The following is a 57,671-nucleotide window of genomic DNA, read 5'->3' as shown; positions in this document are numbered from 1 at the left end:
GTGATTTTATGTTCTAATTGATATGCCAACCATACATAAGCAGCCAAACTAAATACTTTTAAAACTGAGAATAAAATCAGTGCACGCACACGTGAAAAATACTGCAAATAAACACTGGCTAAAGCCGCACCGCATAATGCTGCAACTGCACCCAACATGGTGATATAGACACCAATTTGTGTATAAGACAACCCCAAATCCACCATCAATGGTTTGGTAATTGGACCAGATAAACCATCCGCGATTTTGATCGTACACAAAACTATTAACCAATACAGCATCACTTTACTGTGTAAAAAATACTGTAAATACGTTTGGATCTGTTGAATGAAATGGGTTTTGAAATCAGTTTGATCTACGCGCTTAGATTGCTCTATATGTAAATGATGTTTCGGCTCTTGGTAAAATACAGCAGGAATAATATTTAAAAATACGATTGCAGCTAAAACTAAAAATGTCGTTTGCCATGTCAAACTGTCCAATGCCCACAAAATCGCTCCGCCACCAACAATAAAGCCCAAACGAGAACCGACCACTTGGAACATATTACCCCAATGTTGTTGTGCCCCTTTGAGAATATTCACCGCCAAAGCATCAGTGGCAATATCTTGCGTTGCACCAATCCCATTCATCAACAATAAAGCAATAAAAAACCCCAATAAATACAAGGGGTGATTTAAAGCTTGAATGGGCAAAAAAGATAAAATAATTAAAATAGCAACGGTAAGTAACTGACAAGGCATAATCCAACTACGATAATGCCCAAAAGTAGATGAACCATAACGATCAACCCAAGGTGCCCATAAAACTTTGATTGCCCATGGTGCCATCAGTAAACCAAAACCACCAATATGTGTCAGTGACACTCCTTGCGCTCGTAAAATCACAGGCAAAGCATGTGTCATAAACCCCACAGGCAAACCCTGCGCCCAATATAGAGAAAAAAGTAAGATATACAAATGAGGGGCTTTAAGCATGTGATGATTAACCTTTCAACAAAATGTTGATGCTTCTAACGCTTAATTTTGATGAATTATTACAATTCCGCAATGTACTCTTTATCTTAGGAGCTGCATATTTATAAATAGTTTTAGCTTTATGAAAAAACAATGACAATAAATTTCCCAAAATTACCTGATCAAGTTCCACATCGAGGAACAGAAAAAAGCCGCCAATTTTTTAAAAAGTTATATCTCGCACAAGGCTGGCGTTTTGAAGGCGAATTTCCCAACATCCCTAAAGCTGTTGCGATTGTTTCACCCCATACCTCTAATTTTGATGGATTGTATGCATTTTTAGCAATGCTTGGCATTGGCTTAAAAGTCACGATTTTTGGCAAAGACAGCTTATTTAAACCGCCTTTTGACAAGCTTTTTAAATGGATTGGGGTTATTCCTGTACAGCGTGATTCACCACATGGCTTAACCCACCAAATTGTCCATGTGATTCAATCAACTGATAAAATTTGGATTGCCATTGCTCCCGAAGGTACACGCAACCAAGCTGAAAAAATTAAAAGCGGTTTTTATCACATTGCAGTTGGTGCAAATATTCCGATTGTCATGTTTGCTTTTGATTATGACCATAAAGTCATTCGTTGCTTAGGTATATTTCATCCAACTGGCGATTATGATGCCGATTTAGCTCAAATTTTCAATCATTATGAAGGAAATTTCTCACCTAAAAATCCTACACGATTGGCTAAACCGTTACAAAAACTGTTTAAAAAGCGCTAGAAAATCATGCCACAATCTGTTGTGATGTTGCGCATATTTTGCTTGATTTATGAATAGAGCACTCCCATGCAGATAAAAAATTTTGGACTCATCAGCTTACTTGGTTTGGCATTGGTTGGTTGTGATAAAACCGCCAAAACACCACCAACAACTACAGCGATTAAAGCACGTGAACCTGTGATTGCTCTTGCCTTAGGCGGTGGCGGTGCCAAAGGTTTTGCTCATATTGGTGTCATTAAAGTACTTGAATCACATGGTATTAAACCAAAGATCGTGACAGGAACCAGCGCAGGTAGTTTTGTTGGTAGTATTTATGCCAGTGGTAAAACACCTTATCAAATGCAGCAAATTGCCTTGCAACTCAAAGAATCAGATCTACGTGATTTAACCCTAAATCGTCAAGGCATTGTTTTGGGTGAAAAACTACAAAACTATGTGAATGCTCATGTGGCAAATAAACCGATTGAAAAATTTCCAATTCGTTTTGCAGCAGTGGCAACACGTTTAGACAATGGCAAAAAAGCGGAATTCATCAAAGGTAATGTAGGACAGGCTGTTCGTGCTTCATGCAGTATTCCCAATGTCTTTGTACCAACTACAATTGGTAATACCAAATACGTTGATGGTGGTTTAGTCAGTCCAATTCCCGTGCAAACAGCGAAAAATATGGGTGCTGATATTGTAATTGCTGTCGATATTTCGGCACGTCCATCAGGTAGCCAACCCATGAATATGTGGGGTTTACTTGATCAGACCATTAATATTATGGGTCAACAAAGTATTAATTCTGAACTTTCTCAAGCCAATATCGTGATTCAACCTAAAGTTGGTAATTTGGGCACATTAGACTTAAAAGCAAGTAATCAAGCGATTTTAGAAGGTGAAAAAGCAGCACAACTGAAAATTACTGCGATTCAAGCAGCAATTAACAACTTTAAAAAATCCCCTGCTGCACTACAACCTGCACCTAAAGCAAGAATCTAACTCAAAAAATAATGACCAACTTAAGCCTCGATAAGTTGGTCATTTTTTAATATTCATTCTCACTTCAATCTGTTACATTGAAGAAGATGATTCGTCATCTACCTTTATGATCATGATTAGAGTAGACGCATGAATTTTATAATAGAACCTTGGCATTGGTTAGTTTTAGGTATTCTTTTAATACTTTCGGAACTGATTTTGCCTGCTTTTGCTGCACTGTGGTTTGGTATTGCAGCCATTTTCGTTGCCATTCTCTTTTGGCTTTTTCCAAGTATGTCTTTGACGACTCAAATTATTTTTTGGATCATCTTATCAATCGCCTGCACCGTTTTTTGGTTTAAATTTATCAAACCTTTATCTACAGATAAAACCAAAGCAGGTTTAGCCCGTGAGTCCACGATCGGACAAACAGGTATGGTTATTCAAACTGGTCTAGCACATGACCAAGTCAAAGTCCGTTTTCCGATGCCTATTTTAGGTGCAGATGAATGGAATTGTCGAACACTTGCCCCTATTTCGGTAGGTGATCGTGTGCGTGTCATTGATATTTTAGGAAATGATTTGGTCATTCAACCACATCAAAATCCCCCATCCCCATTATGATTTTTACAAAGAGGAATTAGAAATGTCAGTTGGATCAATTATTGCGCTCGCAATCTTAGCTTTTGTCGGAATTACTATATTTAAAGGCATTCGTATTGTTCCTCAAGGTTATAAATGGATCGTACAACGTTTAGGAAAATATGACAGTACCTTGAGTCCTGGTTTAAATTTTATTATTCCTTATGTGGATGAAGTTGCATATAAAATCACCACCAAAGATATTGTTTTAGATATTCCGTCCCAAGAAGTAATCACCCGTGATAATGCTGTATTGCTTATGAATGCAGTTGCTTATATCAACATTACCACACCAGAAAAAGCGGTGTATGGTATTGAAAATTATACATGGGCGATTCAAAACCTCGTGCAAACCTCACTACGTTCAATTGTAGGTGAAATGGACTTGGATGATGCTTTGTCTTCACGTGATCATATTAAAGCTAAACTCAAAGCTGCAATTTCTGATGATATTTCAGATTGGGGAATTACCTTAAAAACTGTTGAAATTCAAGACATTCAACCATCTCCTACGATGCAATCAGCGATGGAAGCCCAAGCCGCAGCAGAACGTCAACGCCGTGCAACTGTCACCAAAGCAGATGGTGAAAAACAAGCTGCAATTTTAGAAGCAGATGGACGTTTAGAAGCCTCTCGCCGCGATGCTGAAGCACAAGTTGTCTTGGCTGAAGCATCGCAAAAAGCGATTTCGATGGTCACTTCTGCTGTAGGAGATCAGGAAATTCCTGTAGCATATTTATTAGGTGAACAGTATGTAAAAGCCATGCAAGATATGGCTAAATCGAACAATGCGAAAACCGTCGTATTACCTGCTGATATCTTAAATACTATTCGTGGTGTGATGGGACGAAATAACTAATATTTTTATTTTTCAATAAAATAGACAGTTTTTAGACTGTCTATTTTTTTACGAACAATAATTAATCAGCAAATATTGTGAATTTGTGCTTAAATTTCACGTTATTTTTGAAATAAACCATTTCAGATTGTTGTCTTACATACACTTGGACTGCGTATGAGCTCCCTAAACCCCACCTTAATAACCTTTATGTTCTATATCGTCGCCATGATCGTGATTGGCTTATTGGCATATCGGGCAACCAAAGATTTTTCCGACTATATTTTAGGTGGACGCCGTTTAGGGAGCTTTGTCACCGCATTATCCGCAGGTGCATCTGACATGAGTGGCTGGCTACTCATGGGTCTACCCGGTGCAATTTACTTATTTGGTTTATCTAAAATGTGGATCGCCATTGGTCTAATCATTGGTGCATGGCTGAATTGGCTCTTGGTTGCAGGGCGTTTACGTGTTCATACTGAAGTGCAGAATAATGCCCTCACCCTACCTGATTATTTTTCAAATCGTTTCGATGATCGTAAAAAAGTTCTACGTGTCATTTCGGCAGTGGTGATTTTGATCTTCTTTGCGGTGTATTGCGCATCAGGTATGGTTGCAGGTGCACGTTTGTTTGAAGGCATGTTTGATATGTCCTATAACACAGCATTGTGGATCAGTGCAGTTGCAACGATCAGTTACGTATTTATTGGTGGCTTCTTGGCAGTCAGTTGGACGGATACCATTCAAGCAACTTTGATGATTTTCGCTTTATTATTAACCCCGATTGTCACGATTTTAAGTATTGGTGATCTGTCACAGGTTACGATTGCTTTAGAAGCTGCCCGTCCACATGCTTTAGAGTTATTTACCAATTTAAGCACTGTTGCAGTGATTTCATCACTTGCGTGGGGCTTAGGCTATTTTGGTCAACCGCATATTTTAGTGCGCTTTATGGCGATTGATTCAATCAAATCTATCCCTAATGCCCGCCGTATTGGAATGACATGGATGACTTTATGTCTCGGTGGTGCGGTTGCCGCAGGTTTCTTTGGTATCGCATTTTTCTACATGCATCCTGAACTTGCTGCCAATGTAAGTGCTAATCATGAAATGATTTTTATTGAACTGACCAAAATCTTATTCAATCCATGGGTTGCAGGTATTGTATTGGCTGCAATTTTGGCAGCAGTAATGAGTACTTTAAGTTGTCAATTATTGGTCTGTTCAAGTACCTTGACGGAAGATTTTTATAAAGCATTTATCCGTAAATCCGCTTCACAAAAAGAATTGGTTTGGGTCGGTCGTTTAATGGTATTACTGATTGCCATCTTAGCGATCTTTCTTGCACATGATCCAGACTCAGAAGTACTTGGATTAGTAGCAAATGCATGGGCAGGTTTTGGTGCAGCATTTGGACCATTAATTATTTTCTCATTGTTCTGGAAACGTATGACTTTATCAGGTGCAATCGCAGGTATGGTGGTCGGTGCTGTTGTAGTCATTCTTTGGGTCACTATCCCTGAACTGATTGAAACTCAACTCTATTCTATTATTCCTGGTTTTATTGCATCAGTGATCGCAATTGTTGTGGTCAGCTTATTCAGCAAAAAACCAAATAAAGATGTTGTTCAACGTTTTGAAGAAGCAGATCAACTTTATCACCAGTCAAAATAAAATCAAAATCGCAACAAATATCACGATAATGGGACTAAATCAGTCCCATTATGTATTTTAAGCCATATTCAAAATATCCATCACGTTATACCATAACAAAAATTATTGATAAAAATATGATGATTCAATTCATCTAGGAATAATCTAGGAAAGTACGCCTTGAAAAAATTAAAACGCCTCTACCTTCGTCCTCATGATACACCTTTTATTTGGCTGGCTTCTTTTATCTGTACCGCAGAAAAAGAAAAATGGACAAAAGATGAAATCCGTAACATTGTGCAAACAGCACGTCCTTTAGATCGTGAAAGTGCTTATCAATTTTTAATGCAGTTTATTGAAAATACAAAGTCATAATTTCTCAAAATCTATAAGTAAAAAAATCGCAAGTGAATAACTCAACTTGCGATTTAAAAAATAAAAAAGGATTCTAACTTTTACGTGACAATAAAAACTGTGAAATCTGATTCAATTCCATAGCATTTTCAGCAAAATATTCCAAAGCCTCAAACGCTTGATCATGCAAAGTCTGTGCATACTCTTTTGCTTGCGCTAAACCCATCAAAGCTGGATAAGTTGACTTATCCACTTGTTCGTCTTTACCCGCAGTTTTGCCCAAAGATTCTGTGTCAGAAACGACATCTAAAATATCATCTTGAACTTGAAATGCTAAACCAATCGCTTGACCAAATTGACGTAATTGCGGAATTGCTTGATCAGTACCTTTAAAAATCGTCACAGCCGCCATCATAATAGCAGCTTGAATCAATGCACCTGTTTTATTACGGTGAATATTTTCCAAATGTGTTTGGTCAACGTGTTTACCTTCTGCTTGCAAATCCAAGACCTGACCACAGACCATTTTTGATGTCGCTGTTGCCAAAATTTGCATTTGTTTCAAGATAATTGCATGATCTACTGCTTGAGTCTGATCAAACAAGCGGCTACCCAAAACTTCAAACGCCATTGATTGTAAAATATCACCTGCCAATAATGCCGTATCTTCACCAAAAGCAGCATGACAGGTCGGTTGTCCTCGGCGCAATAAGTCATTATCCATACATGGCAAATCATCATGTGCCAATGAATAACAATGGATCAACTCAATTGCGACAGCTGCACGGCGCACTGCTGCAAAATTTGGATTATTTTCCTGTAATGCAGACGTTGCATAACATAATGCAGGTCGTACACGTTTTCCACCTAACATCACAGCATGATGTACTGCGGATTTTAAAGGTTCAGGAAGAGAAAAAGCCTCTAATGCTGTTTGTAAATCCTGCTGAATACGCTGTTGCGCTTGCTTTAATACATCTGCATTCACATTAGAAATAGCGGTCACTTTTGCCTCGAAATTCAAATGATGAGTCACATTAACTCAATATTTTAAGCCCTACCTATTCTACATTGAAAGCTAGGTACAGGCATCTATTTCAGGCACTATTTCAGAAGAGAAGCAGAAAAATGCGCTATTCTGCTACAAAACATGAATCGAATTTTTACCCAGTAATTTTGCTTGATGCACAGCCAAATCTAACTGTTGTAAAATATCCTGCTGCTGAAATGGCAGAGCCAAATGATAAATTCCTATCGAAGCAGTCAATACCTCATGATCATCTACGATGATCTTTTCATGGGAAATTTTCATTTTCAGACGTTCCGCTAATGTAAATACTGCCCATTGCGTCATTTCTTTGATCACGACTACAAAGCTTGCTGAATTTAAACGGAAAATTCGGCTATGATCAGGATTAAGTTCATCATCCAAAACATTACCAATTTGCATTAAAACTTGGTCGCCTTGTGTATAACTATGAATCTGATTAAATTTCTTAAATTGATCTAAATCTACCTTTAAAAAAGCATAGCTAGATTGTAAATTGTTCACGATTTTTTCTTGAATAAATTGATCAAATGCCATTTTATTCGGTAAGCCTGTAATTTGATCAATAAATAAATGATCATGTAATTTTTGATTATTCAAAATCAGTACTTTCTCACGGCGTTTTAAACGTGTGACATCAGCACAAATTAAAATAACAGCTTGCACCGCATGTTCAGCATCATAAATCGCTTTAAAATAAGATAGATAAAAATGTCCTTGCGAATAAAACTCAAAATCAGCTTGTGCTTCTTCATCTTGAATTTTTTCAATCGCCAATAAAAAATGTGCATGCACGACCGTTGAAAATGTACTTAAAAATTTTCCATTTAAAAATAATGCATCACTTTGAAAAATATCAGCAAAAAGTTGATTAACACCAATTAAACGTGAGTCAGGCTCTAAAATTGCTACGGGCAATGGAAGCTTTGAAATCAATGACACCAAATCTAATTTTTCAACATTTTTAAGACTTTGAATCAAGTCTTCATCTGAAAGCATTTGGTTCAAATGAGATCGTTTATGTTCCATAAATTACCCCGCAAATAGTTATGCATAACCATTTTTTGTTTATTTTCAATATATTAATAAATTTATCATCATATTTTAGTGTGAATTTAAACATCTTTATACGAAAACTGCCGTGTAAATTTGAACACAATGATGAGATTAAAATATATTTGATTTTGAATGCGGCATATTATAATTTTTTAAATTTTAAAAATATATGCAATTTTCAAAAAAAGATTAAAAAATAATCACAATAAATGTATAGACAATGACATAAAAAATCCCCAATCACTGAATCGTCATTAGGGATATCTTCATTTTTAATGCAAAAAATTAAAAACTATCTGCGGGGATGCGCACCCATCCCTCCATCAAAACACGTGCACTTCGACTCATGATGGCTTTTTTCACCACCCATTGCCCATTTTCTTGTAGTGCTTGTGCACCTACACGCAAAGTACCTGAAGGATGTCCAAAACGTACAGCTTCACGCTCACCACCACCTGCAGCTAAATTCACCAAAGTATCAGGAATTGCAGCTGCTGTACCAATTGCAACTGCGGCTGTCCCCATCATCGCATGGTGAAGTTTACCCATCGACAATGCACGAACCAATAAATCTGTATCCGCTTCAGTCACTTGTTTACCACTTGATGCTGCGTATGCTTTTGGTTTTGATACAAATGCAACTTTTGGTGTGTGCTGACGATTTGCCGCTTCACTCACATCTTTAATTAGTCCCATTTTCAATGCACCATAAGCACGAATTTTTTCAAACCGTGCTAATGCAGCTGCATCACCATTAATTGCTTCTTGCAATTCTGTGCCTTGATAACCAATATCTTCCGCATTTAAGAAAATCGTTGGAATTCCTGCATTGATCAAGGTTGCTTGAAATGAACCCACATCTGGCACATCCAAAGTATCAACAACGTTACCTGTAGGGAACATTGCACCACCATCTTCACCATCATCAGCAGGATCTAAAAACTCGATTTGTACTTCCGCAGCTGGAAAAGTGACTCCATCTAACTCAAAGTCACCTGTTTCTTGCACTTGTCCGTTGCTGATAGGTACATGAGCAATAATGGTTTTTTGAATATTGACCTGCCAGATACGTACTGTGCACATCCCATTTTCAGGAATACGCTCAGCACTGACCAAACCATTTGAAATTGCAAATGAACCTACCGCAGCCGTTAAGTTACCGCAGTTACCACTCCAATCCACAAATGCTTTATCAATCGACACTTGTCCAAACAAATAATCAACATCATGTTCAGGTTGAGCACTTTTCGAGAGAATTACTGTTTTACTGGTACTTGATGTTGCACCACCCATACCATCAATTTGCTTAGCATATGGATCAGGACTACCAATAACACGGAGTAACATTTGATCACGTGCCTCACCTGCACTTTGCGCACGTTCAGGCAAATCATCTAATTTAAAGAATACGCCTTTACTAGTACCACCACGCATATAAGTTGCAGGGATTTTGATTTGCGGTGCAAAACTCATTGGTCTTTATTCCTTTGGTTTATCTTTGTTGTTTAAAATAGTGAATCCTAGTTCAATTTTATATTACTCTGTTTTTATAAAAAATCATTGACCACATGACTTTAGTATAAAAAATTATCGTTCCAACACCCAATAAATGCTGTTTATTCAAACAAACCATTTCCACAAATAAAATTTATTAACTTGAAAAGTAAATAAAATATTTAAAAAATAGCATTCTGATTTGCTGAGTCATTGATATAAATCGACCATCTACTAGGCTTAAAGTTACCAATCAATTACAATAATTCTATTCGGATAAATAGAGCTAAAGACATTGAGCAACGAGTCTACACAATTACAGCGTGGACTTAAGAATCGTCATATCCAATTAATAGCCATGGGCGGCGCAATTGGTACAGGATTATTTTTAGGTTCAGCACATGTAATCGAAAAAGCGGGACCCTCCATTATTTTGGGTTATGCCATTGGTGGTTTGATCGTATTTTTAATCATGCGTCAACTTGGAGAAATGATTGTACACGAACCTGTCGCAGGTTCTTTTAGTCATTTTGCCAATAAATATTGGGGTAAATTTCCAGGTTTCCTCACAGGATGGAATTATTGGATTTTGTATATTCTTGTGGCGATGACAGAATTAACTGCCGTTGGGAAATACATTAATTATTGGTGGCCTGAAATTCCAAACTGGGTCTCAGTATTATTTTTCTTTGTTGTGATTACACTCATTAACTTAGGAAATGTGAAATTTTATGGTGAATCCGAATTTTGGTTATCCATCGTAAAAGTCACTGCAATTATTTCCATGATTGTTTTCGGTATCTATTTAGTACTAACCGCTGATGTTTCGTCAGGTATTGCATTTTCAAATCTATGGTCACATGGTGGCTTTTTCCCAAATGGATATGAAGCCTTATTCTATATGTTGGCTTTTCTCATGTTCGGTTTTGGTGGTATTGAATTAGTCGGTATGGCTGCTGCTGAGGCAAAAGATCCCGAAAAAACCATTCCTAAAGCCATTAACCAAGTTGTTCCTCGTATCCTTATTTTTTATGTCGGCTCAATGATTATTCTTTTGTCCTTAGTGCCATGGAATCAATTAAATTTCGGCGGTCTGGATAAAAGCCCATTTGTAATGGTCTTTAGTATGATTGGGATCGCATGGGCGGCTCATCTTGTAAACTTTATTATTCTCACGGCAGCGCTTTCTGTTTATAACAGTGGTATGTATGCAAATAGCCGTATGCTTTATGGTTTAGCAAAACAAGGCAATGCACCTAAAATTTTCACTAAAACCAATAAACATGGTGTACCTATTCCTGCGGTATTACTTTCAGCATTTTTAATTTTAGGTTGTGTACCTCTAAATTATTATCTACCTAAAGATGCTTTAAGTCACCTCATGTATATTGTAGTGGGCGCTCTAGTTTTAAACTGGTTAATGATTACTTTGACACATTTGAAATTTAAGCGTGCAATTCGTTTAACCAATCAAACCAGCAAGTACCCTGCACTTTGGGCACCTTTCAGTAATTTTATTGTGATCATTTTTATCGGTATTGTGCTGTATATTATGTGGGATCAAGGCTTTAAAGAGTCTGTAATCATGATTCCTATTTGGATTACACTCATGCTTGTTCTCTACGATATTTTAAATCCACCTGAGATCAAAACTGAAAATAAATAATCCTCATAAAAGCTATTATTTCGGTAATGGCTTTTTTTATATCATGTCGTAAGAATATTAAGATCTATATTTAAAGCTATAGCAAGTTATATAAGACTAAGAATAACCATGATTTGTAGTTAAGTTATTGTTTTTATTGGTGTTTTATGTAAGTAAGGTTATATAAAAATATGGATTTGGTGCGCTCTGCGGGACTCGAACCCACGTCGGTCGCTTAGGAGGCAACTGCTCTATCCAGTTAAGCTAAGGGCGCACGTCAGGCAATAATTTAATAGAAAATGAGCCAAACATAAAGCATTGAATAGCTAGATGGCTAAGGAGTAAGCGGATTGTTATTATTCGCATGAAAAACCTCTTTAAAATAAACGCACTAAATCAATGAATTTTAAAGAGGTCTCATATTAAACTACATCATTTTAAAATTTATAGCCAATTTTTAAGCCATAAGCGATAGCATTATTATCACTGAAATCAGCAACGTAATCTGTACCTGCATTTTGTGAAGCAACTTGACCTTTAGCATCACCTAACCAAAAGTATTTTACCCCACCTGCGATAAAGTAATTGGGTGCAGGGTTAAATTGTAATCCTAGTCCAACATTCCAATAGCCTTCCGTTGGACCCAATGCAGTTACAGGGTTTCCAGCGCCAGAATCCCAACCTGCAGAAACAGTACCCGACCAATGATCATTTAATTTACGTCCAACGCCAACAGTTGCATTCCATTGATCTTTTGAATATTGCAACAGATTAAAACCGTCAGGGCGATTAATGGTGGGTAATTGCCCTACAGTTTCAGCGACCATACCAAATTTAACAGGACGTAATTCAAAGTCTTTCCAATTCACCCAACGAATATTGGCAAAAGCAACCGTGTCTTTCATCACACCAGATTGTAGGTCAATATTCACTGATTGTGGGGTACTAATTTTTGTATCACCTGAAGCTGTAGCAATTTTTGCTGCTGCTGTTGCAAACTATCACCAAGCAAAGCTAAAGCAGGTAAAGTCGGTAAGCTTTCAACCGTATCAATATCATGGTCAATTTTAGAGCGATAAGTGATTGAAGCTTTAAGGGCTATTTCTGGAATTTGAAATGCTGCACCTACAAGCCAACCTACACCATCCGTTTCTTTAAGGGTGGCATCATAACCATTATAAACACTGGTTGCTTGTCCACGTAAGCTTAAACTTCCCTCAATGGTTTGATAGACACCCCCCGCATAAAAATTGAGGTTTTTATTTGGTTGGAAACCAAAAATCATTGATAAGTTGTGTGAGTCAACTTCAGCTTTGGTACTGCCTTGTCCAACCAAGCCATTTACCCCTGCAATACCTGCATCGACTTGTTTGGCAACAGCTGCATCAATCAAGTCTTTAGTCTTTCCAAGTGGGGTTGCAACATTATTGGTATACATGGCTTGCGCTGTAGCAAGAGGAATGCCTGCTTGTTTGGCAAAGGTCTCAATGCCTAAAGGTGTACTACTGGCAATCTTTGAAGCTCGTAATGCTGTCATTGTCGCTGTAGGTAGGATCGTGGTATTGGCATCTGTTACAAACACATTACTGCCTTTATACTCAACATCTGCACCAAAAGGTTGATCATAGAGTAAGCCAAAGGATAAATGATCTGTAAGTTGCAATTTGATCGCTGCGGATGGGAAGTAATAGTCATTCCCCATATCCTCAATATGGCGTGTTGTTTCACTAGTGCCCGCATCCCGCCCTTCAACGGTTGGATCAAGGATTGAAAGACCTGCTTCAAAATAATTATTGGGTTGTAAAAATGCTGAAATAGACTGTCCAGAACGATCCATTGCAGCGGCAAATACCCCTGTTGTTGGGGTTAAACAGAATATAATGGCTGTATATAATGATTTCATTTTCATTGCTTTCATCCTTGATTTTATTGTTAAAATTTCTTTTGTTTTACTGTGTTTTACGGTACTTAATGATATTTTTGATTCATCACTGTACAGTTTTGAATGTAGCATGTTTAAAAATAAGCACAATATTTATTTGGCGAAAATGACAAATGGTTTTGTCAAAATAGTCAATTCAAAAATAAATGTATTGTTCATTCATAATGGGAACTAAAAAATCTAAATTTTCTACCTAGTGAATTCTTTTAGCTGGATCATCATTCGGCAGTACATTTGAAATGAAATTTAATTCAGCACAAAGTCATCTGCTCAAAGCTTAAGATATCCAATATTTAATATGAGGTAAGTTATAGAAAAATATATTGAAAATAAAAAAGCCCTTGTTTTTCACAAGAGCTTTTCAAATTTGCCAAAAGCGTTCTTATCATAACTTCCACAAAACGACTTTAGCGCTATACAACTATTCAATAATCATCATCACATAATGAATGAATTGATATTAAAAGATTTTCCCAAAATTCAAACCGAAACCAATTTTGGCAAACCCTTCTTTTTCACACCAACCTTTAAAAATAACTGTATCACCGTTTTGCAAAAAACCACGTGTTTCACCATTACCAATATCTACAGGACGGTTCCCTGACTGAGTCAGTTCAATCAAAGCACCTGCTTCGCTATCCGATGGACCAGAAATCGTTCCACTTCCAATTAAATCACCCGCTCTAAAATTACACCCACCAACAGAATGATGTGCAATCATTTGTCCAATTGTCCAATACTGATGTTTAAAACTGGTCCGTGTAATCGGCTTAGCAGACTGACCTGTAGACGCTTGATGTTCACTTTGAATCGAAACCTCCAACTGAATATCATAAGCACCATACTCACGATTATTGTCTGAATCCAAATAATCCAGTGGTTGAGGCTGATCCACATTGCGTGACCACTGACAACGATAAGGCAACAGTGCTTCACTGGTCACAATCCATGGAGAAATGGTTGTAGCAAAATTTTTCGCTAAAAATGGTCCCAATGGTTGCATTTCCCAGCCTTGAATATCTCGTGCTGACCAATCATTGAGTAAACATAAACCAAATACATGTTTGGGTGCATCTGACAGAGCAATCGATTTACCACGCTCATTGCCAAGACCAATAAATGCACCGAGCTCAAGCTCATAATCCAGTTTCTGACAAGCCCCATAAACAGGAGTATTTGAGTCTGCACTTTTTAACTGCCCATATGGTCTAAAGACAGGCTCGCCACTGACAACAATGGAAGAACTGCGCCCATGGTACGCAATTGGCAACCAATAAAAATTGTCACCAACATTAATTCCAAGTTGCTTACTGACATTTACAGCATGAGGTTCTGATGTATAAAAATCTGTATAATCATTAATTTGAGCAGGTACACTATATTCTACTTCACTTTGCGGTACCAAAATTTGACGTATTTTTTCCTCAGCAGAATACCCTTCTTCCAACAAATCAAACACAGTAAATCTTAAAATTCTCCAAGCATCAGGACCCAATGTCATCAAGGCATTTAAGCTTTCATTTGAAGCAGCATCCATGATGAATTGATCTTTTTCAGCCACAATTTTTAATTGATTTAATTCAAATAAATCTAAAATTTGATCACCAATCCCGACACCTATATGTAAAGGTGATTGGCTATTTTTCTGACGAAATACGCAAAATGGTAAATTCTGAATCGGAAAGTCTGAGTCACTTTGGTTTGCTTGAGTTAGCCAACTTTTACGGTTTTTTTCGTGAGTATAATTTAATTCAGTCATTGAGTCTGTCCTAAGCTGTCATGGGCTGCTTGCTTACCCATTGATTTAACTGAAAATGAGTACTTATCATTCAATAAGTTCTCACTCATTACTTTGCTTTAACATTGTTGTGTTGATTTAAGGTTGAGTCATATCACCAGGACCACCATAAGCTGTCCAACCACCGTCCACAGAAACAACGCTACCATGTACATAGCTCGATAAATCAGAGACCAAAAAAGCTGCAACATTTGCAACTTCTTCTGGCGTTGCCAAACGTCCCATTGCAGTACGTGCCTCAAGACGTTCAATATCGACTTTACCTTCTTTTGCCAAACGCTCAATCATGGGGGTATTCACATAACCTGGAGCAATGGCATTGATACGAACACCTAAACGTCCCCATTCACATGCCAAATCCTTAGTGAGCATAATGATGGCAGCTTTTGCAGGGCTATATGCATAACGGAACGGCGTTCCTACCAGCCCATAAGCAGAAGCCAAATGCACAATCGAACCCGATTTTTGCTCGATCATATGTCTGGCAGCAGCCCGTGAAATTGCAAATGAACCACGTAAATGAATGTCTACAACACGTTGCCAATCTGCCATATCCAGATCAAGTGCTTTAGATACTTTATCGCTGATTCCTGCTGCATTAATCACGGCATCGAGCCCACCTGTTGCTGCAATTGTGTCTTGAACCATTTGATTACAATGATCTTCGTTGGCAATATCACCAACGGTATACGCACTTGCGCCTAAAGTTTGGTATGCCGCTTTCGCATTGTCTTCATGAATATCAGAAATCGTAACCTGAGCACCCAGATCAATCAGTAATTTTGCTGTGCTTAGTCCAATTCCACTTGCACCACCTGTCACTAAAATACGTTTGCTATGAATATTTAATAACGTTTTCTCGTTCATTTTAAGTTCCTTTAGAATTGGAAATTTTGCGCTATAGTTACCGAAATAGCCTGCTAAATAACGAGTTCAAATCCGCTATTTAGCTGCTAAATTCAGCGCGACTATTCCATAATTGGCTTACTTAACTCTTCATAGGACTCTTTCATTAACAAGCCACGCTTTTCATCTGACTCATGGTTAATTTCGTATTGACCGAGTTTCACTGAGTTGTCTACCACCAATTTTGCACGTGCATAATGGCGACGCTTGTAGTTTTTAAACGCATCTTCAAGGCTTTGGTCTTTGGCTATCTCTTGACTAAGAATCAAAGCGCCTTCTACAGCAATCCCTGCACCTGTTGCCAAGTGTGGTGTTGTTGCATGAATCGCATCACCGATCAAAACAACACGATTTTTATGCCAATCCTCTTCCAACATGTGATAAGCAAGTGGTCTAAAAATAATGTCTTTTGCAGTGATCGTTCCATCTTTGATCAATTTAACAATGGATGGAATTTGACCACCAAATCCGCTGAGATACTCCGCCAATAATCCTGTTAAACGTTCTTCAGGAATATGTTCTTCTTTCTCAATATGATCATTAAAGAACATATAACATTGTGTTGAGCTAATTGGTGTGAAACCCGTTTTAATTTCATCACCGAAGAAAATTGAACATTGATCAACGAATCTTGGCACAACAACACGCCACACACCTTGATGAGTAAAGGTCGAACCTTTAAATTCTGGATAGAGTAAATTTCTGATATGTGAGCGCACACCATCTGCACCTATCACCATATCGTAGCGCTCTTGACGGCCATCAGATAAAGTCACACTGACATGATCCGCAGACTGCACCATACTTTCTATCGAATTATTTAAAAGAACATTAACTTTATATTCTTTCATTTTATTCGCTAAAATCTCAGCCAGTTTAGTGCGCATAATCCCGATACCACCAGGTAAATTATTTGATGCAATGCCAGCAAAAATTGGAATTGTTCTCAATAATTCACCTTGTGAGGTATATTGATCTACGGAGTTAAAGCAACCACCATATTTTTCCAGCTCTTCTAAAATACCAATCTCTTTAAAGACTCGTAATGTAGGTGCACTTAGGGTAATTCCTGCACCGATTGGTGTTAACGAAGATTTTTCTTCGATCAAATCGACATTTAGATTTTGTCTACCCAATAAAATCGCCGCAGTCATACCCGCAATACCACCACCAACGATGGCAACTTTGTTTATCCCTTTCATATTCATCCCTTTTTCGTTTTTTAAGCTACACGGCAGTTCAACTGTTCAGCCAACCAATCTGCAAGTGTATCCGCAGCGTTATATGGGTTATCTAAAGAACAATGTTCGACACCGCCTTCTCGTGCTGTAAAAATCACCAAATCGCGTTTTGGACTATTCACAAGTTGCTCGTATGTTTCATAGGCATATTTCAAAGGAATTTGTCTATCGTTATCGCCATGCGTTACTAAAAATGGCACTTTGATATTTTGCAATACACCATTTAAATGCATGTTTTCAGCTTTCTTGAAGAAGTCATCTAAATCTGTAGCACCAAATACCCATTCCACATGTTTCCAATAATGCGGAACTGGTCGTTCACCTTCGTTTTTATAACGTGCTTGCTGTACTGCACGCCAATCATGGTTTGCACCCCAAACGGCACCGCAAGTAAAACGTGGTTCGAATGCCACAGCACGTGGTGCGTAATAGCCACCTAAAGACACACCTAATGCACCAATATTATGGGTATCAATTTCAGGTTGCTGATAAAGCCAATCAATGATCGGAGCCGCCCAAATTTCAGTGTTATATACAGCGGTCAAGTTTTGTAAACGTAATGCCTCACCCGTTCCAGGCTGATCAACACAGAGAACAGATACTCCACGTTTACGCAGTTTTTCAGCAACTGGCGTACCATATAAAAGCTCTTTGGTTGAATCCAATCCATTCATCATCACCACGACAGGTGTTTTAGCATTGCCCGTATCAGCCTTCATATAAATTGCACTGATATGACTATCGCCATAAGGGATTTCGACGCGAGTGACATTTTCTTTTTTATATTTGCGAGAAAGTTCATAACATTCTAACGCTTTGGAATAGATAATTTTACGCTCAGGCTCACCATGCTCTTGCATACGTTCTGCGGTAATATAATACAAACCTGCACGATGCAATTTCTCACCCGCTGAAAAACCACGCCCTCGTGATAAATCTTCATTGGCAAGTTCAACCAACTTATCTGCAAACTTTCTCCAAGCTTCCATAAATGCAATTGTATTTACATCTTCACCATTTTTAGATGCATCAAGAATAGGTTTACAAATCTCGTCAATTTCACCGATATTACCACCATAACCCAGTGCGATTAAGGTTGATAAACTCCATACATAATTTGTTGGGAAGTAATGAAACATATAAAACCTCATTATTTATTTAATTTAAATAGCTGTAAAACCAAAAAATTAAAATAAATAAATTATTTTTAGTTTGTGTCTTAGATATAAAAATAATCCATTATATTTTAATATTTTAATCCCTTTGGCTCTAAATCCATTTTAAACCTATAAAATTAAATAAAATAATCCAAGTAATTAATATAAAATTAATCAAACTATTTTATTTGCCAATGGATTAAATCTAGATAGTTGCCAAAAACAATTCAAATTAAACTTATCAATGAGTCACATTTATGAAATCAATACCTCATAAATTTTGTATTTATAAAATCACTTTATTATTTGCCATTCGTTGATAACAAATCTTAATAATATCGATTAAAAACAATAGTTCTTGGTCTTTTTCCTTATATCTATGCCATTGTACTGTTTGTTTAAATTTAGGAAACTCAAAAGGTAATTCAGAAATATTTAAATCGAAGTTTTCAGCATATTGGGTCGCTAAACGACGATGAATTGTAGCGATATAATTAGAATTTGCGACAAAGACAGGAATCATAGAAAAGCTATCACAAGATACCGCAACCTTTCTTTGTATTCCGATATCATTCATCCAGATCGATTCAACAGAACCCTTGGTATACGAGGGCTGCATGATAATATGTGGTGTATTTTCAAAATCTTCCAAACCAATACTTGAGCCAATATTTGAATATTTTTTAGAAGAAATACAGACAAAATCATCTTCAAAAACATGTTCCAAAGGATGTTTTTTTACCGAATAAACTTCAGGAATAATTAATAGATCAACATCCTCATACTCCAGTGCAAATTCTGGTTTAGACGTCTGTGCAATAAAATCAATATGGATGTTGTAGTTATTTTCTCGAATATAATTGATCAATACTGGACAAACCGTAGATAATGTATAGTCTGACACACAAATTTTAAATTTTAATAAATCAGTATGCGGATCAAAAAAGGGTTTTTGAATCACTTTAGAATCAATTGAAAATAAAATTTCCTTTACTGGTTTTACCAAAGTTTTAGCACGTGTAGTAAGGGTCATATTTTTTCCAACAGGAATTAATATTTCATCATCAAAATATTCTCGCAATCTAGATAATGCATTACTGGCTGATGATTGAGTAATAAACATTTTATCAGCAGCCTTACTTACACTTTGTTCTGTTAAAAAATGATTTAAAGCAACCAATAAATTTAAATCCAAATTCTTATAACGCATAATAATCCCTTAATGCATTGATCTCATCAATACATAGTATTGTTAATAATCATTTGTGTAAATAATAAAAAATTAAAATAATCAAAAAAGGGAAAAAGAAGTTTATGGAAAAATACTTATGAATATTATCGGTCCAGATGCACTTGTATTTGCAGTAGCACAATTTAAAGAATCTTGCCAATTTTTAAAAGATTATGGTTTGCAAGAAACGTATTTAAGTGAAACTAAAGCAATCTATTCAGCTTTAGATGGTACAGCGATTGAAGTTCATGATGAAAAAAATTGTGATCTTCCCGCAGCGTTGGCTACAGGAAGTTTTTTAAGACAACAAGTCTATGGCGTTGTCGATCAAGCTGCTTTAGATGAAATTTATCAGAATCTTTCTCAAGACCGTACAGTACAGATCAACAGTGACGGCACCTTGGAAACTGTTGATGAATCAGGCTTTGCACTGAAGTTTCAGATTAGCATTCGTAAAGAATTAAACTTAGCGCCTGAAAAAATCAACTCACCTGGTGCTAAACCCCAAAGAGCTGCGAATGAAACTGCCGTCACAGCACTGACGACACCTTTACCACGTACACTCAGCCATATTGTTCTATTTGTGCCAGACGTTAAAAAAGCAAATGATTTTTATTGTAATCGTCTAGGTTTCCGAGTATCCGACATCCTACAGGATGCTGGCAGTTTTTTACGACCAAAAGTCAATGACGACCACCATACTCTTCTGCTTATTCAAACTCCACCTGAAGCACAAGGCATTGACCATTTTGCATTCCATTTAGCAGGTCCAAATGAACTCATGATCGCAGGTTCTCGATTTACAGAGCTTGGCTATACCACGTATTGGGGCCCTGGACGCCACATTTTTGGTTCAAATTGGTTTTGGTATTTCAACTCGCCATTAGGTTGTCATGTTGAGTATGACGCAGATATGGATAAGCACGATGACCACTGGGTTCCACGTACTTCACGCTATGCAAATGACACCACACAGCGTTTTTTATTGAAGTACTCAGAACGCGTTCTTCCATAAATCTTCTCTCCCCCTGAGAAATTATGAAACGTGAATATCTATGCAAAATTACTGAATTAAATCAGAAAGATGTTACTGCAATTTATTCTGATTTATTTGGTAAAAAAATTCTCATCATTCAACGCAATGGAGAATTATACGCTTGGCTGGATGCATGTCCGCATTATGCAAATGGACCTGCGATGGCTTTAAAGAAAGATCAATACATGTGCCCAGATCAGCAATTTTTAATGTGTTTTGGGCACGGCGCTAAGTTTGAAATAGCAACAGGGCTTTGCGTGCAAGGTCCATGTTTAGGTAAGACATTAACCGCAATTCATCTTGAAGTTATTTCTGATGAAATTTTTTGTATAAGGAAGCAATAAAATGAGTTTAAAGGAAATTAATCGCGTTGTTACTGGTCATGATGAACATGGTAAAGCCATCATTCTAAAAAGTGGTCAGTTAAATAATATTCATCATTTAGAACATGCACCGGGCATGGTATTTCATGAAGTATGGAACACAGGGGAACATCAAGTTATTACTGCAAAAACGGAAGATGTTGCCACTGGCGCTGTGACCCTGAGTCCAACTGTTGCAGGTACACGTTTCCGTTTTGTCGATTTTCCACCCGACAGCGAATATATACACAAACTATCACTCGACCCTGAAAAATCATCATTTAAGGACATGGGTGAAGTTCAAGCAGCGACTTCTACATCTGAATCTAAACATCCAATGATGCACCGAACTGAAACCATTGACTATGGCATCGTGATCAGTGGGTCAATTACCCTCCTACTGGATGATGAAGAAATTGAAGTGCATGAAAATAGTGTCGTTGTGCAACGTGGTACAAACCATGCTTGGGCAAACCGAACAGATCAAGTATGTCGAATGGCATTTATTTTGACAGATGCAACTTATGACAATGAACTTGGAAATTATTTCTCTAAATAATTAATCAGTTTGATAAGTTTTAAGCCTTTCCCTCACCTTAAAACTTATCTTTTTTAACTCAAGCAAAAATGAATTTTGTTGATTAAAAATCCTGCTTATTGAAATGGAAAAAATAAGCAATAACACTATGGATAGACTTATGCTAAATCAAAAAATGCGCAATGCAACTCTGCTTGCACCTGCTTTAATGCTGTTATCAACGATGTCCACTTACGCTGCGGAAAATGGAAACTCCTCTTTTCCAGGTGGATCATCTCTATTTTTAATTGGTGGTTTTCCACCAGTACCGGGGAATTATTTACAATCACTTACCGCACACACCAACTCATCTCGTTTGAACAACTCAAAAGGTGATGAAATTAAAGGCAGTGACTTTGACCTAAAAGTAACCTCAGAAACCTTACGTTTCTTTACGGTTTGGGATAGTCATATTTTTGGTGCAGATAGTGTTGCCTCTGAACTCATCGGCACATATGCACACGTCAAAAACTCAATGAATACACCCTATGGTCCATTTTCAGACAGTCAAGAAGGTTTAGGTGATCTTATTTTTGGACCATTTTTATTCCAGTGGGATTTGGGTGAAAAGAAAAATTGGCATGCCGTACTTGCAGCGGATTACATCATCCCTATCGGTTCATATTCTAAAAATCGTGCTTTAAATATTTCCAATAATCGTTATTCCATACAACCAATCGTTGCATTGAGATATGAAAGTCCACAGGGTTTTGAGCTTGGTATCGAACCACGTTTATCCTATAACTTTAAGAATGATGAAACCGACTATAAAACAGGCACTGAGTATTTCATAGAGTACATGGCTGCCTATAAGCATGGACCATGGAAAGCAGGTGTGAGTGGTTATTATGCTGACCAACTTGAAGAAGATGAATTAAACGGGAAAAAACTAAAAGATTCTAAAACCAAAGGCTTTGGGGTCGGTCCAACATTGCAATATCAATTTCCGAATCACTCGATTGTAATTGCATCATGGCAAAAAGATATTGTTGCGGAAAACAAGCCTGAAAATAATAATTTTTATTTAACCTACATGTTTAAATATTAATTTGACACATTATTTTTAGCTTTTCCTCAGATTCAATCTAAATCAAATGATGAGCTATGTAATGAGTGCAATATCTAATATAAGATAAAATATATAAACAATAAAAAAGCCCTTGTTTTCACAAGGGCTTTTTGAATTTGGCGGAAGCGGTGTCCGTCTAACAAGAGTCCTACCTAATCCAAATAAATGCTACGATATAATACTTTTCAAATACTTAAAATAAAACCTATCCAAAATAGTCTTGTTAAATCTAATCGTTTCCAGTATTTTATGAGGGGTAGGTTGTGGGGTAATAATAAATGCCAAAGAAATCTAAAGAACTATCTGCACTCAGTGTAGCAAAAATTAAAGAGACTGGTCGATATTCTGTAGGTGGCGTTGATGGCTTGTGCCTCAATGTAGAAGGCAACTCACGTGTCTGGATTTTACGTGCAGTGGTAGGAAAACGTCTAGATAAGGATGGAAAACTAAAATCTCATCGCCGTGATATCGGTATTGGTCCTTATCCTGAAGTTTCTTTAGCCGAAGCTCGTGTTAAAGCTACTGAATTAAGATTACAAATACGAAGTGGCATTGACCCAATTACACATAAGCAAGAACAACTTGAAAGGCTTTATATCCAACAACTACGAAATAAAACTTTCATAGAGTGTGCAAAAGTTGTTATTGCTAATAAAGCCCGTGAACTCAAAAATGAAAAACATATCAGACAATGGTCATCAACACTGGAAACATATATCTATCCAACGCTAGGTAGTCTCATCATTAGTACCATAACAAAAGTAGATATTGTAAAAGCCCTCAAACCTATCTGGACTGAAAAGAATGAAACAGCCAAACGCGTTCGTGGTCGTATAGAAACAATTTTTGATTATGCCAAGGCAATGGGATATTTTGTTGGTGATAATCCTGCTGAATGGAAAGGCAATCTTGAACCTATCTTAGGTAATTTAAAGCAGGAATCGCGCCCTCACCCATCTTTACCTTATGAACAGGTTGCTGAGTTTATTAAACACTTAAGACAGAAAAAAGGAATTTCTCCAAAAGCTTTGGAGTTTGCCATTTTAACAGCATGTCGGTCTGGTGAGATTTTTGGTGCAACATGGCAGGAAATTGATTTTAAGAATAAGGTCTGGATCATTCCTAAAGAACGAATGAAAGCAGATAAAGAGCATCGTGTTCCTTTGTCTAAACAAGCTATTCATTTGCTTGAATCCGTTCAACCATATACTCAGCCAAATGATTTTCTCTTCCCTGCACCTCGTGGCGGTATGCTCTCAGATATGTCTCTAACTACTCTAATCAAACGCATGCATGAACAAAAACTTGAAGAAAATGGCTTAGGTTATATTGATCCAAAACAGAATCGAGTGATTACAACACATGGCTTTCGCTCCACATTCCGCGACTGGTCTGCTGATAAGACTGATTACCCACGCGAAGTTTGTGAGCATGTGCTTGCACATAAACTACCTGATGAAGTAGAAGCTGCATATTTACGTGGAGCATATCTAGCAAAACGTAAAGATTTAATGGCTGATTGGGCTGATTTTTGTAATAAAAAAGTAGTCCAATGATGGTCTAGATAAGTAAAATAGGTGAAAATAACATCCGTATTTTATCCAATTGTACTGTATTATTATTTTAACTTTAACCGCTTATTTATCTGTATTCTATCATTTAGCTCATTTTCTCTCAACTCTACACCTAGACTTGATCAATTCAAATGATATTTTTTACTTAGGACTTTTCGGCTTATTAGGAATGGTACGTTTAATCAGACCAGCTTCTATTGCAGGATTTAAGTAATTCTTTTGGAACGTTGCTCGATGAGTTAATCCAATCAATTCAGCTAAAGTATAATCATCTTGCTTTATTGCCGAAATTAAACGCTGAACTTGGTCGCTGACTTGTACGTCAGCTTGAGCGGTAACATGATAGCTAGCTAGCGATCATGCTTGAACTTACCCAGCCTATAAAATTATGCTTAAGAGTCCCCATCTCTTAAGCATCTCAATTTATCCACTCACTTTTTAAAGCGAAAATAATCATCTAATCTCTTACTTTCAGTGACTTCATTATGTGGAATCAATAAATAATGCCAAGGTTTAGTCGACACTGTTGAGGCATTCTTGCACCACTCACTTCCAGCTTGAGCTTTGATAATCACTTCTTCTGAAGTCATTTCATTTTCTGCTTTTGTTTCAGCAAGTAAATAATACTTTTCCGTCTCAACTACAAAGTCTGGAATATATTCAGGCTGTGCTCCTTGAAAATTATAATAAATTTGGAATTGTCCCTTAGCTGGCTTAAACCATTTATTACTATCTCTTTCCAAAATAATGGCAAAGCGTCTTTCTGTATCTGAATCAAACTTTTGAAAGACCATAAGACATTTTGCGAAACCCGTAAAAAGTAACTTTTTAATCGATACTCCTTTAGCAGGTGTCACACGAATGGACTGAGGTGGAATTTCCTTTACTGCCGTGAAACTTGGCTGTTTTAGCTCAACAAAACTGCGGTTAATTACAACATTATAGTCTGATGCATTTTCCCAATGATGCTCCTGCATCTGACCATGAATATTATTGGCGATAGTTTGATAATTCTGTTCAACAACCTGTATTACCTCATCATCAGTTAAGTAGGTTTTAAAATAATCTACCATTTGATTCGACAAGTCATACAACAAGTCTGCTTGAGTAAAGTAATCAATATCATCAAAATCAATCAGTGCATATACAATACGATCTTGAGGACTCTTTTCATTTAAGGCTTCATCTGCTTTTATACTGAAGACTTGATTATTACTTAAGTTTTGACCAATCAGCTCACGCTCTTGAGGCTGTAAATGTAATCCTTGAGTGTCTAGATTAAATGAATCAAACCCTGTTGTTACATCATCAGAAGGAGTTACCGAGATACGTGGAATATCAATCGTATTCTGAATATGTACTTCAGTAACCTGCTGAACAATTTTTAGTACGTCTTCTTCGGATGGAAGTTTTTTGTTACTTTGCTCTTCACCAAAATCTAATTCCTGCACTATATCCGAAACATTATCTTGTATCGCCTTAAGTACATTTGCTGTCATTTGAGCTTGAACTTCTTGACGAGTTAAATCTTCACTATGTTTTACTGTTTCAGTATTTTTAGCTTGTGCCTGAATCTCTTTCTTCACTTGCTGAATGGCCTGAATTACAGTTGGATCTGTTAAATCCAAATCAACTTTCAGATTTGTCTCATTAGTCTTTTCATCCTTCAGCTCAACCTGATCTTGAATAGTAACGGTTTCTTGAGTATCAGTTAGCTGACTGTGCCCAGTACCTAACAGCACATCTAAACGAGATGTACTTGTTACACTGATGACTTCTTGCTCTTCACTTTCAGGCTCAAGAATATAAGTCTTTAACTTAAGAATTGAATCCTCTCGATTTGCTTCATCAACAATATCTTGGAATCGATCATGTGCCACAATACTTAGGCGATCCACTTCTTCTACACCTGTACGCTTTCCATAAGGCAAACGCAAACCACGACCAATAGACTGTTCTACCAAAGTACGAGCATTTGCAGCACGTAATGGGATAATTGTATAAAGATTCGTTACGTCCCAACCTTCTTTTAGCATGTTTACATGAATGACGATTTCTGTTGGTTCATTTGGATCTTCGACTGACAATAATCGTTGTGTAATCTCTTCTTCTTTGGTACTACTATCAACCTGAATGACTTTATCTTTGTATTGACCTTTAAAGAATTCATCAGATTCAATACGCTCTTTTAATTGAGCCGCATGGGTCGTATCACGTGCAATAATAAGCACAAATGGCTTGACTCTTTGTTGACCTGTATTTTGCGCATAATTAATTAAGTGCACTTTGGTCATTTCATGTAAGCGTATACCATCTTTAAGCTTAATTTCTTCTATCTGTTCTGTGCTTAAGCCTCTTGGATCAAAGTTACGCTGAGTCACTACTGCTGGCTCTTTCACAAAGCCATCTTCCATTGCTCGTGCTAATGGATAATCCATTACCACATTTTTAAATGGAACAGGACCTCTATTCGTTTCTACAAATGGTGTTGCTGTTACTTCCAATCCCATCAATGGATTAAGTTCATTAATCGCTTTAATCCCTGCACTTGCACGGTAACGATGCGACTCATCCATTAAAAGCACTAGGTCATCTAACCCAGCTAAATGATTAAAATAGCTTTCACCTAATACTTCACGCATACGCTTAATACGAGGTTCTTTACCACCACGAACTTCGCTATTAATTTTTGAGATGTTAAATACATTAATCCGTATTTGACCTAATAAACTAGCGGTTGCAGTATCACGACTATCGTAATTATCACCTGTGATAATCATCGGTGATTGAAAGTTGAACTGTGCCAAATTTGCAAAAACATACTTAGGTGTATTTGGAGTAAAATCTGTGATTAATTTTTCGTAAATCGTTAAGTTTGGTGCTAAGACAAAAAAATTATTAATTTCATGTGCCAAATGCAAATAAGCAATAAAAGCACCCATCAGGCGTGTTTTACCTACACCTGTTGCCAAGCTAAAACAGATACTAGGAAAGTCTCTTTCAAAATCAACTAATGTTGGAAATACTGTTTGTAATTTTGCTAGTGTTTGCTCATTAACTTCAGGATCTCGACCCTTCTTTGTCAGTAGTTCTTTGGCATTTTGAATAGCTAGATCGAGTTTCTCTAAGCTTTCTGCTTGAGGTGCACGTAAAGACAAGCGTGCTTTCAAGTCTTTAACAACTTGGGCAACAGGGTTTCGTTGTGAATGTTGAATTGATGTTGTCATGTTTGATCCCCAAATAAGTCACCCGTTACCTGACCTTGTTCTTGCGTATTTTTAACTTTCTTCACTTTTGGCTTTTCTTCAATATCAGGTTCTGACATCGGCAGATTTTGAACATTCAAACTGTAATCGTCATGCCCCCACTCACATGCCTTAATGATACTGTTTGGAATTTTCTTTAAAGTCAGGTTGATAAAACGATCAATATTTTTACAACGCCATGCACTGGCAATAATCAGCAAAGTACGCCCCTCACCGACTTCTTCAGAAATCGCTTGTAACTGTTGATCAGTTAAAGTCTGTGTGGTGACATAAATAAAGTCCGTTTCACTACCTTTACCATGATTCCAGTACTCTGTTTCGGATGGTGTATAGGTATATCCTTCTAGCTTACACATCGCTTCAACTAGCATTTCCTGATTATATTCAGGGTTGATTACCCAGTTATCCCATTGATCTTTTTTCATCAGACTTGGTGCGAGTTTGTAATAACGGAAACCACCGCCACCTTGCCAGCTAGTAGATTCAGTAACACCGCCTTTATCTTCACCATCAATCACTTTTTGCAGACGAGGAATAACATGAGTATGACAATGCTCGCCAAGTTCAACCATAATCCAGCGACGACCCATTTTATGTGCCACTGCCCCTGTTGTACCAGAACCTGCGAATGAATCCAAAACTAAATCTTCTGAATTTGTTGCTAGATTAAGAATACTTTCAATTAAACTTTCAGGTTTTGGATAATCAAAAGCTTTTTTATTACCAAAAATTTGCTCCATTTCATCGCTTGAATCTTTATTAGTACCAACCTGATCAAGAATAGAGCGTAAAACCTGACCCTCTGGCATATATACTCTATGATGTAAAGTCCAACCATTCTTAGTATGGGTAAATTTGATATGACCAGTTTTTAAACCTTTTTCAATAGTATCTAAACCTTTTTGTGAATTAAAAATAACTTTAGATCCATCTGGTGCTTCCAATTCAATAGGAATGGGATTCTTAAGACCATTCCTTGCTAATGTATCCCAATAATATCGTTCACCATTTTCATCTGTTTCTTTATAGCGTTTTAGATACTCCTCCGTTTGAGGTACTCTCCATTTTTTTGTGTGAAGTTTTTTATCATTATTTTTTAAATAAGCTAAAATATAGTCATGATCAACAGCAAAAAACTGTGAGTCATTCCCTCCGCCTTTTCGTTTTTTCCAAATTAAATCCCCTAAATAATTAGCTCTACCAAAAATTTCATCACAAAGTACTTTTAAATAATGTACTTCATTGTTGTCTAATGAAATCCAAATTGATCCATCTTCAGCTAGTAGTGATTTAAGAATTTCTAGACGATCACGCATTAAACCCAACCAGATAGAATGCTCTAAGCCATCGTCATAATGAGAAAAAGCGCTACCTGTATTATAAGGTGGATCAATAAAAATACATTTTACTTTACCTGCATATTCACGCTCTAAAGCTTTAAGGGCAAGTAAGTTATCGCCAAAAATTAACTTATTATCAAAGATATCATTTTCTGAAACTTTGCTATTTGCATAGTAAGACTTTGAAGGATCTTCAAGTAAAATTCGTGGCTCTAGGCGTGGTCGCTTATCTTTACCAATCCAAGTCAGTTCAAGTTTTGTTTTTGACATCATAAATCTCTTAAATTTTCTAAACGATCCAACCAATGATTAAAATGCAGACATTGCCTACGCATTTCATCTAAACCTATCTCCATTGCAATAATTGTACCTTGTACAACTTTTTTATAATCAGGAATTAAACCTAAAATACGTTTAGATGGTGCTGTCTGTGGGCTATTATTAATTTCTTCAGGTGAGGTATAGCTATTTTTTATTTGATGCAGACTATCTATAATTAATGCATCATCAACCCACCATTCAAACTTGTCAGGATCAACAAATAATAAGGCTTCAAACTCATGCAGCATAATGTAGGGCAAAAAGTTTTGTTCACTGATATCTTGCTGTAAAGCATTCTCCAAAAAATTTACTTTATCGTGACAATTATTTAAAGAACTATAACCAGAACTACTTTTCATTGGAAAATCATTAGGTAAAGCGTATAAGTCAAAAAAGGTCGTTACCCATGCATTTTTATCTTGTCTACAAAGCTTCAGTATTTGAGGTTTTATTTTGGCGTAACTGGTTATCCCCCCTTTACAACTTTTACTTGTAGATACAATAATTGGCTGAATAAAAATACCTAACTGAGCATAAAAAGGAACCATTGCTTCATCAACAAAAGACTCTTCTGTTTGTCCTTCGACCAAAATATAAATACGCTTCATCGGTTAGGTCTCCCCCCAATGATATTTTTCTTCCACAGTTCACCAAGAGAATATTCATCAAGCCATTCAGATAGTTTTTCCGAATCCAGTCTTGTAAAAGTCGAGTCTCCTTTAATCTTATCGACAACAATCAGATCCTCTAATGTAAATTCATTGAGTAGCTCAACGGACTGTGTTGAAATGATTATTTGATGATCTATAGCTGTAGACTTTATGAGGTTAGCTAAAACCTTAATTGCATATGGATGCAAACCAAGTTCAGGCTCATCAATTAATATTGTTGCTGGCATAAATTTATCAGGTAATAGCAATACAGTGACCAAACAGATAAACCGTAGAGTACCATCTGATAGTGCGCTAGCATTAAATGGCTCATCTTGCCCAGCTTCAATCCATTCCAGCTGAATTTTTTCAGGATTGGCGACTGTAGGACGCAAATGGAAATCACCGAAAAATGGAGCTACTAAACGAATTGTTTTTACAATACGTTTATAGTTTGACTCATATTGTTGCTTCAACCGATACAAAAATGCAGCCAAGTTTTTTCCATCTTGTCTTAAATATTCATTATCACCGATATTATGAATTTGCTTAACCGTGGCAGTCGAGCTCGTATCATGAAAGTGATATAACGTCCAACTCATAATTGCTGGAACGACATAATTATAAATATTTGTCCTGTTTTTTTGCTCTGCTATATAACTTTCGAAATGCCCGCCTCTTGCTCTCCAATCTCCATGCACATTCCACCACAATGCTTCTCGTTCAAACATCATTCGATTATCTTGAGTAGGAATTAAACTAAACTTGTATCCATTATTACCAAAATAAAGTTCAGCTTTAAGCCGTTCTGTTTTTTTTCTTCCAAAATGTAATACAGAGTCTGGTCCACCAGACTCTCCAACTGCCAGTTGCAGTTGTTCATCAACAATTTTACCTATTAGCTTAAAAAAGCTAATCAAATTAGATTTACCAGCGCCATTCGCACCTATCAGTACATTTAATGTATTTAGCTCTAAATCACACTTTTCTATGGATTTATAACCCTCAATAACAATGCGCGAAATCTGCTTATCACTAATATCCTCAACCATATGCCATCTTCAAAATTTTATAATGCCTATCTTAATTGCCATTCAATCACAAATAACTTCTTCATCGCAATTTTTTGTTCAAGCTGCCCCTCTAATTGACCAATCAACTCGTTACGTTGCATATCAATTTCATCTTGTCGATCAAATAACTCACGACGTAACTTTGTACGTTTCATCTCTAATTCACGCTGAGTTTTTTGCCAATTCAGTTTATCTTGTAATGAAGCTGCAATCGTCGCTGACTTTCTTGCTTCTTTAATTGCCTTATCAATTTCCTTAATCTCAACCTCAAGACCATTTTTTAAATCATCAGCCCAACCATCAAGCTTAATTATTTCCTGATCAAAGAATCCAAGGTTTCGAACATTTATTTGCTCAAGAATTCTGTTCTTACGATTTTCTTGCTCTAAACGTATTTGCTCAGGCAATACAATTTGAGCAGTTTCAGCTTGAGATTTCATTGGTAATTTTAAGAGTTTATCAGGATCATCATCCGCCAAAAGTTCACCTGAATTGGTTATCGCACTCAAAACAAGATGTTGCTCAAGACGACCAAGACTAGAAACCTCTAATAACTCAGCAATTAAAAAACCTGAATCACCGATGAACGGCTTTAAACTCGATACCTGCAATCCATATGCATCATAATCAAATACCAGTTTTGTAGGCTTTAGCGTTTGTGCCTTATACCGATCAAGTAAAGATTGAACGAAAGGATGGTTTAAACGTATGACATGTTCATGTGTATTTGTTTTGGCTAAATCATAACGACCGATATTAAATGAAGTTCCATCAATCGTTATTGCATCATTTAACTGGAAACCATTTTCATCAAATATAACATTTGCCTCATGACGACTAAATTCATCATTGAGCAATGCCAATAAATATTGCTCATAGGTCTGTCGAATTTGAATAGCATCAGACTTAATACGATAAAGTACATTTTCATCAAAATGATTCATCAGCAAATTACGAGTATTCAGCATTGCTTCATTAATTTCGGCTGAAAGCTCATTTTGTAAACTTTCAAAGCTTTGTGCTATTTCTTCAGGATCACGGCATTCTTGGTATATTTCTGCAATTCTTTTTTCAAAGTCCACACCTGAACCAATCGTTCCTAAGATTTCATCACTAGCACCGAACACCCCATCAAAGAGTTGAAACTTTTCAGACAATAAATCATAGACACGAGAATCAGCTTCATTACTACGATCAACAAAATTCACAACCACAACATCATGTTTTTGACCATAACGATGACAACGCCCAATACGTTGCTCAATACGCTGTGGATTCCATGGCAAATCATAGTTAATGATCAAAGAACAAAACTGCAAGTTAATCCCTTCCGCACCAGCCTCCGTCGCGATCATGACAGAACCCTGTTCTTTAAAGTAATCAACTAATGCTGCACGAGTATCTGCTGACTTCGCACCTGTAACACGATCAGTTCCTTTGTATCGCTCAATCCATTCCTTATAGATCTTCTTCGCTTTATCATCATTATTAGTACCATTAAATAAAACTAAGCCATCAAAATAAGATGTGCCTCTCAGCAATTCAGTGAGATATTCTTGAGTCCGTTTCGACTCAGTAAAAATAATGGCTTTTCTTTCTGCACCTAACTCTTGCAATGCTTCAAAAGCAGTTTCTAATGCTATAAGTAAAGCTTGCCCTTTAGACTGCTGTTTAATATTTACAGCTAACGATTGAAACTCTTTAAGCTCAGCTATTTCTAATTCAATGGCTTGTTTTTCTTTGGCTGATAAAATGTCATCTTCTTCAAGAAGCTCTACATAGTCATCACCAGACTCTATCAAAGCCTCATAGTCATCATCTAACTCATCTAAAATATTAGAATCCTGATCAATCAATTTTTTTTCTAAACGAGCTGTCATTGTTGCCAAAGCACCAGCAATTGCTTGAGTGGATGAAGCGAGTAACTTCCACAACACAAGAGAAATCAACTGTCTTTGTCCAACTGGTAATGCTTGCAAATTAGGGCGACGCAAATAGCCAGCAACTAATTCTCTTAATTGTTGTTCTTCTTTGGATGGAGTAAAGTCCTGAACAATTGCACGTCGTGCTGTATACGAAACAAAAGGCTGTACTTGTTGTCTTAAAGTCCGTTTACATACCGTGGCTAATCTTGCTCGAAGCTGCGGAAGTGTTACTTCCTTATCACCTGTAATAAATTGACTTTTAAAACTCTCCAAATCTCCAAAGACTCGCTCATCCAAAATACTCACCAAACCATAAAGCTCTAACAAAGAGTTTTGTAATGGTGTAGCCGTTAATAGTACTTTATTGTGAACATGCTCTAAGGATTGCTTGATCACATTTGCTGTTATATTTTGTTTTTTATAAACATTTCTTAGGCGATGTGCTTCATCTATTACAACCAAATCCCAAGCAATATTCTTTATGTCATTTGCTTTAGATTTCGCAAACTGATAAGAACAGATAATAATGTCATCTTGAATAAAAGGCTTTGTGTTATCTTCTTTTTTAAGTTGATTGTAAATCTTCGCTTCAAAAATAACAGCCTTCAAGCCAAACTTGTCATAAAGCTCCTGATACCACTGCTTTCTAAGATTCGCTGGTGTAATGATTAAAATACGTTTTTCTCTCTCTGCCCAAGTTTGGGCAATCACTAAACCTGCTTCTATCGTTTTACCTAACCCTACCTCATCTGCAAGTAACACTCCCTGAGATAATGGATTTTTAAAGGCAAATAAAGCTGCATCTACTTGATGGGGATTCAAATCAACTTGTGAGTCAATCAATGTTGAGGCAAGTGAATCAATAGAGTTATCAGCAGATTTTTTCGTAAGCAACCATGATAAATATTGTTTTTGCTGATTAGAAAGCATGACTGACATAACTCAATGTTTTATAAATAAGATATGATAAATATCATAACATTAAAAAAAGTTTTTTCCTTTCAAACTTACCTATTTGATAAAATACAAAAAATAAGGGGGTAAATACCCCCCATGATCATCAAGGCCCCTAACTAGATCCTAGCTTCATCTTTAAGAAAACAATATAAATATTGCTATTAATTCACTGCTCTCACACTTCCCTGCAATCCCTTCCGCATCTCCTGTACAAACCCACCCCCTTGATTTAGTTTAGATCTGGTTTTCGGTTTTGCCTCTTGTTGTACTTGATCTGGTGCTAACTGTTCAGCTTCAATATTTTCTTCAGTATAAAACTCCTCCACCAAATCTAGCCCTTCTTCCATATTCACTTCAAACTGAGCATTAGCAAAACCGAGCCTCGCCGTTTGATCTAAAGCTGTTTGATTAAACCCACTCTGCTTACTTTGCCGATCAATCTCTTGCGCCATTTGAATGGCATCTTGTAGGCTCACATCATCCCTGAGTGTTAAATCCACGTAATACACAGGGGTACGATAGCTTTGTGTTGTGGACTTGCCTCTTAAGGTCAGTTGTAACGGCAGACAAGACAACAAGCCATTCGATGCTGCATGGTAATAACTCAGTCTTGCTGCCAAAGTCCGAATACTATTAAAGCCTGTGGTTCTAAACATGAATGTGCCCAATTCATCCGACTCATCTAAGTTGACATGCAATCGTCCAAAAGGCTTACAGTGTCCTCCTTGTGCTAATGGACATAGGTCAGGTGAAGGACAGGGATGTTGTTCAACACCTTGATTAGTCAGACGTTGGCAGGTTTGTCCATTACCAATGCATATCGGTCGTCCTGTTTGTCGATCAAATAAGCTGTACTCTGCTCTTAAGTTCAATTCAGGATCATTAAAGATCATCCGCACAGGAATAGAACGTAGTTTCTGATTCGGTGCTTTAGCACGCAATTGTTCATCCAATGGATGTTTGACCCATCCATCTTTATTTTGGATTTGACTGGTAATGGTAAATTGGTCATCTTTTTCAGGCAGACGTTTACCGTTCTTTTCCACGACTTTACCAATGCTGATCCGCCCTAGAATCGGCGGTGTGATGGCTAAACCTTTAATCATGATATTTTCCTCTTCTGTTGAAATGGAGTTGCTGTGTTCGGTTAAAAATAAATTGGGCATAAAAAATCCCATGCGCTATGGCATGGGATTTTTAGTGAAATGAATAAAGTTAAATTGTGGGTTATCAGCTTAGGCTAATCACTATAAATATTAAAACGCCGTGAGCCTTGTCTAGACTGAGGGAATTGCTCTAAATATTCAGGGTGCTGTTTCAGTAGAGCCTTTGTATCTAAACTGATGGAGTCTTTAGACTTTTTCCACGTCACTGAGCCTGCTTGAAAGGTTGCCCGTTCAGCATCCTGCATCTTGGCTTGCAATTGGTGTTTTAATTGATCAAATTGTGTTTGATGTTTTTCTATTTCAGACTTTGCTTTTAAGAGTTGTTCAAACTGTTGATTGGCTTGTTCATCCTCAGATAAGTTCGTGGTGGTGAGTGGAATATGTTCAGGATAAAGTAACTGTAAAGCTTTAGCCGCAGATTCACTGGCATCGACTTCAGGTGGCGTATCATTTTCTACACATGCCCAGAAGTAACGCTCTGCATTGACGATGTGCTGAATTACCGATTCTGAGCGAGTCACTTTAAAAATCTTAGTTTCATGCCCACAGATCAGCACACAAATATGCGCTGCCTGTTTGCCTGTAACTGCCAATTGATGTTGCACCTGACATAACACATATAAAGGCACACCATCTCGCCATAGTTTTGCACCGTGTTCGCCTGCTGTTTTGCACTCTAAGATTTGCACCTCTTCACTACCCACTACGCTATAGTCTAAATTTGCTAACATAAAAAATTTATCTGGATCAGGATGCTGGAGTACCGCATTGATCCGACGCACTTTACTGTTGGTGTGCATGCTGTAGTATTGTGCAACTAATGGCTCAAGCTGTTTCCCCCAATATAAAGGTGCATGTCCTGAGCTTTCATCTTCAATGTTTGATTTGATCCGTCCTGTTTTAATCATCCACAGTTCAAGCATTGACATATAAGGATTGAGTCCACAAGCTGCGGCACAATCACTACTGCCAATACCTTGGCGTCTGACTTCAAGCCATTCAGCTTGACTCATATTCTTAGTATTAACTAAGCGTTTAGCACTAAAAAATTTTGGTGCAATAAAATGGCTTATGGTAGTTTGAGGTTCTATGCTATTTATTGCTGTTGTTGAATAACGATTCATATTACGTACCTATAAGTATATTTACCATATATTGAACATAAAAAAGCCATGTCTGACTTACGTCAGACATGGCTCTCTATGAGATTGAATTTACTAATTTAGATATTGATTAATAAAGTAGTGTATTAGTCAAGGAAAGTGTTCCTGTTGTTAAAGTGTGAGTGAACTTAAGTAATCATTAACAGGGCTTGCTCAAGTCCGCGCTGTTTCAGACCTGCACCAGCGCCAAACCAAGCTGAATCAAGTCGATGATCGGTACTCATTGCTCGCCGTTCATGATCAATAAATTCCGTCATACTACACAGTAGACCATAGGCGGTATCCTTAGCTGAAGATAGGCTTGCACCTCGTCCTTGCCCATTAAACATCTCCATCACTTTTGACATTGCACGTCCATTGGGTTCAGTTTTCTCCTTATTTGGATTCGATTGAGGGTTCTGCGCGACATTGCGATAATACTGAATAATACTTTCATCCTGATCGGCAATGCTCAGGTTGGTATTGTTAAATACTGCATCAAAGTAAGCAGCAGCGTCTTGTTGCGTGACTTTACGCTGACTGAGTTGTTTCATTTCATACATATGTTCGTCCCATGCACGCACTGAGATTCCCAATTGTTGTTTCACTTTGTCTGCATCGAATTTGGTACTGTGCGGAACTTTAACCACACCCGCATTGCTACTCTGTCCTTTCAAAGCAATCGCTAAAGTGTTGTTACAGACCACACGTATACTGGTAAATTGTGCAGTAGTGGCGAGCGTGCCATCACAAGCCGTAGCAAGCAAAATATAACCATTGCTGACATCTTTACCTTTTAATGCGGTGCTTTGCCCTGTTTTGGCTAAAGCCCAGAATTTTTTACCTCCTTTGAGAACGCCTGCGGTTTCCAGTTCAAAACCTGATTGCTCCGTCAGATCACGGTAGAACTCTAAGATTTCAATCGGTTGAACTTCTTGATAACGTTGACTGACCACAGAGAGTGGCGCATGTGTATCTGAGCGATACAATACCCTTTGCTCTTCATAAGGCATGAGAATACTTTGCCCACGTTCATTTTGTGCCATGTAAGTGACATTGGCAGATTCAATACGCCAATCCATGCCCGCTTGTTGTGCCCAAACTTCAATCGGTTGATTTTGACTGAGTTGGTTGCCTAAGCCATGCCAAGGGGTTTGACCGACATACGCCATTTGTTCAAGTTGATGTGCCATTTCTATTTTCCTGATAGGTGAATATATTCATGGCAATAATATGTATCTGAAATAAACTGCAATGTACCCACAACGGATACATTGCAGCTTGAATGAATTAAAATTCAATAGAGTGTTTATATTCCTTTACTTCGAGGGCGCCCCAAATGAGGAATGTAAGTAGGAGGCTTTGCCTTACCAAACACACGGTTTAGCTTGGTATAAATAGGTTGCCTCGTCGGATCATCTATACATTGATTTGTTTGATAGCCATAATGTACCAATTCAATATACTCATCATATTTAGTTAAATATTCGCAAGCAAATTTAAGTGCATTAATCTTATTAATATCATAGTAATCCACCCTTCCTATACCGTTGCGTTGGTAACGACTCATGATCGCATTGCAGTTAAATGCGACCCCTTTACTCTCAGTAATCACTTGAATCCAATGGTTTGCTATCAACTTACCATGGCTAATACTTTCTTGAACAAGTGAACCATTTAAAAAAATCATCATGTGTAAGTGATAACCTTTCTTCAATCCATACTCAAGTTTCCAGATATAACCCACTTGTACACCACCATCATGTTTTTCACGTAAATAACGTAATAACACATCTCGGTGTTTACTAATCAACTCATAACTCGTATCTGCATCTTCGCAGTAACCAAAATCAATACGTACCACAAGTAAACGAGAGACACATAAAATAAGTCGATCAATGTATTCTTCTACACTCCGTCTTTGACGTGAAGTGATTTCTTTGACTCGTTTTAATGCGATTCTATTTTCATTTTTCCTAAGTTCTTGATGAATTTCAAACATACAATCATTAAGCCGATCAGCAAAGATCGGAGAAATATTTGCTGGATCATAATGTACACGTGTTAATTGTCCTGCATCCACACAGTCTATAAATATTCTGAGATATAAAGGGTAATATTCTAATGGATAGTAATCATCAATCTTTCTAAGCACTGATATCCCATATAAAAAATCATTGGCTAAATTACGTGGATCATCATAACTTTCATTAGAATAAATTCTTGACCCAAATCTTGAATAATTAGGAAGGTAATAACATAAACGACTATCAAAGATATCTTTAAAACGTTTATAACGATTTATTGCTATAACAATTCGTTTGATTATCATCAGGTCATTACACCACTGTTGATAATCCTCATCAGACAACTGTTTTAATAAATCTTGTTTATATAAATCAATCATGGAAACTCTCATATAGATTCGAGCCTCCTTTGATTTCTATGCTTCTTCAACGCTATAGATGACTATCCATCAAATGCCTAGCGAGATCTTTTGATTGAATATTCAGAGATGCTTAGGTACACCACCATATTGACTGGTAGATGTGATTTATCTTTGAAGTGATCAGTATAATGATCTAGGGAAGAAGTAAGAACTGGTTTTATAAATCCCAATACATGTCTTTTAGCTGAAGTGTAACTAGATCATGTACAGATTAGATTCATATAAATTAAATAACATAAGTACCAGAATGTTTTAGTCATTTAAATGTATCTAAATATCTATAAAAGTATTGTTCAAACATAGAAACGTAAAGGCTTTGCTCAAGGTTTTTATTTTAAAATTGTGATAAAAATCAATCGTTGAATTATGCGCTTGCACTCAACTTAAAAGTAGACTTTATCTTTCCTCGATTTTCTTTTTAATCCATGCTTGGATTTCTGATTCAATCCACCCCACAGCACCAATTTTTGATACAGTGCCCAATCTAATTGATTTAGGAAAGCTTGCATCATAACGTTTAGACTTCGGATCCATCCGATCATAAATTGTAGAACGAGATAACCCTGTCAGTGCAACAACCTGTTTCAACCGAATAATTTTATTGTTGGGTACTTCAATAGACTCTATATTATGTGCGATGCTTAAACTGTTCATAATTGCTCTCCAATAGGATTCAATGTTTTAAAGAATAAGAGTGCAAACAGAAATTCATTTGTAATGATCCTGATTTTCTGTGCTGCATGCTCTTCCATAACAGAGAAGCACCGCATCATTTTTTTACTTATCAGAAAACCTAAAACACTCAAACCGTTGTAAATAAGCTACTTTTTTACTAATTCACGCACACAATGCTATGGCTATTTTGATTTTTTCTATACTTGACACTTTCACATCTCACACATTATCCTGTGCAAGCTGACCCTCATGGTCAGTCGATTTTGACAGATCGTTTACAAAAGGCGCACAAAAACGCTGTGTTTTGGTTTTGTGCGTTCTCTTAAGTCACGCCTTTATGGTGAGATTAGGAGGGGCACACTTGTGTGCGCTGGTCTCCTTTTGTACCGGTCTGTCAACCCTTCTAGTCTTGCCACCATTATTTGACAGTAACTGGTAAGACTCTTAAACCACAAAAGGAGTCATGACCATGACTAAATTCATTGCTGATTCAAATCACTTACTATATCCCCACTACTGTTACTTTAATAAAGGTAATGCGGTATCACCCTCTTTAACTTGGGTTTCAGTTTGCCCCTTATCAACTAAATTCAATTAAATAGCTCAAATCCTTTAAAAAGATAGGATGATTTTTCATCTCAATCTTTGACAGCTTTTAAAAAGTTATTCGGGGAAATCATGAAAAAAATAATAGTAAGTTTATGTATAGCTGCATTACTCTCAGCTTGCCATCAAGAACCTCAATCCACTGCAAAAGCATCTTCTAAAGATGAACAGCCTGCGGCTGTGCAAGATTTTGCAAATCTGGATATTTCTGAAGTGACAACAGAAGATATTCCTGAAGAAGAAACAATCCATGATGAGTTTGTACAAAATACAAATGAACCCCCTGTAGAGCTACATCTAAGTGAACAGTTCAATGAACATGCTGCAAAAATGGGGAACGGCAATTATCTACAATTAGATGTAAGCGCCATTAGCGATGAAACAACCATCTATAAAGTAATCGTCAATCGAGGCAATACCTGTGCTCCACGCTTTTGGTATCGCAATTGGCCTGGTCATGGACAACTGAAATTTGGACAAAGCGTTCGTGCAAATATTTATTGTGATTTCCATGCCATTAAAGAGATCAATGTTGAAACAGATACAGGTGCATACACTTTTAATTTTTAATTTATTTTGCACTAATCACACGCCAAACAATATGGTGACATTATGCAGGGTGAATTTTAGATTTTTCAATTTAAATAAGTTTGGGAGTTATTTCTGCTGATAACCAAAACGTTATCGTTTTACAGAAAATAACTGGGTAAAACAACCTCCACCTTAAAGTGGCATGGCTAGCTAAATTACCCTTCCCACTAATCAACAAAAAAAGGAGATTTAACATGCCAATCATTCTTCTTTGGCTCATTTTTGCGATTGTTGTCGGTTTCAGTGCAATGGAACAAAACCGTAGTTTTTGGCTATGGTTTTTCATTGCAACTCTTATTAGTCCATTATTCGCATGGATCATTCTTAAAGTCATTTCAGGAAAATAAAATACGTATTCTGTATTCTAGGTAGCCCATTTTAAGCTGCCTAGAATACCTGTTTTAGCCACCTATATCAGATTTTATTGTTTATCAGACTCACTGAAACAACATCCACACTGTAAGCACTGATAATTATCTAAAATAGATTCATCCACCATTTCACCTAATGCCGCTCCTGCACTACAACCTGCCACACCGCCAACCAACCCACCAATTATAGCGCCAGCAAGTCCACCAAATATTGCACCTACTGGACCAGCAGCCATCCCTATTATCGCACCTGCTTGTGCTGAGGTCATTGCTGTTGAAACACCACCTACTGTTCCAGCAGCTGTTCCTACTGTTCCACCAACTTTACGCCCGTAGTTTTTTATACTAATTTCAGATGATTTACATCTTGGACATTCGATTGACATATCCATTACTCCTTAGTTCATAACGAACACAAAATTATGTTCAAAGGAATAATATGTATCTCAAAAAAAGTGTAACTAACGATCTTGATCGTTGACTACACTTTTTAATAAAGTCTAATAAAAGGAACTAGTTTCACCAATATTTATAAATTTTATTTATCAATAATCATTAAAATAATTTATTTATTTAATAAAAAATAGAGTAAACTAGTTTACTTTTAGGCTTTTTATCCACAAACGTACATGATTTATCTTGTACACTCAGATCAAAAGATAAATAAAGTTGAGGTAAAACAACATAGCGACAAGCTTGGATCAGTCTTAAACGATCATGATGATTGTCTTTTCTAACAATACCAGTCCCATAATATTTATAATCTATCAAATTATTTTCAACATAATCCTGAGCATAACCATGATGAAAAAAGTAATCTACAGAACCACATCCCTGAGTAATCTTTTGGTTCCATGTATACTTAATATCCCTGATGATGTCTTCTGCAATTACATATTCTGAAAAAAATACGATCAGATGTAATGATAAATTATATTCATGGTCAAAATTAACTTTCCAAATAAAACCGTAATATTTTCCAACTTTTTGATATTTTTTTCTAAGATAAGTAAGTAACTTCGATCTATCTTTTTCCATCGCAGTGAACAGTTTTTGATATTGAAACTTATTTATCTTGTGTTGATACTTTAGATCAAATCTTAAAACCATAATACTGTTATTTGCCTTCAACAAATTATCTATACCTGCTGAAAACTTACTAAGTAATTTATCAGTATTACGCCTTTTATGATCAAAGTCGATCTCTAAATTACTTTTTGAAGCTTGTATTTCTGGTTTACAAAGTTTTGAAATCCATAACTCCTGTTGCTTATGAATACTTTCTAAAATATACAATAGCTTAGGTATATCCTCTAAAATATTTATAGGAAAATTTCCAATTTCCTCATTGATATAGTCGTATAGTGTTAAAAAATAAATATTATATTTAAATATATGGGTTTTAAGAAAGTTCTGAGAAACATAGTTAAATAACAATATAAAGTAAATAAAATTATCCAAATTGTGTGGAGGTTTAGCTAAGCTTATTGATTGTTCAACTTCAAATTCAATACAACGCTTTCCTCTTAATAAATGACGCATAAAAAAAGGGGCATGCATAACTAGAGAGATAATTTTAAAGCTAACATTTTGATATTCTATAGTTTTTCTTATTTCTTCAATATCAGATAAAGAAAATCGTCCTTTCACTACCCCATCCCAAAATTGTGGCAATGATTTTAGCCTAGTATAATAACTATCCGTAAGTAGTATTTTTTTATCTTCATTTGATATTGGTTTAATTAATTTCATAATACATCATTAGGTTTACAGCTTGTCAATAAAACTAAATTTCACTATATCTTTGATACAATCTTAATTAAATATTATTCACATTCAGTATGTATCTTTGATTTTTACTAGTAGGCTTATCAGGAATTGTCCTTTTTATAACACCTAAATTTAAAGCTGGATTTAAATACTTTTCACAAAAATTACCTCGATGCTTCATGCCAATCAATGCTAATAAGTCTTGAATAGAATATTGCTTCTCATTAATCATCTTAGAAGTAAGTGTTTCAATGTTGCCACAAAATTCACCTTTTTCTTTAATATTGCTGTTATTTTTATCTTCTGTATTATTTGCATTTACTTGCGCTTTACTAATGCTATCCATTGATAAAAATTTTTCAGAGATATTCTCTCGTTTTACAACTTTTAAAATAGTCTTAAGGTTAAGCTCAACAAACTTGCTTGGGTCATCTTCTAAAAGTACTTTAGTATGATTACACTCAATAATTAGATCCATCATCCAAAAACAATCTTGCACAATAAATTGATAAAGAGTGGATTTCCACTCAAAAAGAATAATGTTTTGCCATAGACCAGCCATTAAAGAATTAACATTCTGATCATCAAAAATGGGGGTTTTGAGCATTAGCCAAGTGAATAGACTACAACGAATTAATGGATGATAAGGCTTTTTATCAATGTATTGAAATATTAAACTCGCTGTTGGTGGACTATTCTTAATTTCTGTTATTCTAGATAAACCACGAGAGCAAATTTTATTAGCAGCCTCGATTTTTCTATATTTAAGTTGATCATTTGAAAATAAAAAATTTGCAGCTTGCATAAAATCTTCAAAGCTATCTGCTTTCCAAGTCTTAAAATCCCGAAAAAAAGACATGCTATTTTCTGTAGTAATTTTTTTATATTTGAGTTTTTCTACTGCTATTTGAATATTTTTTTCATCACTGCCATTCTCCATATTAGTACAGTAGAATTGACCTATTAGATCAGAAATCTCCGCAACTAGAGTAATCATGTGATGACTAGCATGTACTTCATAGTTTTTATACTTTCTCATTATTTAACACCAACCCTTTTCTTTTTTTAATTTAATACTTCATCACTAATTTTGAAAGAATAATTTCAATATAATATCGAACTTAGTATTGTTAGATACAAGAGAATAAATAAAGCAGATGTCCTATCCTGTTTAATATTATCGTTTTTAGTGGAATTCAATCCAACATTTGATGTGGGGTAGGTTGTGGGGTAAAACCACAGGCAAGAAAAAAGCCCTTGTAAAAACAAGGGCTTTTTTAAATATTTGGCGGAAGCGGTGAGATTCGAACTCACGGAGGACTCGCACCCTCGTCGGTTTTCAAGACCGGTGCATTAAACCGCTCTGCCACGCTTCCAATGGCGGCTATCATATAAATAAAAATGCAATTTGGCAAATGTTTTTCTACGAATATGCACTCAAGTGTACAAAATAAAATCAAAAATCATTAATTTGATGAATTTTCAGGCTTTTCATACATAATTGCATTAATAAACCAATTCTTTTTACCCAATGGCGTTAAGACTTCGATCTCATCATCCACTTGTTTGGACAATAAAGCACGTGCCATCGGTGAATCAATCGAAATATTTTGTGGATGATGATCATAAATTTCATCAACACCGACGATTCTAATTTTTTTTTGCTCACCTAAATCATTTTCAATTTCCACCCACGCTCCAAAATAAACTTTGCCTTCTTGCTCAGGAGAAAAATCAATAATACGTAATTCTTCCAAACGCTTCCCTAAGTAGCGAACACGCCGATCAATTTTTCTAAGTATTTGTTTATTATACTGATAATCTGCATTTTCACTACGATCACCAAGACTTGCAGCCCAATTCACCTTTTTAGTAATTTCAGGACGCTCTTCATGCCATAACTGTTGTAATTCAGCGACCAATTGATCATGTCCAGTGCGTGTAATTAAGTTTGATTTCATGATTTTGCCCTGTTATTTCAGCAGATAATTTCAACATTTTTAAATGAAAAATGCACATTTTCTACACATAAAAATATTATAAAACTTTTTTACCAATTAAATCAGTAGATTATGTTACACAAAATAAATATTTTTAGTACAAAATTTGACATTTTAAATTTTCAACTTTATTATGCGCACATGTTTTAGATTGTCTATTTTTTATACTTTATAGTTTTTCTATAAAGTTTTTATTTCCCATATGTCATTTTTTGAATGACGTCCATGAGTGCCCACCCTTATTGAATTTATCAACTTCAGAAAATTTATGTAGCTTTTTGCTACAGCTTTTTTGGGCATAAATTGCTTGTAGCGGAGACAACATGCACAGTAATTCAACATCTGGGTCGAGGTTAAACTTCGATTCTGTTTTTTCCACTCTCCCACTGAAAGCCTTAGTACTCGCAAGTGTTTTTGTTCCATTTCATAGTATTAATGCAACCAAAACCAATCAATACAATTCAGTTGTAAATACCAACACCTTAACAGTGGTTGCGGTATCTGCCCCAAGCATTGTATTTCAAGAAGGTAAATATCAACATGGCTTTGGCTATGATCTCGCACATGACTATGCACAAAATCTAAATGTAAAGCTTAATTTTAAAACTGTTTCAGACAATGCAACTGCATTGAAAATGGTTGCACAAGGTAAAGCCAATTTCGCCATTACCACTGCAACGATGGAACGCATTGAAGCAAAAAAATTGACCTCATTTTCTGCAACATGTGGTGACTTAAACAGTTTGCAAAAAAATGGTTTAAATACTGAAATTAATTGGGTATTTAAATATGCAGATGATCCACTGACTGAGGCTGCAAGTGGCTTTGTCTGTCAAAGTAAACAAAATGGTTCTATTCAACATTTAGCTTCTTTTTATAACCGTAATGTGGTGAAGCAGAATGACTGGAATGTCATTCAACGTGATTTGAAACAACGTTTACCAATCTATAAAGCCAGTTTTAAAAAAACTGCACAGCAATATGATATGGATTGGCATTTACTCGCAGCGATTGGTTATCAAGAATCTTATTTAAAACCTGATTCTGTTTCACCTACAGGTGTTCGTGGCTTAATGATGCTAACCAATGATACTGCTCGTGCTATGGGGGTATCCAATCGTACAGACCCAACACAAAGTATTGAAGGTGGTGCGAAATACTTCAACCAAATGCTCAATCGTTATAGCTACATCCATAGCCCTGATCGTCATTGGTATGCTTTAGTGGCATATAACATGGGACCAGGTGCGGTAGATTCGATTCAGAAACGTTTGAAAGCACAAGGAAAAAACCCAAATGATTGGGTCAATATGTATGAGTTTTTAAGCAAAAATCAGGCACGTAATGGACGCTATAAGCAAGCTGTTCAATATGTCACACGTATTCGTGCATATTTAGAACATATTAAAAATACACCTGCTTTAATGACAATTTAAATTTGACATTATTCCAGCATAAAAAAAGAGCTTACATCAATGTAAGCTCTTTTTGATTTCAAAATAGAATTAAGCAGTTTGCTCAAGTACTTTTTTGAATAAATCTTTTTGTTCTTGGCTTGGCTTCGCAGTTTGTAATGCCATCAATTGTGACATATCACCAGTCACTTTGATTTTACCTGTCATAAATGCTTGCATTGCAGCAGCCATATCAAACTCTAAGAATACTTTACGTAAAGTTTCAGCATCCATATTCAATGTTGTTTTTGCGTTTGGAGAAGTACCTTTAACAATATTACCACCATCTAGTGCAAGTTCGGTATTTCCAGCTGCATCCGCAACTACAAGGTTAATTGCTAAGCCAGCCAATGCTGGTGGTAAATTAAGATCACCCGCTTCAGCAGTCAGTTTTTCTACAGTTGCAAACCAATCATCAGTTAAAAATGCAGGCATGTTCATTCCTCAAAAAATTATTTATTCATTTATTGTGTTGTCTATCCGAACAACATCATGAAGCTTTTCGCTTGCTAAAGGTTATAACACGATAATTTCGATTTGGGCTAAAGTTTTTTGTACTGGTTATTCTATTTTTATTGGTTTTATCGTTTTATATTTAAAAATCAGACACTCATATCAATATAAATGTCTGATTTGTTCATTTAAATAGCAAAAATGCTCAATCTGCTGCAAAACTTAAATTTACAACATCTAAACGTTTCTTCGCTTCTTCAGTATCACATTTCATATCAAATTCACGTTCTTCATCTAATTTTTCAAAATCAAATAAATCACGATCTGCCAACTGTGATGGTGAAACATTTTGCAATGCACCAAAAATACTGTGTAAGCGTTTTGGATACTGTTTATCCCAATCACGTAACATGTCATTTAAAATGGCACGTTGTAAGTTTTCCTGCGAACCACATAAATTACATGGAATGATCGGGAATTTACGCATTTCAGCATATTTAACAATGTCTTTTTCTTCCACGTATGCCAGTGGGCGAATCAAGATATTCTTTTTATCTGAAGATAATAATTTTGGTGGCATGGCTTTTAAGCTACCGCCATGGAATAAGTTCAAGAAGAATGTTGCCAAAATATCATCACGATGATGTCCTAAAGCCACTTTGGTTGCACCAATTTCTTGTGCAAAGCCATAAAGTGAACCACGGCGCAAACGTGAACAGACGGCACAGTAGGTTTTACCCTCAGGCGTTAAACGTTTGGTAATGGTATAGGTATCTTTTTCCAAAATATAATATGGAATGTTATTTTCTTCCATATAACGTGGTAACACGTCTTCAGGAAAGCCTGGTTGTTTTTGGTCAAGATTTACCGCAACCACATCAAAATTAATCGGTGCGATGCGTTTAAACTGCAACATAATATCAAGCAATGTGTAACTGTCCTTACCGCCAGATACACAGACCATCACTTTGTCACCTTCTTCGATCATTTTAAAATCACGAATGGCGTGACCAACCTGACGACGAAGTTTTTTTAACAAACGATAATACGCTGAACTTGTAGGAAGTTCTGGTTTGAAATTAAATCCTTGTTCGGACTCAACTGGCGAGTACATAGAGGAAAATTACCCATAAAAAAATACTGCGCAATTTTAGCTGATTTATGGGCATATAACATCTAAAGATTTTTGTTTTTTTGTCCAAGTGTGTATTTGTCATTTTGCTGTCGTATAGCATCATCTAAAATAGTAACTTGCGTCCAAAGATTAGGCTAAGTGTTTATCTTTTAAACTTTTCCACAGTTTTCCACAAAACCTGTGGATAAAATTGTGGATTGTTCAGGGCTTGACATACGACATGTCCGAAGTGATGGGCATTCTATTTAAATTGATCACTTTTTTAACCAATGATTTTTTATAAATAAATTCAATGATTTATGATAGTCAAGCAATCTGAATTAAAAAAAAAATTAAATTTTTTTTTTGTTCAAATGCAGACCAATCAGCACTTGATTTTTTCTATTTGTATTGATAAAAAACAATTCAAGGTTTTACTCCATGCTGAACTTTGTTAAACTCCAACGATATTGGGGAAAAATATAATATTAAAATGAAAAATTTCATCCGTACAACGGCGCTATCTTGTATTGCTTGCTTCAATACCACAATTCTGATTACACCCAGTTTTGCGGGGCAGATGTACATCTATAAAGATCAGAATGGCAGTACCTTACTGACCAATAAAAAAAAGTTCTGACAGTTCACTACAAAAAGTCAAAGTCACTTATTATCCAGATAGTAATATCCATACTTATAGTAACTGGGGTAAATCTGAAGCCTCGGTGCTGCCAAGCTATAGCCGTAATAAAAATGCCTATGATCACATTATTAAACAGGCAGCAGCAACTCATGGTGTTTCGGAAGGTTTAATCAAAGCTGTGATGCATACTGAATCAGGTTTTAATTCAAATGCACGTTCGCGTGTGGGTGCGCAAGGTTTAATGCAACTCATGCCTGCGACTGCACGCCGTTTTAATGTATCAAATTCCTATGATCCACAACAAAATATCTTTGCTGGTGCACGTTATTTAGCGTGGTTGCTCAAACGCTTTAATGGTAATACATCACTGGCTCTCGCAGGTTATAATGCGGGTGAAGGCAATGTTGCAAAATATGGAGGTATTCCTCCATTTCGAGAAACTCAGGATTATGTTAGACGTGTTTCTAGCCGTTATAATAACTTATACTCAAATGGTATTGGTTTAGGCACAAGCAATAATGACAATAGCAATACTGCAACCTCTCAGCCACAAGTCATTGCTCAATCAAATAATTACAATAATTCAAATACCACAAATACTGTGACTCAACCACAGTATTCTCAGCGTCAAATCATTGTTGCGAGTGATGGAAGTTTTACTGATGCACCTGCGGGTTCTTACTCAACCAACAATGCGAGTGCTACAGCTCGTATCCATATTTCTAATTAAGAAACCATTTCCCAGACTGATGTCTTAAATAAATGCTCTAAAAAGAAAGTTATTTATCTCATCAAGAGAATTATGAAAAATAGTCGATTCATTTTCGGCTATTTTTTTGCCCTTACTCTACCCATAACAAAATTCATGTAAAATGAACAACATAGTTTTTTTCAATTCTGCTTGAATTTTCACATAATCATCCTCATATTCCTAAATAGATTTATGATTTATAGATCAAACTATTTTATTATTAAGAGGATTTTTTCGATGATGCGGATTGGTTTGTTTCTGCTTACCAACCTCGCGGTACTGGTTGTAGCTGGCATTATCCTATCGGTTTTAGGAGTTGGTAGTTACCACGGCGCTGGCGGTCTCAACTTAGGCAATCTACTGGTCATCTGTTTTGTTTTTGGTATGGTGGGTTCTCTCATCTCTCTCTTTATGTCTAAATGGATGGCATTAAAAACAACAGGTACAGAATTAATTGATCCAAATGCACCTCGTAACCAAGCAGAAGCGTGGTTAGTGCAAGAGGTTGCTCAACTCTCCCAAAATGCTGGGATCAAAATGCCCGATGTCGGGATCTTCCCATCTTATCAATCAAACGCCTTTGCAACAGGTTGGAATAAAAACGATGCGCTCGTTTCAGTTTCGACAGGTTTGCTTGAACGCATGAATAAAGATGAGCTGCGTGCAGTACTTGCCCATGAGATTGGTCACGTTGCCAATGGTGATATGGTGACACTGTCTCTCATTCAAGGTGTGGTAAATGCCTTTGTCATGTTCTTTGCACGTGTGGTCGGTGACTTTATTGACCGCAATGTCTTTGGACGTGAAGATGGTGAAGCCCCTGGTATGGCGTACTTCCTCATTTCCATTGTATTAGATATCGTATTTGGTATTTTAGCTTCAGCGATTGTAATGTGGTTCTCTCGTCACCGTGAATATCGTGCTGATGAGGCAGGTGCACGTCTAGCAGGTAAAGAAGCGATGATTTCTGCATTATTGCGTTTACAAGCAGAATCAGAAATGCCTGATCAAATGCCAAAAGAGATGAAAGCTTTTGCAATTGCGGAAGGTAAAGAACAAGGTTTTAGTTTGGCTGCATTGTTCCAAACACATCCAAGTATTGAACAACGTGTTGCTGCATTACGCCAGTTAAACTTGCCTTAATGTAACATTTCATCAAAATTTCATATAATTTTTAGAAAGCTTCCATCAGGAAGCTTTCTAATATATAAATTCCCATATAGTGTAATCATTTAAATCTTGCTTTTAAAATGTAATATATAAATTGTCTATTCTATTCATTTCAGTCCATTTAGATGGATAAATAATTTCTGAAGACATTGCATAACGATAATAATCCTGAGCACGACGTAATTCACATTGTGCCGAATAAGAAAACCCTTGAAAACTAAGCTCTTGTAGCTGTTCACATTGATTTATTGCTGTATGATAAATTTTAATATCGTCATAAAGCCCTTGTGCATTAAAACTTTCCTCTTTAATGCGGTTTTTCATTTTTACATCAGCTAAATTTTTAAAATTATTTGCTGCATTTGTGACACAATTATTCCATTGAGCTATGGCTCTATCATCACTCGCATTCATGCATCCTATTAATTTTTGCTTAACTTTTTGTTTATTCATCGTATATTCATCAGCATGAGTAATACATGTAAATAAAATACACATGGTCGCGATCCAAAGTTTCATAATATGCACTATTAAAATAAATGAGTGATTAAATATTCATTTAAAAATCAAATAAAATCAATAGTATCTAATATTAATGCTAGATATTTTTATACCAATCCCACAACCATGTCAGTCCAAACCACATCGCTAGACCAATCATGACCAAAACGAGAGCACCAAGCAGATCAGGAATATGAATCCATAACCATGCCACGATAGGATTACGCCAAAAAGCGGAGTGCTGTTGTTTTTGCTCTAAACGCTCATGTAAAAATGGATGAATCACATGATCTTCTGTTTGTATTTGATATTCGGTTTGAATATGTTCATGTACCACATCTAAGGCTCTACGGCTTGGACGAATAAAAATGTCAAATAATGTCCCGACCACAGGAACAAAACCTACTACCGCATCCATAACAGCAAGTTTCATTACACCATTGAGTTTTGCTTGTGGCACACCCAATTGTTTAGCTTTATACACGGCATAACAGGTCAAGACAAAGCCCGCAACATCTCCTGCCACAGGAATCGTGCTTAATGCAGCATCCGCACCCACCCCTTGTTTGGTAAATGGAATCCGTACCACTGAATCCATCATATTGGCAAATTTAGCCAAATCACGTTCCAGTCGAATCACCTCTTGAGTCGATAATTTTTTTTGTGTACTCATCTTGGGAAATAATCCAATTCAGATCTTTATTCAACCTATGATACCCAATAAATTCAGCATGTTGTGTATGAGTTTATATTCTCATTTGACTATTTTAAAAAATTAAGCAGCAACTTGACCTAACAAAACTGAAGCAATAAATAAGTACACAATCACACCTGTTGCATCACAAATCGAGGTCACTAATGGCGCTGAGGCACTCGCAGGGTCAAGCTTCAAACGATTTAAAATAAAAGGGAGACTCATACCAATTAAACAACCGAGCAATACAATGCCCATCATGCTTAAAGCCAAGACCAAAGCGACCATTGCATCACCACGGAAATAACCTAAAATCGACACAGCAAATGCCATAGTCCCCCCTAAGCATAATGCCACTAATGTTTCCCGCCCAATCAACTGTAACCAATCTTTTAATTGTACATCGCCCATTGCCAAAGCACGCACCATCAATGTTGCAGACTGAGAACCTGCATTTCCGCCACTCCCAACCAACAAAGGTAAGAAAAATACTAAAACGATATTTGCAGCAATAATATCCTCAAAATGCGCAATCCCTATCCCTGACAACAAACTACCAAAGACTAAAATCACCAACCAAAACACACGCTTTTTATAAAGAAATAAAATCGGGGCGGTTTTTAAACTGAAATTTGGTGAACTACTAACTGCACTTGACTTTAAAAAGTCCTCAGTCATTTCTTCTTGAGCGATATCCATCGCATCATCGTAGGTCACAATCCCCAATAAATGTTGCTCTGCATCAATGATTGGTAAGGCAATAAAATCATAATGGCTAAGTTTTTGTACAATACTTTCTTGGTCTTCATCAACATAACCCACCACCAAATCCGTAGTCATCATGTTGCCAATTTTTTGCTCAGGATCAGCAAGAATGATTTCACGTAACGACACCACCCCTAACAATTTTAAATTGTGGTCTGTAATATAAATTAAATACAAAGTTTCACGATCAGCGGCTTGCAGTCTTAACTGTGCAATGGCTTCATTCATGGTCAGATCAGGTGATAACATCACAAAATCCGAACTCATGATTGCCCCTGCTGATTCTTCAGCATATTGAGCAAGTTGTTTAATTTGTTGTTGTTTTTCAGTATTTAATTGCGCATAAACGTCATGTTGTAGTTTTAATGGCAATACTTTAAACAGATCCGTCCGATCATCTGAATGCATATCAGCAATCAATTGAACCAATTGATCTTTAGGTAAACGTACAGCGATTTCCAATTGTTCTGTTAAATTTAAAAACTCAAAAACATAGGCAGCATGAGGTAAATATTCAATCAGCTTTAATTGCTCATCAATCGTTAAATTTGCCAATAAATCCGCCAAATCAGCATGATTCACTTGGGTCATTAAACGCTTAATCTCCTCAATTTGATGATTTTGAATTGCTTTTTCTAGGCTTGAAATAAGTTGAGAAGATAATTGCATACACATCACACCTGTTTTTTATGCCATCATAAAATGAGCTGTTTCCATAAAGCAAATTTAGCCTGTGTTTATTGCACAAAAACAAAAATCGCCCGATGTGACTGACGATTTTCATTTCAATAAAAATATAATAAAGACTTTAAAATAGATCATTTCACATTAAGTTTGTGACTTCATCTTAAACATCGAACGCACCATTACATACATAAAAGGAATAAAAATCAGCACCAATACTGTCCCAAAAATCACTCCACCAAGGACACTCACTCCAATTTCTTGGCGACTTGCAGCACCTGCCCCAAAAGCAAAAACCAAAGGAATTACGCCTGCACCAAATGCCAAAGATGTCATTAAAATTGGACGTAAACGTAGCCCAGCACCTTCAATTGCCGCAGCAACAATAGTTTTACCTTTTTCTTGTGCTAAAGCTGCAAACTCTACAATCAAAATTGCATTTTTACACGACAAACCAATGGTGGTGAGCAATGCGATTTGGAAATAAATATCATTTGGAAAACCTGCCAATGCACTAAAAATAATATTTCCCCCCACACCCAACGGAATTGCAGCCAATACTGCTGTTGGAATCGACCAGCTTTCATATAAAGCTGCCAGACATAGGAAAATAAAACCAATTGAAATCAAATACAACCAAATTGCTTGGCTGCTCGATTGCTGTTCTTGATATGATAAACCACTCCATGCGATGCCAACGCCTTTCTCCGCAGTAATCATTTTTTGTACATCTTGCATCGCTTGACCAGAGCTAACATTTGCAGCACTGTTGGCTTCCATTTGTAATGCCGTATAACCTTGGAAACGGTTGACCACATCAGGTCCGCCCTCCCAGTCCACTGTCGCAAAATTACTAAATGGAATCATTTGATTTTGTGCATTGCGCACAGTCCACACATTTAAATCTTCAGGTTTGGCACGAAACTCCGCATCACCTTGCATCATGACCCGTTTAATACGCCCACGATCAATAAAATCATTGACATAAGAACCACCCCAAGCTGTTGCCAAAGTGCTATTAATTGCCGTTTGCGTTAAACCATTTGCCATCGCTAACTTTTGGTCTATATGAACTTTCAATTTAGCTTTATCAGGATTAGATTTTTTATCTAAATTTTCAAAACTGCTAAATTGTGCTGCATTTTGCTTTAACACATCAAATTTCTGATCTAAGAACTTACGCCCTTGACCATCCACATCTTGTAACCAAAACTCCAAATTATCACTGTCCCCTAAACCACTGACTGAAGATGGTAAATTCACATTAATAATCGCATTTTGATCATTTTTAAAATGCTTAATTGCACGTTCACGGATTGCTTGTGCTGAATTTTCAACCCCCGAACGCTCATCCCAATGTTTGAGTGCAATAAATCCTGTCCCTAAATTTTGTCCTGTACCTGAAAAATTTCGACCATAGCGAATCAGAACAATATCAACATTTTGCTTTTCTTGTTCAAGGAAATATTGGCGTATATTTTCCCCAACAACTTGACTACTCCGCATCGGTGCGCCATCTGCCAGTCGAAAGTTCACACTGATAATACCTTGATCTTCACTTGGAATAAAACTCGTTGGCAACTTGGTATAAATCAATACAAATGCTGCGATCAACCCTATAAATACAACCAAGACTAAAGCCTTGAGTGCTAAGGTTTTATTCACCAATTTGATATAAACATGCTTAAGTTGATCTAATTTTTGATTAAACCACACTGCCCATTTTGCAGGTTGCGCATTAGGTTTTAAAATAATGGCACACAAGGCAGGCGTTAAAATGAGGGCGACAATGAGTGAAATACTCATAGCAGCAACCAAAGTAATGGAAAATTGTCGGTAAATAACCCCTGTAGAGCCACTAAAAAATGCCATTGGAATAAAAACCGCAGTAAGTACAACAGTAATCCCGATCAGTGCTCCTGTAATTTCCTGCATAGATTCAATTGAGGCTTGCTTTGCATCCAAACCTTGCTCATGCATCAAACGCTCGACATTTTCCACCACAACAATTGCATCATCGACCAACAAACCAATGGCAAGCACAAGCGCAAAAAGTGTCAAGGTATTAATACTCATACCAAGCACATACAGCACAGCAAAAGTACCTAAAATCACCACAGGCACAGTGATGGTCGGAATCAAGGTTGCACGCCAACTTTGCAAGAATAAAAACATGACAATCACCACTAAAATGATCGCTTCGATTAGTGTTTTTACTACTTCTTTAATGGATTCTTGCACAAATGGCGTATTATCTCGTGGATATACAATCTTATAACCATCAGGTAAATTCTCAGAAATCTTCGCCAATTCAGCCTTGATCAGTGCCGAAGTTGCTAAAGCATTTGCTCCTGAAGACAAAGAAATTCCCATTCCTGAAGATGGATAACCATTGATGGTATTAAAAGATTGATAATTTTCTGCCCCCAACTCCACACGTGCCACATCTTTGAGATAGACATAACTACCATTCGGGTTGGATTTAACCACAATATTTTGAAACTCTTCAACCGTTCTTAAACGAGAACCTGCTGTGACTTTGGCATTTAAATATTGATCTGCTACAACAGGTAAATCCCCGATGCCACCTGCTGCAACTTGCGTATTTTGTGACTCAATCGCAGCACGCACATCACTCGGCATAAGTTGATATTGTCGTAATAAATTTGGATTGAGCCAAATACGCATCGCATAAGATGAACCAAAGACATCAACTTCCCCCACCCCTTCAAGTCGGGCAATTTCTTGCTCAATATGATTGGATGCATAATCTCCCAATTCAATATTGCTACTTTTATGGTTGGTATCATAAATCCCCACCACCATAAAAGTATCACCTAGTGATTTATACACACTGACGCCCTGTCGCTGTACATCCTCAGGTAGTCGATTAATCACACTATTAATACTATTTTGCACTTGGACTTGGGCTGTATCAGGGTCTGTGCCATTTTCAAAACTTAAACTGACTCGAGCACGTCCTGAAGAATCACTACTTGAGCTAAAATACAGTAAATGATCAATCCCTTTAATTTGCTGCTCTAAGACTTGAGTCACACTTTCCTCAACAGTTTCAGCATCTGCGCCTGTATATGTTGCAGAAATGGTAATGCGGGGAGGTGCAATATCAGGATAACGTTCTACAGGTAAATTCATCACAGAAAAAATACCTATCGCCATGATGATAATTGCAAGTACACCTGCAAAAATAGGACGTTGAATAAAAAATTTTGAGAGCATCAGTGTCGGTTCTTTGTCAGATCTGTATAAAGTGGCAATGTCTTTATAATTAAATCCATTTGTGTTGATATTCTGTGACTTAAGCCAAAAATACAAGAATAAATAACAGAAAAACTGTGTAGCAAATCAAATAAGTAGAAAATATGTAGAAGCTTAAAAATTATCTTTTGTAACCACAACAATGCTTTTCATGAATCTGCAAGAAAGTTACCTCACATTGGTTTGGCTAAATTTATCTAAAAATAGAGGACAATATGATTAAAAAAACAATGCTAAGTTTAAGCCTATTAGCAGCATTAACCGCTTGTAATGATGATGACGATGATTATTCGACATCAACACCTATAAAACCTGAATATAGCGAACCTAAAATTATTATTGTTGGACATCGTGGTGCAAGTGCTTTACGTCCAGAACATACTTTGGCAGCCTATCAAAAAGCGATTGATGATGGAGCTGATTTTATTGAACCTGATTTAGTTTCAAGCAAAGATGGCGTTCTCATTACACGTCATGAAAATGAAATCGGTGGCACATCCAATGTCAGCACTCTACCACAATTCGCAGATCGTCAAAAAACCAAAGTGATTGATGGCACATCACATACAGGTTGGTTTACCGAAGACTTTACATTAGCCGAACTTAATCAAATCAAAGCACGTGAACGCATTCCCAAAGAACGTCCTGAAAATACCAAATATAATGATCAATTTGCCATCCCAACACTAGAACAAGTAATCGAACTTGCAGATGCTCATTATAAGAAAACAGGAAAAATTATTGGCTTATATATCGAAACCAAACATCCAACTTATTTCCAAAAGCAAAACCTTGCAATGGAAGATACTTTACTCAAAACTTTGGCAAAATATGAATATACCCGTGATATCGCCCCTGTTTATCTACAATCTTTTGAAGTGAGCAATTTAAAATATTTAAAAGATCAACTTGCTTTACACAAAAGTTTAAAACATGCCAAAATCATCCAACTCTATGATGAAAAAGACATGCAACCTGCTGACTTTGTAGAACAAAAAAATACGATTAAATATGCAGACATGGCAACTGCACAAGGTTTAAAAACAGTCGCAGAATATGCAGACGGCGTAGGACCTTGGAAACCCTATATTTTTAATGAGACATTCACAGCTCCATCAGACTTTGTTAAAAATGCACATGCTGTTGGGTTAAAGGTTCATCCATACACATTCCGTCCTGAAAATCATTTCTTAGCCAAAGACTTCAAATGCAGTCAAAAAGAAGCTGATACTGCTCAACGCTGCGAAACAGGTGCACAAAAAGAATTTGAAATGTACTTCAAAGCAGGCGTTGATGGAGTTTTTGCAGATGATCCAGGCTTAGGTCGCAAAGCTTTAGATGCATACTTAAAAGCAAATCCATCTACAAAATAATTTACAGGCTTCAACTTTCTTTCCTCTACATCAATTGCTCAGTATTTCTTTTTAGTATTGAGCAATTTTTTATATTTCAGATTAATTTCCTAAAATTAACTCACTTTTAAGTTTAAACTCATAATATCTCTATCAACGTTCAATCTTAATAAAACACATGAGTCAA

The 57,671-nt window shown here is 36.5% G+C and carries 46 protein-coding genes, 2 tRNA genes and 3 pseudogenes (1 of these 51 running past the window's edge); 18 read left to right on the top strand and 33 right to left on the bottom strand.

What is annotated here, in order from left to right; all coding sequences use genetic code 11:
• Positions 1-977, bottom strand: the 5' portion of a protein-coding gene (locus AVJ19_RS09525; protein WP_111859490.1) for an MFS transporter. The gene continues 286 nt to the left of window position 1, outside the view; the window shows 977 of its 1,263 coding nt (coding positions 1-977); the start codon lies at positions 975-977; the stop codon falls past the left edge of the window.
• Positions 978-1,109: 132 nt separating this feature from the next.
• On the opposite strand from AVJ19_RS09525, the gene AVJ19_RS09520 reads away from it, so the two are divergent.
• From AVJ19_RS09520 to AVJ19_RS09495, 6 genes are all read left to right on the top strand, one after another.
• Positions 1,110-1,736: a lysophospholipid acyltransferase family protein gene (locus AVJ19_RS09520; RefSeq protein WP_111859489.1), complete on the top strand. Its 627-nt coding sequence runs from the start codon at positions 1,110-1,112 to the stop codon at positions 1,734-1,736.
• A 66-nt stretch (positions 1,737-1,802) separates the two neighbouring features.
• Positions 1,803-2,720 carry a patatin-like phospholipase family protein gene (locus AVJ19_RS09515; protein ID WP_111859488.1) on the top strand — a complete coding sequence of 306 codons (918 nt, stop codon included), beginning with the start codon at positions 1,803-1,805 and terminating at the stop codon, positions 2,718-2,720.
• Between the two features lie 129 nt (positions 2,721-2,849).
• Positions 2,850-3,323: an NfeD family protein gene (locus AVJ19_RS09510; protein ID WP_111859487.1), complete on the top strand. Its 474-nt coding sequence runs from the start codon at positions 2,850-2,852 to the stop codon at positions 3,321-3,323.
• A gap of 22 nt (positions 3,324-3,345) precedes the next feature.
• A complete protein-coding gene (locus AVJ19_RS09505; RefSeq protein ID WP_111859486.1) occupies positions 3,346-4,200 on the top strand; it encodes an SPFH domain-containing protein in 855 nt (284 codons plus the stop codon).
• Between the two features lie 156 nt (positions 4,201-4,356).
• Positions 4,357-5,853, top strand: coding sequence for a sodium/proline symporter PutP (gene putP, locus AVJ19_RS09500; RefSeq protein ID WP_111859485.1), 1,497 nt, complete (start codon positions 4,357-4,359; stop codon positions 5,851-5,853).
• 159 nt (positions 5,854-6,012) lie between these two features.
• Entirely contained in the window at positions 6,013-6,207 is a 195-nt protein-coding gene (locus tag AVJ19_RS09495) for a hypothetical protein (RefSeq protein ID WP_111859484.1), read from the top strand.
• Positions 6,208-6,280: 73 nt separating this feature from the next.
• Here the strand turns inward: AVJ19_RS09495 and AVJ19_RS09490 are convergent, their stop codons facing one another.
• The 3 genes from AVJ19_RS09490 to prpF all read right to left on the bottom strand — a co-directional run bounded on the left by AVJ19_RS09490 (position 6,281) and on the right by prpF (position 9,763).
• Positions 6,281-7,192, bottom strand: a complete 912-nt coding sequence (locus tag AVJ19_RS09490) for a polyprenyl synthetase family protein (protein WP_111859509.1) — start codon at positions 7,190-7,192, stop codon at positions 6,281-6,283.
• A gap of 135 nt (positions 7,193-7,327) precedes the next feature.
• Entirely contained in the window at positions 7,328-8,263 is a 936-nt protein-coding gene (locus AVJ19_RS09485; RefSeq protein WP_111859483.1) for a GGDEF domain-containing protein, read from the bottom strand.
• A gap of 312 nt (positions 8,264-8,575) precedes the next feature.
• A complete protein-coding gene (gene prpF / locus AVJ19_RS09480) occupies positions 8,576-9,763 on the bottom strand; it encodes a 2-methylaconitate cis-trans isomerase PrpF (RefSeq protein WP_111859482.1) in 1,188 nt (395 codons plus the stop codon).
• Positions 9,764-10,079: 316 nt separating this feature from the next.
• Between prpF and AVJ19_RS09475 the strand changes: the two genes are divergently transcribed.
• Positions 10,080-11,450, top strand: coding sequence for an amino acid permease (locus tag AVJ19_RS09475; protein WP_111859481.1), 1,371 nt, complete (start codon positions 10,080-10,082; stop codon positions 11,448-11,450).
• Between the two features lie 177 nt (positions 11,451-11,627).
• On the opposite strand, the gene AVJ19_RS09470 is transcribed toward AVJ19_RS09475, so the two are convergent.
• The 7 genes and pseudogenes from AVJ19_RS09470 to AVJ19_RS09440 form a co-directional block, all read right to left on the bottom strand.
• A tRNA-Arg gene (locus AVJ19_RS09470) sits at positions 11,628-11,703 on the bottom strand.
• A 163-nt stretch (positions 11,704-11,866) separates the two neighbouring features.
• A pseudogene (locus tag AVJ19_RS09465) lies at positions 11,867-13,338 on the bottom strand (outer membrane protein transport protein).
• A gap of 493 nt (positions 13,339-13,831) precedes the next feature.
• Positions 13,832-15,130, bottom strand: a complete 1,299-nt coding sequence (gene fahA / locus AVJ19_RS09460) for a fumarylacetoacetase (protein ID WP_111859480.1) — start codon at positions 15,128-15,130, stop codon at positions 13,832-13,834.
• A gap of 117 nt (positions 15,131-15,247) precedes the next feature.
• A complete protein-coding gene (locus AVJ19_RS09455) occupies positions 15,248-16,036 on the bottom strand; it encodes an SDR family NAD(P)-dependent oxidoreductase (protein ID WP_087554462.1) in 789 nt (262 codons plus the stop codon).
• Between the two features lie 101 nt (positions 16,037-16,137).
• Entirely contained in the window at positions 16,138-17,277 is a 1,140-nt protein-coding gene (locus AVJ19_RS09450; RefSeq protein ID WP_162626577.1) for an FAD-dependent monooxygenase, read from the bottom strand.
• A 20-nt stretch (positions 17,278-17,297) separates the two neighbouring features.
• On the bottom strand, positions 17,298-18,455 hold the full coding sequence (locus AVJ19_RS09445; RefSeq protein ID WP_068974826.1) for an alpha/beta hydrolase family protein: 1,158 nt from the start codon (positions 18,453-18,455) through the stop codon (positions 17,298-17,300).
• 304 nt (positions 18,456-18,759) lie between these two features.
• On the bottom strand, positions 18,760-19,683 hold the full coding sequence (locus AVJ19_RS09440; protein WP_111859478.1) for a LysR family transcriptional regulator: 924 nt from the start codon (positions 19,681-19,683) through the stop codon (positions 18,760-18,762).
• Positions 19,684-19,801: 118 nt separating this feature from the next.
• Here AVJ19_RS09440 and AVJ19_RS09435 point away from each other — a divergent pair, with 118 nt between their 5' ends.
• From AVJ19_RS09435 to AVJ19_RS09415, 5 genes are all read left to right on the top strand, one after another.
• Entirely contained in the window at positions 19,802-20,719 is a 918-nt protein-coding gene (locus AVJ19_RS09435; RefSeq protein ID WP_111859477.1) for a VOC family protein, read from the top strand.
• 23 nt (positions 20,720-20,742) lie between these two features.
• Positions 20,743-21,084 carry a Rieske (2Fe-2S) protein gene (locus tag AVJ19_RS09430; protein WP_068974959.1) on the top strand — a complete coding sequence of 114 codons (342 nt, stop codon included), beginning with the start codon at positions 20,743-20,745 and terminating at the stop codon, positions 21,082-21,084.
• Between the two features lies 1 nt (position 21,085).
• Positions 21,086-21,661, top strand: a complete 576-nt coding sequence (locus tag AVJ19_RS09425) for a cupin domain-containing protein (RefSeq protein ID WP_068974958.1) — start codon at positions 21,086-21,088, stop codon at positions 21,659-21,661.
• 139 nt (positions 21,662-21,800) lie between these two features.
• Positions 21,801-22,727, top strand: coding sequence for a SphA family protein (locus AVJ19_RS09420; RefSeq protein WP_111859476.1), 927 nt, complete (start codon positions 21,801-21,803; stop codon positions 22,725-22,727).
• A gap of 299 nt (positions 22,728-23,026) precedes the next feature.
• A complete protein-coding gene (locus AVJ19_RS09415) occupies positions 23,027-24,304 on the top strand; it encodes a tyrosine-type recombinase/integrase (protein ID WP_111859475.1) in 1,278 nt (425 codons plus the stop codon).
• Positions 24,305-24,463: 159 nt separating this feature from the next.
• On the opposite strand, the pseudogene AVJ19_RS09410 reads toward AVJ19_RS09415, so the two are convergent.
• The 11 genes and pseudogenes from AVJ19_RS09410 to AVJ19_RS09360 form a co-directional block, all read right to left on the bottom strand.
• Positions 24,464-24,670 (bottom strand): annotated as a pseudogene (locus AVJ19_RS09410) (Fic family protein); the annotation flags it as partial.
• Between the two features lie 83 nt (positions 24,671-24,753).
• Entirely contained in the window at positions 24,754-27,549 is a 2,796-nt protein-coding gene (locus AVJ19_RS09405; RefSeq protein ID WP_111859474.1) for a DEAD/DEAH box helicase, read from the bottom strand.
• On the bottom strand, positions 27,546-29,198 hold the full coding sequence (locus AVJ19_RS09400) for a site-specific DNA-methyltransferase (RefSeq protein ID WP_111859473.1): 1,653 nt from the start codon (positions 29,196-29,198) through the stop codon (positions 27,546-27,548). The genes AVJ19_RS09405 and AVJ19_RS09400 overlap by 4 nt, the downstream gene beginning before the upstream one ends.
• Positions 29,198-29,857 (bottom strand): DUF4276 family protein, encoded by a 660-nt coding sequence (locus AVJ19_RS09395; protein ID WP_111859472.1) that lies wholly within the window; start codon positions 29,855-29,857, stop codon positions 29,198-29,200. Before AVJ19_RS09395 ends, AVJ19_RS09400 begins: the two co-directional genes overlap by 1 nt.
• Positions 29,854-30,951 carry an AAA family ATPase gene (locus AVJ19_RS09390; protein ID WP_111859471.1) on the bottom strand — a complete coding sequence of 366 codons (1,098 nt, stop codon included), beginning with the start codon at positions 30,949-30,951 and terminating at the stop codon, positions 29,854-29,856. The genes AVJ19_RS09395 and AVJ19_RS09390 overlap by 4 nt, the downstream gene beginning before the upstream one ends.
• Positions 30,952-30,977: 26 nt before the next feature.
• The gene (locus tag AVJ19_RS09385; RefSeq protein ID WP_228203339.1) at positions 30,978-33,827 is read right to left on the bottom strand and encodes an SNF2-related protein; all 2,850 of its coding nucleotides are present in this window, start codon (positions 33,825-33,827) and stop codon (positions 30,978-30,980) included.
• A gap of 188 nt (positions 33,828-34,015) precedes the next feature.
• Positions 34,016-34,960: a hydrolase or metal-binding protein gene (locus AVJ19_RS09380; protein ID WP_111859469.1), complete on the bottom strand. Its 945-nt coding sequence runs from the start codon at positions 34,958-34,960 to the stop codon at positions 34,016-34,018.
• A gap of 134 nt (positions 34,961-35,094) precedes the next feature.
• Complete coding sequence (locus AVJ19_RS09375) at positions 35,095-36,144, bottom strand: YqaJ viral recombinase family protein (RefSeq protein WP_111859468.1); 1,050 nt, start codon at positions 36,142-36,144, stop codon at positions 35,095-35,097.
• Positions 36,145-36,311: 167 nt separating this feature from the next.
• Positions 36,312-37,355 (bottom strand): DUF932 domain-containing protein, encoded by a 1,044-nt coding sequence (locus tag AVJ19_RS09370; RefSeq protein WP_111859467.1) that lies wholly within the window; start codon positions 37,353-37,355, stop codon positions 36,312-36,314.
• 116 nt (positions 37,356-37,471) lie between these two features.
• Positions 37,472-38,569 carry a YagK/YfjJ domain-containing protein gene (locus tag AVJ19_RS09365; RefSeq protein ID WP_228203338.1) on the bottom strand — a complete coding sequence of 366 codons (1,098 nt, stop codon included), beginning with the start codon at positions 38,567-38,569 and terminating at the stop codon, positions 37,472-37,474.
• A 438-nt stretch (positions 38,570-39,007) separates the two neighbouring features.
• Entirely contained in the window at positions 39,008-39,265 is a 258-nt protein-coding gene (locus tag AVJ19_RS09360; RefSeq protein ID WP_111859465.1) for a helix-turn-helix transcriptional regulator, read from the bottom strand.
• A gap of 699 nt (positions 39,266-39,964) precedes the next feature.
• Here AVJ19_RS09360 and AVJ19_RS09355 point away from each other — a divergent pair.
• Both AVJ19_RS09355 and AVJ19_RS22205 read left to right on the top strand, forming a co-directional pair.
• Entirely contained in the window at positions 39,965-40,462 is a 498-nt protein-coding gene (locus AVJ19_RS09355; protein WP_162626576.1) for a hypothetical protein, read from the top strand.
• Positions 40,463-40,677: 215 nt separating this feature from the next.
• Positions 40,678-40,830: a hypothetical protein gene (locus AVJ19_RS22205; RefSeq protein WP_171334190.1), complete on the top strand. Its 153-nt coding sequence runs from the start codon at positions 40,678-40,680 to the stop codon at positions 40,828-40,830.
• 74 nt (positions 40,831-40,904) lie between these two features.
• On the opposite strand, the gene AVJ19_RS09350 is transcribed toward AVJ19_RS22205, so the two are convergent.
• The 5 genes from AVJ19_RS09350 to greB form a co-directional block, all read right to left on the bottom strand.
• On the bottom strand, positions 40,905-41,240 hold the full coding sequence (locus tag AVJ19_RS09350; RefSeq protein WP_111859463.1) for a hypothetical protein: 336 nt from the start codon (positions 41,238-41,240) through the stop codon (positions 40,905-40,907).
• A gap of 187 nt (positions 41,241-41,427) precedes the next feature.
• Positions 41,428-42,606 (bottom strand): hypothetical protein, encoded by a 1,179-nt coding sequence (locus AVJ19_RS09345; protein WP_111859462.1) that lies wholly within the window; start codon positions 42,604-42,606, stop codon positions 41,428-41,430.
• A 67-nt stretch (positions 42,607-42,673) separates the two neighbouring features.
• Positions 42,674-43,663, bottom strand: coding sequence for a Fic family protein (locus AVJ19_RS09340; RefSeq protein ID WP_111859461.1), 990 nt, complete (start codon positions 43,661-43,663; stop codon positions 42,674-42,676).
• A 247-nt stretch (positions 43,664-43,910) separates the two neighbouring features.
• Positions 43,911-44,000: transfer RNA gene (locus tag AVJ19_RS09335), tRNA-Ser, on the bottom strand.
• A gap of 90 nt (positions 44,001-44,090) precedes the next feature.
• Positions 44,091-44,585 (bottom strand): transcription elongation factor GreB, encoded by a 495-nt coding sequence (greB, locus tag AVJ19_RS09330; RefSeq protein ID WP_111859460.1) that lies wholly within the window; start codon positions 44,583-44,585, stop codon positions 44,091-44,093.
• 362 nt (positions 44,586-44,947) lie between these two features.
• Here greB and AVJ19_RS09325 point away from each other — a divergent pair, with 362 nt between their 5' ends.
• Positions 44,948-46,060 (top strand): transglycosylase SLT domain-containing protein, encoded by a 1,113-nt coding sequence (locus tag AVJ19_RS09325; RefSeq protein WP_111859459.1) that lies wholly within the window; start codon positions 44,948-44,950, stop codon positions 46,058-46,060.
• 69 nt (positions 46,061-46,129) lie between these two features.
• Here AVJ19_RS09325 and AVJ19_RS09320 read toward each other — a convergent pair whose 3' ends face one another.
• Complete coding sequence (locus AVJ19_RS09320; protein ID WP_111859458.1) at positions 46,130-46,513, bottom strand: SCP2 sterol-binding domain-containing protein; 384 nt, start codon at positions 46,511-46,513, stop codon at positions 46,130-46,132.
• Positions 46,514-46,736: 223 nt separating this feature from the next.
• Positions 46,737-47,645 (bottom strand): tRNA 2-thiocytidine(32) synthetase TtcA, encoded by a 909-nt coding sequence (ttcA, locus tag AVJ19_RS09315; RefSeq protein ID WP_111859457.1) that lies wholly within the window; start codon positions 47,643-47,645, stop codon positions 46,737-46,739.
• 493 nt (positions 47,646-48,138) lie between these two features.
• Here ttcA and AVJ19_RS09310 point away from each other — a divergent pair.
• Together AVJ19_RS09310 and htpX are read left to right on the top strand one after the other, a co-directional pair.
• Positions 48,139-49,018 (top strand): annotated as a pseudogene (locus AVJ19_RS09310) (lytic transglycosylase domain-containing protein).
• Between the two features lie 258 nt (positions 49,019-49,276).
• The gene (gene htpX / locus AVJ19_RS09305) at positions 49,277-50,182 is read left to right on the top strand and encodes a protease HtpX (RefSeq protein WP_111859456.1); all 906 of its coding nucleotides are present in this window, start codon (positions 49,277-49,279) and stop codon (positions 50,180-50,182) included.
• 102 nt (positions 50,183-50,284) lie between these two features.
• On the opposite strand, the gene AVJ19_RS09300 is transcribed toward htpX, so the two are convergent.
• From AVJ19_RS09300 to AVJ19_RS09285, 4 genes are all read right to left on the bottom strand, one after another.
• A complete protein-coding gene (locus AVJ19_RS09300; protein ID WP_162626575.1) occupies positions 50,285-50,662 on the bottom strand; it encodes a hypothetical protein in 378 nt (125 codons plus the stop codon).
• Between the two features lie 145 nt (positions 50,663-50,807).
• Positions 50,808-51,383 carry a DUF4112 domain-containing protein gene (locus tag AVJ19_RS09295; protein WP_111859454.1) on the bottom strand — a complete coding sequence of 192 codons (576 nt, stop codon included), beginning with the start codon at positions 51,381-51,383 and terminating at the stop codon, positions 50,808-50,810.
• A 102-nt stretch (positions 51,384-51,485) separates the two neighbouring features.
• Positions 51,486-52,838, bottom strand: coding sequence for a magnesium transporter (gene mgtE, locus AVJ19_RS09290; RefSeq protein WP_111859453.1), 1,353 nt, complete (start codon positions 52,836-52,838; stop codon positions 51,486-51,488).
• Positions 52,839-52,997: 159 nt separating this feature from the next.
• Positions 52,998-56,093: a multidrug efflux RND transporter permease subunit gene (locus tag AVJ19_RS09285; RefSeq protein ID WP_111859452.1), complete on the bottom strand. Its 3,096-nt coding sequence runs from the start codon at positions 56,091-56,093 to the stop codon at positions 52,998-53,000.
• A gap of 254 nt (positions 56,094-56,347) precedes the next feature.
• Between AVJ19_RS09285 and AVJ19_RS09280 the strand changes: the two genes are divergently transcribed.
• Positions 56,348-57,505, top strand: a complete 1,158-nt coding sequence (locus AVJ19_RS09280) for a glycerophosphodiester phosphodiesterase (RefSeq protein WP_111859451.1) — start codon at positions 56,348-56,350, stop codon at positions 57,503-57,505.
• The last annotated feature ends 166 nt before the right edge of the window (positions 57,506-57,671 follow it).

The organism is Acinetobacter sp. CFCC 10889 (assembly GCF_003268395.1).
In the GTDB taxonomy this organism is placed as follows: domain Bacteria; phylum Pseudomonadota; class Gammaproteobacteria; order Pseudomonadales; family Moraxellaceae; genus Acinetobacter.
Note: the sequence above shows the minus strand (reverse complement) of the source record. Positions and strands in the feature narration are given on the sequence as shown.

What these genes read in the sequence shown, in the direction of transcription:
- AVJ19_RS09520 (WP_111859489.1), top strand. Translation starts at nt 1,110, where the DNA reads ATGACAATAAATTTCCCAAAATTACCTGATCAAGTTCCACATCGAGGA.
- AVJ19_RS09515 (WP_111859488.1), top strand. Translation starts at nt 1,803, where the DNA reads ATGCAGATAAAAAATTTTGGACTCATCAGCTTACTTGGTTTGGCATTG.
- AVJ19_RS09510 (WP_111859487.1), top strand. Translation starts at nt 2,850, where the DNA reads ATGAATTTTATAATAGAACCTTGGCATTGGTTAGTTTTAGGTATTCTT.
- AVJ19_RS09505 (WP_111859486.1), top strand. Translation starts at nt 3,346, where the DNA reads ATGTCAGTTGGATCAATTATTGCGCTCGCAATCTTAGCTTTTGTCGGA.
- putP (WP_111859485.1), top strand. Translation starts at nt 4,357, where the DNA reads ATGAGCTCCCTAAACCCCACCTTAATAACCTTTATGTTCTATATCGTC.
- AVJ19_RS09485 (WP_111859483.1), bottom strand. Translation starts at nt 8,263, where the DNA reads ATGGAACATAAACGATCTCATTTGAACCAAATGCTTTCAGATGAAGAC.
- prpF (WP_111859482.1), bottom strand. Translation starts at nt 9,763, where the DNA reads ATGAGTTTTGCACCGCAAATCAAAATCCCTGCAACTTATATGCGTGGT.
- fahA (WP_111859480.1), bottom strand. Translation starts at nt 15,130, where the DNA reads ATGACTGAATTAAATTATACTCACGAAAAAAACCGTAAAAGTTGGCTA.
- AVJ19_RS09455 (WP_087554462.1), bottom strand. Translation starts at nt 16,036, where the DNA reads ATGAACGAGAAAACGTTATTAAATATTCATAGCAAACGTATTTTAGTG.
- AVJ19_RS09450 (WP_162626577.1), bottom strand. Translation starts at nt 17,277, where the DNA reads ATGAAAGGGATAAACAAAGTTGCCATCGTTGGTGGTGGTATTGCGGGT.
- AVJ19_RS09445 (WP_068974826.1), bottom strand. Translation starts at nt 18,455, where the DNA reads ATGTTTCATTACTTCCCAACAAATTATGTATGGAGTTTATCAACCTTA.
- AVJ19_RS09440 (WP_111859478.1), bottom strand. Translation starts at nt 19,683, where the DNA reads ATGCGTTATAAGAATTTGGATTTAAATTTATTGGTTGCTTTAAATCAT.
- AVJ19_RS09435 (WP_111859477.1), top strand. Translation starts at nt 19,802, where the DNA reads ATGAATATTATCGGTCCAGATGCACTTGTATTTGCAGTAGCACAATTT.
- AVJ19_RS09430 (WP_068974959.1), top strand. Translation starts at nt 20,743, where the DNA reads ATGAAACGTGAATATCTATGCAAAATTACTGAATTAAATCAGAAAGAT.
- AVJ19_RS09425 (WP_068974958.1), top strand. Translation starts at nt 21,086, where the DNA reads ATGAGTTTAAAGGAAATTAATCGCGTTGTTACTGGTCATGATGAACAT.
- AVJ19_RS09420 (WP_111859476.1), top strand. Translation starts at nt 21,801, where the DNA reads ATGCTAAATCAAAAAATGCGCAATGCAACTCTGCTTGCACCTGCTTTA.
- AVJ19_RS09415 (WP_111859475.1), top strand. Translation starts at nt 23,027, where the DNA reads ATGCCAAAGAAATCTAAAGAACTATCTGCACTCAGTGTAGCAAAAATT.
- AVJ19_RS09405 (WP_111859474.1), bottom strand. Translation starts at nt 27,549, where the DNA reads ATGACAACATCAATTCAACATTCACAACGAAACCCTGTTGCCCAAGTT.
- AVJ19_RS09400 (WP_111859473.1), bottom strand. Translation starts at nt 29,198, where the DNA reads ATGTCAAAAACAAAACTTGAACTGACTTGGATTGGTAAAGATAAGCGA.
- AVJ19_RS09395 (WP_111859472.1), bottom strand. Translation starts at nt 29,857, where the DNA reads ATGAAGCGTATTTATATTTTGGTCGAAGGACAAACAGAAGAGTCTTTT.
- AVJ19_RS09390 (WP_111859471.1), bottom strand. Translation starts at nt 30,951, where the DNA reads ATGGTTGAGGATATTAGTGATAAGCAGATTTCGCGCATTGTTATTGAG.
- AVJ19_RS09385 (WP_228203339.1), bottom strand. Translation starts at nt 33,827, where the DNA reads ATGCTTTCTAATCAGCAAAAACAATATTTATCATGGTTGCTTACGAAA.
- AVJ19_RS09380 (WP_111859469.1), bottom strand. Translation starts at nt 34,960, where the DNA reads ATGATTAAAGGTTTAGCCATCACACCGCCGATTCTAGGGCGGATCAGC.
- AVJ19_RS09375 (WP_111859468.1), bottom strand. Translation starts at nt 36,144, where the DNA reads ATGAATCGTTATTCAACAACAGCAATAAATAGCATAGAACCTCAAACT.
- AVJ19_RS09370 (WP_111859467.1), bottom strand. Translation starts at nt 37,355, where the DNA reads ATGGCACATCAACTTGAACAAATGGCGTATGTCGGTCAAACCCCTTGG.
- AVJ19_RS09365 (WP_228203338.1), bottom strand. Translation starts at nt 38,569, where the DNA reads ATGATTGATTTATATAAACAAGATTTATTAAAACAGTTGTCTGATGAG.
- AVJ19_RS09360 (WP_111859465.1), bottom strand. Translation starts at nt 39,265, where the DNA reads ATGAACAGTTTAAGCATCGCACATAATATAGAGTCTATTGAAGTACCC.
- AVJ19_RS09355 (WP_162626576.1), top strand. Translation starts at nt 39,965, where the DNA reads ATGAAAAAAATAATAGTAAGTTTATGTATAGCTGCATTACTCTCAGCT.
- AVJ19_RS22205 (WP_171334190.1), top strand. Translation starts at nt 40,678, where the DNA reads ATGCCAATCATTCTTCTTTGGCTCATTTTTGCGATTGTTGTCGGTTTC.
- AVJ19_RS09350 (WP_111859463.1), bottom strand. Translation starts at nt 41,240, where the DNA reads ATGTCAATCGAATGTCCAAGATGTAAATCATCTGAAATTAGTATAAAA.
- AVJ19_RS09345 (WP_111859462.1), bottom strand. Translation starts at nt 42,606, where the DNA reads ATGAAATTAATTAAACCAATATCAAATGAAGATAAAAAAATACTACTT.
- AVJ19_RS09340 (WP_111859461.1), bottom strand. Translation starts at nt 43,663, where the DNA reads ATGAGAAAGTATAAAAACTATGAAGTACATGCTAGTCATCACATGATT.
- greB (WP_111859460.1), bottom strand. Translation starts at nt 44,585, where the DNA reads ATGAAATCAAACTTAATTACACGCACTGGACATGATCAATTGGTCGCT.
- AVJ19_RS09325 (WP_111859459.1), top strand. Translation starts at nt 44,948, where the DNA reads ATGCACAGTAATTCAACATCTGGGTCGAGGTTAAACTTCGATTCTGTT.
- AVJ19_RS09320 (WP_111859458.1), bottom strand. Translation starts at nt 46,513, where the DNA reads ATGCCTGCATTTTTAACTGATGATTGGTTTGCAACTGTAGAAAAACTG.
- ttcA (WP_111859457.1), bottom strand. Translation starts at nt 47,645, where the DNA reads ATGTACTCGCCAGTTGAGTCCGAACAAGGATTTAATTTCAAACCAGAA.
- htpX (WP_111859456.1), top strand. Translation starts at nt 49,277, where the DNA reads ATGATGCGGATTGGTTTGTTTCTGCTTACCAACCTCGCGGTACTGGTT.
- AVJ19_RS09300 (WP_162626575.1), bottom strand. Translation starts at nt 50,662, where the DNA reads ATGAATAAACAAAAAGTTAAGCAAAAATTAATAGGATGCATGAATGCG.
- AVJ19_RS09295 (WP_111859454.1), bottom strand. Translation starts at nt 51,383, where the DNA reads ATGAGTACACAAAAAAAATTATCGACTCAAGAGGTGATTCGACTGGAA.
- mgtE (WP_111859453.1), bottom strand. Translation starts at nt 52,838, where the DNA reads ATGCAATTATCTTCTCAACTTATTTCAAGCCTAGAAAAAGCAATTCAA.
- AVJ19_RS09285 (WP_111859452.1), bottom strand. Translation starts at nt 56,093, where the DNA reads ATGCTCTCAAAATTTTTTATTCAACGTCCTATTTTTGCAGGTGTACTT.
- AVJ19_RS09280 (WP_111859451.1), top strand. Translation starts at nt 56,348, where the DNA reads ATGATTAAAAAAACAATGCTAAGTTTAAGCCTATTAGCAGCATTAACC.